Annotated in this window: 43 protein-coding genes, 6 tRNA genes, 1 other RNA gene and 1 pseudogene (1 of these 51 running past the window's edge); 30 read left to right on the forward strand and 21 right to left on the reverse strand. The window is 44.9% G+C overall.

The window, feature by feature from the left end; genetic code table 11:
* Positions 1 to 467: 467 nt before the first annotated feature.
* Positions 468 to 1,766, forward strand: coding sequence for a protein rep (locus ACPEPR_RS11990; protein ID WP_423562482.1), 1,299 nt, complete (start codon positions 468 to 470; stop codon positions 1,764 to 1,766).
* A 68-nt stretch (positions 1,767 to 1,834) separates the two neighbouring features.
* Here the strand turns inward: ACPEPR_RS11990 and ACPEPR_RS11995 are convergent, their stop codons facing one another.
* Complete coding sequence (locus tag ACPEPR_RS11995) at positions 1,835 to 2,893, reverse strand: competence protein CoiA (protein WP_423562483.1); 1,059 nt, start codon at positions 2,891 to 2,893, stop codon at positions 1,835 to 1,837.
* Between the two features lie 119 nt (positions 2,894 to 3,012).
* On the opposite strand from ACPEPR_RS11995, the gene ACPEPR_RS12000 reads away from it, so the two are divergent.
* The 6 genes from ACPEPR_RS12000 (at position 3,013) to ACPEPR_RS12025 (ending at position 14,358) form a co-directional block, all read left to right on the forward strand.
* On the forward strand, positions 3,013 to 5,289 hold the full coding sequence (locus ACPEPR_RS12000; protein WP_423562484.1) for a type I restriction-modification system subunit M: 2,277 nt from the start codon (positions 3,013 to 3,015) through the stop codon (positions 5,287 to 5,289).
* Complete coding sequence (locus ACPEPR_RS12005) at positions 5,289 to 6,665, forward strand: restriction endonuclease subunit S (RefSeq protein ID WP_423562485.1); 1,377 nt, start codon at positions 5,289 to 5,291, stop codon at positions 6,663 to 6,665. The genes ACPEPR_RS12000 and ACPEPR_RS12005 overlap by 1 nt, the downstream gene beginning before the upstream one ends.
* Positions 6,666 to 6,960: 295 nt before the next feature.
* The gene (locus tag ACPEPR_RS12010) at positions 6,961 to 7,878 is read left to right on the forward strand and encodes an Abi family protein (protein ID WP_423562486.1); all 918 of its coding nucleotides are present in this window, start codon (positions 6,961 to 6,963) and stop codon (positions 7,876 to 7,878) included.
* A gap of 34 nt (positions 7,879 to 7,912) precedes the next feature.
* Complete coding sequence (locus ACPEPR_RS12015) at positions 7,913 to 11,167, forward strand: type I restriction endonuclease subunit R (RefSeq protein WP_423562487.1); 3,255 nt, start codon at positions 7,913 to 7,915, stop codon at positions 11,165 to 11,167.
* A 52-nt stretch (positions 11,168 to 11,219) separates the two neighbouring features.
* A complete protein-coding gene (locus ACPEPR_RS12020) occupies positions 11,220 to 13,094 on the forward strand; it encodes an AAA family ATPase (RefSeq protein WP_228279168.1) in 1,875 nt (624 codons plus the stop codon).
* Position 13,095: 1 nt separating this feature from the next.
* The gene (locus tag ACPEPR_RS12025) at positions 13,096 to 14,358 is read left to right on the forward strand and encodes an McrC family protein (RefSeq protein ID WP_253097204.1); all 1,263 of its coding nucleotides are present in this window, start codon (positions 13,096 to 13,098) and stop codon (positions 14,356 to 14,358) included.
* 310 nt (positions 14,359 to 14,668) lie between these two features.
* Here ACPEPR_RS12025 and ACPEPR_RS12030 read toward each other — a convergent pair whose 3' ends face one another.
* From ACPEPR_RS12030 to ACPEPR_RS12045, 4 genes are all read right to left on the reverse strand, one after another.
* The gene (locus ACPEPR_RS12030) at positions 14,669 to 16,069 is read right to left on the reverse strand and encodes a tyrosine-type recombinase/integrase (RefSeq protein WP_253097202.1); all 1,401 of its coding nucleotides are present in this window, start codon (positions 16,067 to 16,069) and stop codon (positions 14,669 to 14,671) included.
* A gap of 112 nt (positions 16,070 to 16,181) precedes the next feature.
* A non-coding RNA gene (gene ssrS, locus ACPEPR_RS12035) (6S RNA) lies at positions 16,182 to 16,363 on the reverse strand.
* 97 nt (positions 16,364 to 16,460) lie between these two features.
* Positions 16,461 to 16,748 carry a cell division protein ZapA gene (locus tag ACPEPR_RS12040; protein WP_104487367.1) on the reverse strand — a complete coding sequence of 96 codons (288 nt, stop codon included), beginning with the start codon at positions 16,746 to 16,748 and terminating at the stop codon, positions 16,461 to 16,463.
* Positions 16,749 to 16,750: 2 nt separating this feature from the next.
* Positions 16,751 to 17,302: a hypothetical protein gene (locus tag ACPEPR_RS12045; RefSeq protein ID WP_005179239.1), complete on the reverse strand. Its 552-nt coding sequence runs from the start codon at positions 17,300 to 17,302 to the stop codon at positions 16,751 to 16,753.
* A 64-nt stretch (positions 17,303 to 17,366) separates the two neighbouring features.
* Between ACPEPR_RS12045 and ACPEPR_RS12050 the strand changes: the two genes are divergently transcribed.
* The 5 genes from ACPEPR_RS12050 (at position 17,367) to ACPEPR_RS12070 (ending at position 23,043) form a co-directional block, all read left to right on the forward strand.
* Positions 17,367 to 17,996, forward strand: a complete 630-nt coding sequence (locus tag ACPEPR_RS12050; RefSeq protein WP_160241134.1) for a UPF0149 family protein — start codon at positions 17,367 to 17,369, stop codon at positions 17,994 to 17,996.
* A 47-nt stretch (positions 17,997 to 18,043) separates the two neighbouring features.
* Positions 18,044 to 19,372 carry a Xaa-Pro aminopeptidase gene (gene pepP / locus ACPEPR_RS12055; RefSeq protein WP_168399678.1) on the forward strand — a complete coding sequence of 443 codons (1,329 nt, stop codon included), beginning with the start codon at positions 18,044 to 18,046 and terminating at the stop codon, positions 19,370 to 19,372.
* 799 nt (positions 19,373 to 20,171) lie between these two features.
* A complete protein-coding gene (ubiH, locus tag ACPEPR_RS12060; protein WP_171432156.1) occupies positions 20,172 to 21,380 on the forward strand; it encodes a 2-octaprenyl-6-methoxyphenyl hydroxylase in 1,209 nt (402 codons plus the stop codon).
* A complete protein-coding gene (locus ACPEPR_RS12065; RefSeq protein ID WP_180083529.1) occupies positions 21,377 to 22,618 on the forward strand; it encodes an FAD-dependent monooxygenase in 1,242 nt (413 codons plus the stop codon). The genes ubiH and ACPEPR_RS12065 overlap by 4 nt, the downstream gene beginning before the upstream one ends.
* A 176-nt stretch (positions 22,619 to 22,794) precedes the next feature.
* Positions 22,795 to 23,043 carry a hypothetical protein gene (locus tag ACPEPR_RS12070; protein WP_005179228.1) on the forward strand — a complete coding sequence of 83 codons (249 nt, stop codon included), beginning with the start codon at positions 22,795 to 22,797 and terminating at the stop codon, positions 23,041 to 23,043.
* A gap of 53 nt (positions 23,044 to 23,096) precedes the next feature.
* Here ACPEPR_RS12070 and rsmI read toward each other — a convergent pair whose 3' ends face one another.
* Positions 23,097 to 23,942: a 16S rRNA (cytidine(1402)-2'-O)-methyltransferase gene (gene rsmI, locus ACPEPR_RS12075; protein ID WP_168384607.1), complete on the reverse strand. Its 846-nt coding sequence runs from the start codon at positions 23,940 to 23,942 to the stop codon at positions 23,097 to 23,099.
* Between the two features lie 11 nt (positions 23,943 to 23,953).
* On the opposite strand from rsmI, the gene ACPEPR_RS12080 reads away from it, so the two are divergent.
* The 4 genes from ACPEPR_RS12080 to ACPEPR_RS12095 all read left to right on the forward strand — a co-directional run bounded on the left by ACPEPR_RS12080 (position 23,954) and on the right by ACPEPR_RS12095 (position 26,964).
* On the forward strand, positions 23,954 to 24,922 hold the full coding sequence (locus ACPEPR_RS12080) for a penicillin-binding protein activator (protein WP_160242956.1): 969 nt from the start codon (positions 23,954 to 23,956) through the stop codon (positions 24,920 to 24,922).
* On the forward strand, positions 24,923 to 25,345 hold the full coding sequence (locus ACPEPR_RS12085; RefSeq protein ID WP_075167708.1) for a YraN family protein: 423 nt from the start codon (positions 24,923 to 24,925) through the stop codon (positions 25,343 to 25,345).
* A 61-nt stretch (positions 25,346 to 25,406) separates the two neighbouring features.
* On the forward strand, positions 25,407 to 26,090 hold the full coding sequence (locus tag ACPEPR_RS12090; RefSeq protein ID WP_016659235.1) for a BON domain-containing protein: 684 nt from the start codon (positions 25,407 to 25,409) through the stop codon (positions 26,088 to 26,090).
* Positions 26,080 to 26,964 (forward strand): alpha/beta hydrolase, encoded by an 885-nt coding sequence (locus tag ACPEPR_RS12095; protein ID WP_104470026.1) that lies wholly within the window; start codon positions 26,080 to 26,082, stop codon positions 26,962 to 26,964. Before ACPEPR_RS12090 ends, ACPEPR_RS12095 begins: the two co-directional genes overlap by 11 nt.
* An 11-nt stretch (positions 26,965 to 26,975) precedes the next feature.
* Here ACPEPR_RS12095 and nudC read toward each other — a convergent pair whose 3' ends face one another.
* The 3 genes from nudC to dnaQ all read right to left on the reverse strand — a co-directional run bounded on the left by nudC (position 26,976) and on the right by dnaQ (position 30,999).
* Positions 26,976 to 27,743: an NAD(+) diphosphatase gene (gene nudC / locus ACPEPR_RS12100; protein WP_075167710.1), complete on the reverse strand. Its 768-nt coding sequence runs from the start codon at positions 27,741 to 27,743 to the stop codon at positions 26,976 to 26,978.
* Positions 27,743 to 29,386 (reverse strand): hypothetical protein, encoded by a 1,644-nt coding sequence (locus ACPEPR_RS12105; RefSeq protein ID WP_005179216.1) that lies wholly within the window; start codon positions 29,384 to 29,386, stop codon positions 27,743 to 27,745. Before ACPEPR_RS12105 ends, nudC begins: the two co-directional genes overlap by 1 nt.
* A 125-nt stretch (positions 29,387 to 29,511) precedes the next feature.
* Positions 29,512 to 30,999 carry a DNA polymerase III subunit epsilon gene (gene dnaQ / locus ACPEPR_RS12110; protein WP_423562488.1) on the reverse strand — a complete coding sequence of 496 codons (1,488 nt, stop codon included), beginning with the start codon at positions 30,997 to 30,999 and terminating at the stop codon, positions 29,512 to 29,514.
* 206 nt (positions 31,000 to 31,205) lie between these two features.
* Here dnaQ and ACPEPR_RS12115 point away from each other — a divergent pair, with 206 nt between their 5' ends.
* From ACPEPR_RS12115 to ACPEPR_RS12140, 6 genes are all read left to right on the forward strand, one after another.
* A complete protein-coding gene (locus ACPEPR_RS12115; RefSeq protein ID WP_160241142.1) occupies positions 31,206 to 34,415 on the forward strand; it encodes a lytic transglycosylase in 3,210 nt (1,069 codons plus the stop codon).
* A gap of 27 nt (positions 34,416 to 34,442) precedes the next feature.
* Complete coding sequence (locus tag ACPEPR_RS12120; protein ID WP_423562489.1) at positions 34,443 to 36,281, forward strand: extracellular solute-binding protein; 1,839 nt, start codon at positions 34,443 to 34,445, stop codon at positions 36,279 to 36,281.
* Positions 36,282 to 36,310: 29 nt separating this feature from the next.
* On the forward strand, positions 36,311 to 37,381 hold the full coding sequence (locus ACPEPR_RS12125) for a microcin C ABC transporter permease YejB (RefSeq protein WP_423562490.1): 1,071 nt from the start codon (positions 36,311 to 36,313) through the stop codon (positions 37,379 to 37,381).
* Positions 37,381 to 38,394, forward strand: coding sequence for an ABC transporter permease (locus tag ACPEPR_RS12130; protein ID WP_423562491.1), 1,014 nt, complete (start codon positions 37,381 to 37,383; stop codon positions 38,392 to 38,394). The genes ACPEPR_RS12125 and ACPEPR_RS12130 overlap by 1 nt, the downstream gene beginning before the upstream one ends.
* Complete coding sequence (locus tag ACPEPR_RS12135) at positions 38,369 to 39,955, forward strand: ABC transporter ATP-binding protein (RefSeq protein WP_423562492.1); 1,587 nt, start codon at positions 38,369 to 38,371, stop codon at positions 39,953 to 39,955. The genes ACPEPR_RS12130 and ACPEPR_RS12135 overlap by 26 nt, the downstream gene beginning before the upstream one ends.
* Before the next feature lie 100 nt (positions 39,956 to 40,055).
* On the forward strand, positions 40,056 to 41,300 hold the full coding sequence (locus ACPEPR_RS12140; protein WP_075174999.1) for an NADH:flavin oxidoreductase/NADH oxidase family protein: 1,245 nt from the start codon (positions 40,056 to 40,058) through the stop codon (positions 41,298 to 41,300).
* A gap of 256 nt (positions 41,301 to 41,556) precedes the next feature.
* Here ACPEPR_RS12140 and ACPEPR_RS12145 read toward each other — a convergent pair.
* The 11 genes and pseudogenes from ACPEPR_RS12145 to pyrC all read right to left on the reverse strand — a co-directional run bounded on the left by ACPEPR_RS12145 (position 41,557) and on the right by pyrC (position 49,485).
* Positions 41,557 to 41,632: transfer RNA gene (locus ACPEPR_RS12145), tRNA-Glu, on the reverse strand.
* Positions 41,633 to 41,676: 44 nt separating this feature from the next.
* Positions 41,677 to 41,752 (reverse strand) — tRNA-Glu (locus ACPEPR_RS12150).
* Between the two features lie 24 nt (positions 41,753 to 41,776).
* A tRNA-Glu gene (locus ACPEPR_RS12155) sits at positions 41,777 to 41,852 on the reverse strand.
* 133 nt (positions 41,853 to 41,985) lie between these two features.
* A pseudogene (locus tag ACPEPR_RS12160) lies at positions 41,986 to 42,890 on the reverse strand (alpha/beta hydrolase).
* Positions 42,891 to 42,980: 90 nt separating this feature from the next.
* The gene (locus ACPEPR_RS12165) at positions 42,981 to 44,399 is read right to left on the reverse strand and encodes an amino acid permease (protein ID WP_005179201.1); all 1,419 of its coding nucleotides are present in this window, start codon (positions 44,397 to 44,399) and stop codon (positions 42,981 to 42,983) included.
* 113 nt (positions 44,400 to 44,512) lie between these two features.
* Positions 44,513 to 44,588, reverse strand: a tRNA-Glu gene (locus ACPEPR_RS12170).
* 229 nt (positions 44,589 to 44,817) lie between these two features.
* Positions 44,818 to 44,976 (reverse strand): hypothetical protein, encoded by a 159-nt coding sequence (locus ACPEPR_RS12175; RefSeq protein ID WP_016659224.1) that lies wholly within the window; start codon positions 44,974 to 44,976, stop codon positions 44,818 to 44,820.
* 83 nt (positions 44,977 to 45,059) lie between these two features.
* Entirely contained in the window at positions 45,060 to 47,555 is a 2,496-nt protein-coding gene (locus ACPEPR_RS12180) for a TonB-dependent receptor plug domain-containing protein (RefSeq protein ID WP_423562493.1), read from the reverse strand.
* Positions 47,556 to 47,710: 155 nt separating this feature from the next.
* A tRNA-Glu gene (locus ACPEPR_RS12185) sits at positions 47,711 to 47,786 on the reverse strand.
* A 20-nt stretch (positions 47,787 to 47,806) separates the two neighbouring features.
* Positions 47,807 to 48,466, reverse strand: coding sequence for a ribonuclease T (gene rnt, locus ACPEPR_RS12190; RefSeq protein WP_075167718.1), 660 nt, complete (start codon positions 48,464 to 48,466; stop codon positions 47,807 to 47,809).
* Positions 48,451 to 49,485, reverse strand: a complete 1,035-nt coding sequence (gene pyrC / locus ACPEPR_RS12195) for a dihydroorotase (RefSeq protein WP_034597856.1) — start codon at positions 49,483 to 49,485, stop codon at positions 48,451 to 48,453. Before pyrC ends, rnt begins: the two co-directional genes overlap by 16 nt.
* A gap of 148 nt (positions 49,486 to 49,633) precedes the next feature.
* Between pyrC and ACPEPR_RS12200 the strand changes: the two genes are divergently transcribed.
* Entirely contained in the window at positions 49,634 to 50,905 is a 1,272-nt protein-coding gene (locus ACPEPR_RS12200) for a GGDEF domain-containing protein (RefSeq protein ID WP_005179187.1), read from the forward strand.
* Positions 50,906 to 50,963: 58 nt separating this feature from the next.
* On the opposite strand, the gene argG is transcribed toward ACPEPR_RS12200, so the two are convergent.
* The gene (gene argG, locus ACPEPR_RS12205; RefSeq protein WP_423562494.1) at positions 50,964 to 52,304 is read right to left on the reverse strand and encodes an argininosuccinate synthase; all 1,341 of its coding nucleotides are present in this window, start codon (positions 52,302 to 52,304) and stop codon (positions 50,964 to 50,966) included.
* A 221-nt stretch (positions 52,305 to 52,525) separates the two neighbouring features.
* On the opposite strand from argG, the gene ACPEPR_RS12210 reads away from it, so the two are divergent.
* The 7 genes from ACPEPR_RS12210 to ACPEPR_RS12240 form a co-directional block, all read left to right on the forward strand.
* On the forward strand, positions 52,526 to 52,879 hold the full coding sequence (locus ACPEPR_RS12210; protein ID WP_168405574.1) for a hypothetical protein: 354 nt from the start codon (positions 52,526 to 52,528) through the stop codon (positions 52,877 to 52,879).
* Positions 52,880 to 52,983: 104 nt separating this feature from the next.
* Complete coding sequence (locus ACPEPR_RS12215; RefSeq protein ID WP_423562495.1) at positions 52,984 to 55,020, forward strand: FAD-dependent oxidoreductase; 2,037 nt, start codon at positions 52,984 to 52,986, stop codon at positions 55,018 to 55,020.
* 87 nt (positions 55,021 to 55,107) lie between these two features.
* Positions 55,108 to 55,197: transfer RNA gene (locus tag ACPEPR_RS12220), tRNA-Ser, on the forward strand.
* A gap of 220 nt (positions 55,198 to 55,417) precedes the next feature.
* Positions 55,418 to 55,711 (forward strand): DUF4298 domain-containing protein, encoded by a 294-nt coding sequence (locus tag ACPEPR_RS12225; protein ID WP_228151496.1) that lies wholly within the window; start codon positions 55,418 to 55,420, stop codon positions 55,709 to 55,711.
* A 118-nt stretch (positions 55,712 to 55,829) separates the two neighbouring features.
* Entirely contained in the window at positions 55,830 to 55,982 is a 153-nt protein-coding gene (locus ACPEPR_RS12230) for a transposase (RefSeq protein WP_410110900.1), read from the forward strand.
* Between the two features lie 193 nt (positions 55,983 to 56,175).
* Complete coding sequence (locus ACPEPR_RS12235; RefSeq protein ID WP_158650644.1) at positions 56,176 to 56,412, forward strand: hypothetical protein; 237 nt, start codon at positions 56,176 to 56,178, stop codon at positions 56,410 to 56,412.
* A 99-nt stretch (positions 56,413 to 56,511) separates the two neighbouring features.
* Positions 56,512 to 57,671, forward strand: partial view of a TolC family protein gene (locus tag ACPEPR_RS12240; RefSeq protein ID WP_423562496.1) — the 5' portion only. It continues 58 nt past the right edge of the window; 1,160 of the gene's 1,218 nt are visible here — the first part of the coding sequence; the start codon lies at positions 56,512 to 56,514; the stop codon falls past the right edge of the window.

Consider the following 57,671-nt stretch of genomic DNA (forward strand, 5'->3'; position numbering starts at 1 on the left):
TCCCAGCCATTTTCTTTTAATACCTTGGCGATATTGGTAACTTTTTTAAATTTTTTCATGAGTCTCCGGAGTCATGATATTCGATTTGTAATTTTTAACCCAAGAATTTTAATTTGTATATATATTTATTTAATTCAATATCTTAGGTTATTTTTTCAAAAATCTTTTGATGGGATTATTTTGTGTTATAAAGAATTCAAATAATGACCTATTCTTAAGGATTTTACTATTGATTTATTCATCCTGAATAATAGGAAAATGGATAAAAGAATAGGACATGTTGATCAAATATTAACCATTTATTGGTGATCATTCGTTGTTTTTTTAGTCAGTTTATGTTTTTAGAAAGTTGTTTTTTGGGGTGGTAAATTGATCACCTATAGTCATTTTTTCATTTTTCTGCATCAAATTAATCATCCAAATTTTAAAACATGTAGTTTTCTGGTTTTTAAGCAAGCAGAAAAGACATGGATTCAAATACACCGACATTTGATCAACAGCGTACATATTCATCGCAAACTTTATCTTCATCAGCACAGGAAAGCCGTTATTCTTTAGATATTAATAAGAGAATATTCCCCGACAGTCGTGAAGTAAAAACATCATTAGACTGGCGTACTTCTAACCGCATATTTAAAGCTAAGCTCCAAGAAATCATTCAAAAAACACTTAAAAATAAGCAAGGAAATCAAATTCAGCAGTGTGGTAAAGCAGTAAAGTGGCTTAATTCAAATGTGGATGTTTTTTATCATGTAGATTCTAAGAAAGTCATATTCAGCAATATACTAGACTGTCGTAAGGGTTGGACATGTCCACGTTGTGCAAGTCGATTGGCTGCTCAAAAGAAAGCAGAATTATTACAACTTCAAAAAGTGGTGCGTAATGAGGGCTTACATGTTTATATGATGACATTAACGATTCCACACTCATTGAAAGATAATTTAAGTGATTTACTAGAACGTCTCAGCCGTGTTCAAAGTAAGTTTACAGATGCACTTCGGGGGAAAAAATGGAAACGCATATTTCCTAAAAATGGTCATATCACAGTGCTTGAAATTACCTATTCAGCGAGTTTTGGGTGGCATCCGCATTTGCATGTTCTAGTGATTTCTGAGCAATATTATACAGACAAAGAAATTAAAACGATTGAAAAAGAGTTATATGAAACCTGGTCTGCAAAATGCCAAATTAGTGGTGTTCAAAAACCGCATAAAAAATTTGGGGTTAAATTACAAAATTGTGCATCGGAAGTAGAGCGATTAGACACTAAAGTGATTCATTACTTGGTTAAGCACGGGTTTATAAATGAAATTGATGAGAGGAGAATAGAGGAGAAGATGACCCACGGCGAAAGCCTAACAATTTGGGAAATTGCACTTTTATCTCAACATGTGGATCAACATATTGCTAGAAAATATGGATTGATTCTGCGGGAATATACTCGGTCAATGGTGAATAAACACTTTATAAGATGGTCAAAATTACTCACTGATTATCTCAAAAACAATGGATATGATTTTAAAGATAGGGTAGTTCAAAAAATAAAAAAACATATACAAAAACAAGCATGGCTAGCAAGGAGGAAGTTGGTTGCTCAAATTGATCACCCTTTATGGCTAAGGATTTGTCGAAAGCCTTATGTGCTACAGCATCAACTTCTACAGAGTGTAGAGTTAGACCTCAAATATGGCATTGCTGAATGTCGTATATACCCAAGAACAGATCGATTACTTAAATATATTCGGCAATCAAAGCTCTATGATTGATGTTAATTGATGGCTTAAAAGTAAGATGCAAGGACTTATGTTGATAGCTAAATTAGGCTGTTGAATCGCTATTTCAAATAAAACCAAAGCCCATCAATTTTAGTATCAGGATCAATCTGAACATCGATAAAATGACTATATTTCATGTTCTCTGCATTACGTTCATGATGAGAAAAAAATGCACCTTGTAGCGCATCACAGTGATAACAGCCATTAGATAAATAGGCTTCGCCTCGTGTCTTACTATAACGCTTTTTGATCAGCCCGTACTGGTATGACTGAATAAGGCTAGGTTGATTTAAAATTTCGCTATGTGTATGTGAGAGGTCTTCTACATCTAAGCGGTATATTTTCGTAAATCCCTTGTCATGTGGAATAAAGTAATTAATTTCCATGATGGTATTGGTTGGCTTTTTACATTTCCAACATTGGATTGTATTCATTGCAAATTGCAGTGAGCGGGCTGCATTGGGTTTTAATGAATATTGGACGTCGCCAGACATCAAGGCTTTAAAAAAATCTATAAACTCAACTTCAACTAAATCCGAGTTATCCCAATTGTAAAATGCGCCACTTGTAATGAATTGATGATTTTCTCGATTAAGCCATATAGAAAAAACAGGCAGTTCATAGCTTTGATAATCTAAGACATCCCATTTATTTTTTTGTGTTGTACGAATAAACCAGACGGTACGAATACCTGAAGCAATATACTTTTCTTGACGGCGCTTGGTTTCTTCAATATTTTGCGGTGACCACTGAATCTCAATGGCGATTTTTGCTTTGTTTTTTTCAGCGTAAATGTCTGCAATCCAAATTTCACCTGATGGCGTTTGACCACGAAACTCAGGTGTGACAGTCCATCCATTCTCATATAAGTATTTTAAGATGAGATATTTACAGAACTGATGCTCAATGCTTTCACCAGTAGGGGTGCTACAAGTACTAGAAGGATGATGAGCAAAATATTGTGTACCTAGTTTACTCTTTTTAGGTATGGCACGAGTCTGACAGCAAGGCATATGCATGCTTAGATTTTTATATTTATATTTGAGTCTATCCCACTGCTCATTGTTGAGCATAAAGCTAAAAATTTCTTTATTTTCAATAATACTTAAAAAACCCATAGGCATACTAATTAATATTCTTTTGTACAGTCTATCTCTAGCAAAACATGTTGTAAATCAGGCACAATCATCACTATAAATTTCAAGTTTTATAGCCTTAGGGCAAGCGGTATTTTTTAATGACAAATAATAATTTTTCACAGGTAGCAGCATTCATTTGGTCGGTAGCAGATTTACTGCGTGGTGACTTCAAACAATCGCAATACGGTCGTGTGATTTTACCTTTTACCTTACTGCGCCGTCTTGAGTGTGTATTGGCGCCAACTAAAGCCGAAGTGCTTGCTGCGAATGAAAAAGTCAAACAAATGCCTTTACCAGAAGAAGCCAAAGAAAAAATGCTTCTCAAGGCAACAGGTGGACTGTCATTCTTTAATACCTCTGAATTGGATTTAGGTAGTCTGGGGCAAAAAGACATCCGTGCCAACCTGAACAACTACATTCAGAACTTTTCTAAAGATGCCCGAGAAATCTTTGAACACTTCAAATTTGACGAATTTATTGGTCTACTGGATGATGCCAACTTACTTTATAAAGTGGTGCAAAAGTTTGCTGCAACCGATTTAAGTTATAGCGCCGTATCGAACCATGAAATGGGCTTGGTGTTTGAAGAATTAATTCGCCGTTTTGCTGAAAGCTCCAATGAAACCGCAGGGGAACATTTTACCCCACGTGACATCGTACGTTTAACGACTGGTTTGGTCTTTAGCAAAGATGATGATGCTCTGACTAAAGAAGGCATTATCCGGACTATTTACGACCCGACAGCGGGTACGGGTGGATTTTTATCCTCAGGTTCAGAATATGTGTATGAGCATAATCCTGATGCTGTGATGCGGGTTTTTGGTCAGGAGTTAAACCCAGAGTCTTATGCGATCTGTAAAGCAGACATGCTGATTAAAGGTCAGGACGTGCGTAATATCAAATTGGGTAATACGCTATCCAATGACCAGTTGGCGTATGAGAAGTTTGACTACATGCTATCGAATCCACCATTTGGGGTGGATTGGAAGAAGATCGAATCGGACATCAAAGACGAGCATGAGCAAAAAGGCTTTGAAGGTCGTTTTGGTGCAGGCTTGCCACGTGTATCGGATGGTTCTTTACTGTTCCTGATGCATCTGATCAGCAAGATGCGTAATAAAGACGACAGCACGGCGCAAGGCAGTCGTATTGGTATTATCTTGAATGGTTCGCCTTTGTTTACCGGAAGTGCAGGTAGTGGTGAAAGTGAAATCCGTCGTTATATTCTAGAAGCCGATTTGTTAGAAGCGATTATCGCGCTACCAACCGACATGTTCTATAACACTGGTATTGCGACCTATGTGTGGGTACTGAGCAATAAGAAAGATGCTGAGCGTAAAGGCAAAGTGCATTTGATTAATGCTACTAGCCTCAGTTCAAAAATGCGTAAGTCTTTAGGCTCGAAGCGTAATTATTTAACCGATGAAGAAATCCGTACCATTACCCAAAACTACGGCGCATTTGAAGCGGTAGATACCTTAGCTCATGATGGTGAAAGTGATCAGAAAAAGCCTTTCTCAAGTAAAATCTTTAACAGTTACGAATTTGGCTACCGCCGTGTGACCATCGAGCGTCCTTTGCGTTTATCGGCACAGGTGAGTGATGAGCGTATTGCTACTTTACGTTTCGCACCGAAGCCTTTTAATGCGGTGATGCAAAAGCTGTATGAGCAATACGGCGCAACATGGACAGCAGACAGCTATGGTCAATTGACGGAGTATGAAGCCGAGATTCGTGCGCTGATTAAAGCTGAATTTAGCGAGCTGAAAGAAAAAGATATTAAAACCGTACTTGAACCGAAACTGTGGTTAGAGCAACGTCAGTTATTCAATAAAGCCCAAGCCTTACAAGCGAAGATTGGTACAGCGCAATGTGATGACTTTAATGCCTTTGATGACGTACTGAAACAAGCACTCAAAGATGCCAATGTGAAACTTGAAACTAAAGAAAAGAAGCAATTCATTGATGCGATCACCTGGAAGAATGCTGATGCTGAGCCTGTCATCAATAAAGTGGTGAAAGGCTCAGAAAATCCGCTTTATGGTCAGTTTAGCTATAAAGGCAAAGTGGTTGAGTTTGTGCAGGATGGTGATTTACGTGATGCGGAAAACATTGCGCTTGACCCAAGCCAAAGCACAACGGATTTAATCGAGTCTTACTTTAAGCGTGAAGTTCAACCGCATGTGCCTGATGCGTGGATCAATGCAGATAAGCGTGATGCACAAGATGGTGAAATTGGCATTGTGGGTTATGAAATTCCGTTTAACCGTCATTTTTATGTGTATGAACCACCACGTGACTTAGCGGAAATTGATGCGGATTTGGATGCGGTCAGCCGTGAAATTATGGCACTGCTGCAAGAGGTGCATTCATAATGGCGAAGTATCAGAAATATGCTGAATATAAAGATTCAGGTATTGATTGGTTAGGTGAGATTCCTCGCCATTGGGATTTAAAGCCGATCAAATATTTATTTGAAATTATAAATGGTTCAACTCCAAAATCTGGCGAAGAGGCTTTTTGGGATGGTGAAATTACATGGATAACACCATCTGATCTGAGTAAATTGCGTTCTCATGTTATTGGGGAGTCAATTAGAACTATTACAAAGAAAGGATTAGATTCTTGTGGGACAACTCTTGTTCCAAGTGACACGATTATTTTATCTTGCCGTGCCCCAATTGGTTCATTGGCTGTCACAAGTAAAGAGGCTTGTACGAATCAAGGGTGTAAATCTCTAGTTAAAAAATACGATTTATCTACAAAGTTTTTCTACTACTATTTAAGTATATCTACAAAACAATTGAATAACTTAGGGCGTGGTACGACATTCTTAGAGCTATCTTCAGATGAGCTTGGGAGCTATGCTTTAGGTATCCCAAATGCTGAAGAACAAGTAAAAATCGCCAATTTCCTCGACCATGAAACCGCAAAAATTGATAGCTTAATTGCCAAACAAGAAAAGCTGATTGAACTACTTAAAGAAAAGCGTCAAGCGGTGATTAGCCATGCAGTCACCAAAGGTTTAAATCCTGATGTGGCGATGAAAGATTCAGGTGTGGAATGGTTAGGGCAAGTGCCTGAGCATTGGAGTGTTGCTAAGATTAAGCATCTTTCAAAGATTATTTCAAAAGGTACTACACCCACGACAATGGGTGGTGATTTTGTTTTTGAGGGTATTCGTTTCTTAAAGGCTGAAAATATTGGTAAAAAGCCAATCGTTAATTCTTCACCTGAATTTTTTATTACTGAAAATGTAGACGCACAATTAGCAAGAAGTCGATTACAAGAGCATGATGTTCTAGTCATTATTGCGGGTGCCACAACAGGATTATCATCAGTTTTACAAAAAGAATTATTACCTGCTAATACTAATCAAGCTGTTAGTTTTATTCGACCTAAAGAAACTGAATATGCTAAATGGATATCATATTGGCTAAGTACTCATTTTGCTCAAAGTCTAATTTGGATGGGAGCTGTTCAAGCGGCTCAACCAAATTTATCTATGGAGAATTTGGGGAATATTGATATTACATTGCCATCTGTTGAAGAAATTAAAACAACATTAGATTTTATTGATACAGTTTTATTAAAAATTGATGACTTAATTGAGAAAAATATTAAAGCGATTGATTTTATGCAAGAACGCCGTACTGCCCTTATTTCCTCTGCGGTGACAGGTAAAATAGACGTTCGGCATCATGCCTCACGCCCTTCGGGCAACGACAAAAAACAAACGGAGGGTATCTAAATGACACCATCACGTTTTTGTCGTTGTCCAAATCGGCTATCCCTGCCGATTTGTGACGTTCGTAACTGGCAACATCCCAATGAGGCGAAAACGGGGTCAAGCTCGTGAGTATGCTGAGCTGGCTCAAACCAATGCGGACTGCAGCAGATACAAAAAATCATTGCATAAATAATTGCAATGATTCACTATATGCTCAACAACACCCGACAAGGCTAGGCAAGCAATTGCATCCTCAAACTGTCGGGTTACTTGTTTCTGGAGCCCTAAAAAATATAACAATCAGGGCAAGCCAACTATGAAATCTTTCAATAAGCCTGCCAAAACCTTTGCTGAACAAATTGAGCTATTAAAAGCTCGAGGTATGCAATTTGCCAATGAGCAAGATGCACAATTTTACCTAGAGCAAATCAATTATTATCGCTTAGGTGCCTACTGGCGTCCGTTTGAATACAGCCATTCACCACATTGCTTTAAACCAGAGACCAGTTTTGAACAGGTGTTAGCGCTATATGTATTCGACCGTGAATTAAGGTTACTCATCCTGGATGCCATAGAACGCCTGGAAGTTGCCGTTCGTACCCGTTTTGCCTATGAATTGGCACATCGGCATGGCTGTCATGCCTATCTACAAGGGCAATACTTTAAACCCGCTTTTAGATGGCACAGCTTACTCGAATCACTGAAAACTGAAGTGTCCCGGGCAGATGAAGTCTTTATCGAACACTATAAACGTACCTATGATGATCCTGAATTACCACCAATCTGGGCCACCTGCGAAGTCATGAGTTTTGGGCAACTGTCTAAGTGGTATCAGCTTCTGGCACCGATTCAGACACGTAAAGCCATTTCCAGTCATTTTGATTGCGATGAAAAACAGTTTGAAGGGCTGTTACAGCACTTTGTTTACTTAAGAAATACCTGTGCCCATCATTCAAGACTATGGAACCGCAAATTTACCAAAACCATCGCTAAGCCACGCAGTAAGCCGATGGGGCTTCGGGTGCAATGCAATTTTGAACCTAGTAACTCAGCAGATCGAAAAATTTATAACAGTCTGGTATTTCTACTCTATTTCATGGACAAAATCGCTCCGCAGCATACATGGCGTAAACGTCTGGTTGATCTACTTTTGACACATCACAACATATCAAAAACAGCGATGGGCTTCCCTGAAGATTGGCAAAGCCATCCTATTTGGCACATAGAACAGTAATAAAGAAATTTGGGTATTTAGGGGTAGGGGAAACATGAGATCGGATGCAACTTTAGAAACTATCTTCCAGAAAGATATTATTGCGCAAATGCAAAGCCATGGTTGGCTTGTGGGTTCTGGGCAAGGCTATAACCGTGAAAAAGCATTATATGAACAGGATGTTTTAGACTTTGTGCAAAAGACCCAAGAGGTCGAGTGGCAGAAGTTTAAAAGCATCTTCCCGAATGATACCGAACGTCATTTTTTAGATACCGTGGTGGCTCAGCTTAAAAAAGCCGACATCAATGCCACCGATGTCGAATCTCGCAGCTATGGCACATTGGGCGTATTACGGCATGGTATTCGTACCCGTGGGGTACGTTTCTCATTTTGCCAGTTTAAACCTGAGCATGGCTTAAACCCTGAACTGAATCAACGCTATCAGCAAAACATCTGCCGTGTGGTGCCTGAACTGGTGTATAGCCCATACGCCAGCAAAGCCGAACTAGAGGTAACAGGCAAACAAGCCAAAAAATGGCGCATCGATCTGACCCTGTTTATCAATGGTTTTCCAGTGGCAACCATGGAACTTAAGTCTGAGTTTAAACAGGCTGTGCAAAATGCCATGACACAGTATAGAAAGACTCGCTTACCCAAGGACCCTGAAACCAACAAGCCTGAACCCTTACTGATGTTTAAACGCGGTGCATTGGTGCACTTTGCCGTGAGTCAGTATGAAGTGTATATGGCGACACATTTAAATGGTGACAGTACCTACTTCCTGCCATTTAACAAAGGCACCAAAGAACAGGGTGCAGGCAATGACATTCCTGATGATCCTAATCAGTATGCAACAGGCTATTTATGGAATGAAGTACTCACACCTGATAGCTTGCTGAATATTGTTGGTAACTTTATCCATCTTCAGATTGAAGAAAAGGAAGACTGGGAAGGTCGTATATACAAAAAAGAGAGCCTGATATTCCCACGTTATCATCAGTGGAAAGTCGTCACCAAACTGGTTGAGGACTCATTGGCTGAAGGCACAGGACAGAAATACCTGATTCAGCACAGTGCAGGTTCGGGTAAATCTAACTCGATTGCATGGACGGCGCATCAGTTGTCCAGTCTGTATGATGCTCAGAATAAGAAGATGTTCGATTCTGTCATTGTGGTGACAGACCGAACCATTCTGGATGCACAGCTACAGGATACCATCTATCAGTTTGAACATGCAGATGGCGTCGTGGGGCGGATTAACAATAAAGAAGGTGATGGCTCTAAATCCGAGAAACTGGCAAAAGCCTTGGAAATGGCGCAGCCGATTATCATCGTCACCATTCAGACTTTCCCGTTTGTACTGCGTGCTATTGAAAACAGTACCAGCTTAAAAGAGCGTAAATACGCCGTCATTGCCGATGAGGCACATTCTTCACAAAGCGGTTCTACGGCGCGTCAGCTCAAAGAAACCCTAATGCTTGAAGAGAGTGAAGAAGATGAACAGCTTTCTTCGGAAGATGTACTTGATGCGGTGATGGCATCACGTAAGGGTAGTGCTAACTTGAGCTTCTATGCCTTTACTGCCACACCTAAGGATAAAACCTTACAGCTCTTTGGTCGTTTACCTGACCCAACCATGCCGCCGTCGAAGACCAATTTGCCTGAAGCCTACCATGTCTATTCCATGCGTCAGGCCATAGAAGAAGGCTTTATTTTGGATGTACTGAAGAACTACACCAACTATAAAGTCATCTATAAGCTCAAGCAGAAAATTGAAGAAAAAGATGCAACCGTTGATGCCAAAAAAGCCAAGATCAAGCTGAACCAATGGGTACGCTTGCATGACCATAATATCTCGCAAAAGGTCGGCGTGATCATCGAGCATTTTAAAAAGAACGTGATGGGTTTATTGGGTGGTCAGGCCAAAGCCATGGTGGTGACCAGCTCACGTAAAGAAGCCGTGCGCTATAAACAGGCTTTTGATAAATACATTGCTGAGAACAAATACCAGAATATTCAAGCCATGGTGGCATTCTCTGGTGAGGTAGAATTTAACCAGAATGATTCTGATAGTAGCCATCTACTGGGGCAGAAATTTACTGAAAGTAACATGAACCCGAACCTGAAAGGTCGTGAGATGCGTAAAGCATTCGATAGCGATGATTTTCAGGTGATGATTGTGGCAAACAAGTTCCAGACCGGCTTTGACCAGCCGAAGCTGTGCGCCATGTACGTAGATAAAAAGTTGGGTGGAGTTGAGTGCGTACAGACCTTATCTCGTTTGAATCGTACTTATCCGGGTAAAGCAGAAACAGGTACCTTTGTTCTGGATTTCTTTAATGAACCGCAAGATATTCTGGATGCCTTCCAGCCTTACTACCAAACGGCAGAACTGGCAGATGTGTCCAATCCTGATCAGGTGTACGATCTGGCCAACAAGTTGAAGTCAGCAGGTATTTTCCTTATGACTGAGGTAGAGCAGTTTACAGAAGCTTTCTATAGCAAGAACAAATCCAATGCAGCACTTGCCAATATCTGTAAGCCTGCGATGCAACGCTGGCAACATCGTTACACGGCAGCCGTGAATGATTATGATGTCACCAAGAACCGTTTAGAACGCTGTAAGCAGACAGGTGACGCCGTACTAATTGCCAATGCGGAAAACGAATTTGTTGAAGCGAAGAAAGCCCGTGATGCGCTGGAAATCTTTAAAAAGGATTTAGGTAGTTTTACCCGTTTCTATGAGTTTATGTCGCAGATCATGGAATATGACGACAAGGAGCTAGAGAAGCTCAGTCTTTTTGCCCGTAACTTGCGCCCATTACTGCGTGAACAGGTGGCCGAAGAGGATGAGGTTGATCTAAGTAATGTTGCAATGACGCATTACCGTTTGTCTAAGTTACGCCAACAGGATATTCAGCTGAAAGCCGATAGTACCGAGTATAAACTTGAGCCTGGTAATGAACTGGGTACTGCAAAGCCGAAGGACAAGAAAGAAGACTTTTTGTCGCAGATTTTAAGCCGTATGAATGATCTGTTTGTGACGGACAATCTGACAGAGAAAGACATGATCAACTATGCTTTGACCATTGCTGACAAGATGTCCGAGAACACACGAATGATGAAACAGATTAATAATAACACTCGTGAACAGGCCATGCTGGGTGAGTTTGATACGGCGCTAGATGATGCAGTGCTAGATAGTAATGCTGCTCATATGGAGCAAATGACACAGCTTATGAGTGATCCTGCGAAAATGAAGCAATTTGCACATATTATTTACGATGTGTTGGTTAGTAGAAATCAATAGCAACTAAGTAAATCAAAAATATATTTAGAGTATAGAAATGAATTTTTGGCATATGCAGTTACATCCTAACGATAAATCTGCATTTAATCGTACTGAGATAAAAAACCTTCTCATCTCTAAGAAGGTTATTGGTTTGGGCAAAAAGTGGGATAATGATAGAGGACAACCGCAAAAGTTTTCCACAGTAATGCAGGTAGGGGACATTATCCTTATTAGAAGTGAGGGGCCTCTTGCATTAGTAAAGGTGATAGGTCAATGTTATGAAAATACAGATGATAGTATTTGGTTTGATCTAATTAGAGATGTCGAAATATTATCTTTGGATGGAAACATTTATAAAAATCAGTATAAGGCTGTATTTAGTTCCAGTTGGAACGATTCATTATATTTATCAACAACTATTGAAGTAGCAAATAGCTCAAAATTTATTAAATTTTGGTATCAAGATATATTTGGGAAAATTGAGATGGATAATGCAATTAATTTACTTTCTAGCAAGCATCAGATTGTATTACAAGGTCCTCCCGGTACTGGTAAAACTCGCTTAGCTAAATTGATTGCTGAAAAATTAATTCAACCATCGGTTATTGGTAGCCCAGAAGAAATTGTTGATAAACTACTAAGAGAATTTGATTCATCTAGTAATCAGGTTATAGCAGTTAGAGAGCAACATCGAAATATTCTCTCTGAATTCTTAGAGCAATTTCCTAAAGAACAATTAAATCAATTGTCATTAGATCAATATTGTACTGGGACAGGAGGGCGTAATAACTTTTGTTGGTGGATAGAAAGAGGGCTTCAGCCATTAGGATATTACTTCCCTGGCTCATCTCGTACATACCAAATATATTGGAAAAAAAGTACGCAGGAATATAGTAAACATGGATTTATTAAAAACGTCACTGATGATGACGTTGCTATGAAAGAAGTGGCACAAAAACTTCATAATTTGGTAAATCAGAGAAATCTTGATGAATTAGCAAAATATTTCGGTGATAGTTTCATGTTAAAAATTTTAAATACATACTATCCAACAGAGTATTTTCCTATAAATAGTGAAAAAATGATTAATCATGCTTTAAAAATTTTTAAAGTTGATTACTCAGCTCTAAATGTATTTGATAAAAATAAAAAACTATATGAGATTTATATAAATAAAAAAGAAAAATTTAATTTAGACATGACACCATTTGAATTTTCCAATTTGCTATCTTCTACGTTTAATTTAAAAGAAGGAAAGGATATTACTGAAAAAAATGAAGTGATAAGCCAAGGAGAGTATCAAATTGTACAATTCCATCCGGCGTATTCTTATGAGGATTTTGTCAGAGGGATTGTGGCGAAAACAGATGAAAATGGAAATATTGCTTATAACGTCGAAAACAAAGTTCTAGCGGCTTTTGCAAAGAAAGCTCAAGATAATCCAAATGGAAAATATGTATTAATTATTGATGAAATAAATCGAGCCAATTTGCCATCAGTACTTGGGGAGTTGATTTATGCTTTAGAGTATAGAGGCGAAGCTGTAACAACGATGTATGAGCTTGAGGAAGACAGACAAATAATTTTGCCAAAGAATTTATACATTATTGGTACTATGAATACGGCTGACCGATCGGTAGGTCATATTGATTATGCAATAAGAAGACGATTTGCATTTGTTGATGTACAACCTAATGAGACTATTATTGAAAATCAAAAAGCTAAAAATATTTTCAAATATTTAGATTTATTATTCAAAGAGCATCTATCACCCGACTTTAAAAAAGATGATGTCATGATTGGGCATAGTTATTTCTTAGTACAAGATGATAACCAACTAAGAATGAAATTAGATTATGAAATTAAACCAATTTTAAAAGAATATTTGAAAGATGGAATTTTACTAGATTCTGCTGAAGTGCATATTGACAATTTAAAGGTCTAAAGTGAATTTACATCAAACATTTGAACACTTACCTCTCAATATTACAGTAGATAATTTGGCAGATGCGAAAGAAATACATTTTTGTCATAACAAGGAAAAAAAGTGTATAGAGCTTGAATTTTCTCAAGCTGGGATTATCTTGCACACCAATTATTATATTGGTGTTGATTGGCTCAAAAAAAATGATACGGCAGTTTATGTAGCCCCAAAATTGAATGAGGCGACAAGAGAAACTGACTATTTTAAAATGTTATTCTCATGTTTGAAGCATTCAGAAATAGCAGAGCTTTCTAAGAGCTTGTATGATATTAAATTTGATGAACCATATATCGAGATTAATCAAAAACAGGATTTAATTACTCCACTATTAATGATTAAGTATTTGCAAATTCTCAAATCTATAGTACGTAAAGGGTTGAAAAAATCCTATTATCAAGTAGAGCAAAATTTAAGTTCTAGGATTAAAGGTAAGGTACTTGTTTCAAAGACTTTAAAGCAAAATATCTTAAAGAATAGACCAAATAAGACCATATGTAATTTCGAGGTTTATGGTGTTGATTCTATTGAAAATAAAATTTTAAAGTCTGCTTTGAAATTAACAGATAAATATTTAATGAATTATAGACAATTCTCTGAGTATTTTGTGCCGCTCTTAAATTTTTCTAAGCCAGCTTTTCATGAAGTAGATGATTCAAATTTTGATTTGAATATACTTAAAAAAACTAAACCGAATGCTTTTTATAAGGAATATAAAGATGCTCTTGATTTAGCGAAAATGATTATTAGGAGGTTTGGTTATAATCTTAAAAAGGTCGATGAAAAGGTGGTAAGCGTTCCACCTTTTTGGATTGATATGCCTAAACTTTTTGAATTTTATGTATTAGGGTTATTAAAAGAACGATATGGCAGTCAAATTAAATTCCAAGCCAAGGGTAATTATGGTGAGCCAGATTTTCTTTTGGTATCTCAATCTGAAAAGATGGTGATTGATACAAAATATAAAAAGATTTATCAAAATAATGAACAACAGCAAGATCGTTATAATTCTGATGATATACGACAAATAGCTGGGTACGCACGTGATAAAAAGATATTACAATGCCTTGGCTATAAAAATGAAGAAATACAAAATGTTGTTGTAGATTGTTTAATTATATATCCAGATCAGTACGCTGATGAAAAATTACCTGAGTCTTTAAAAGAACAGCCAATTGAGCAGTTCATAAAATTTTATAAAGTACCTGTAAAACTACCTACTTTATAAATCGGAAGAGATTTTTTGTACAATTAGGTTCAGAAAGGGCTCTTGAGCAATATAATTTACAGATGAAGAAGCCAGCGCCTAAAATGTACTAGCTTACAACCAATTGCTCCACAATTGTCAGTAACAAATACTCGTAAATGATCTGCCACACTTTATTTACACAGTATCATTATTCATCAAAGTAAAACAATAAAAATTTAAGTTAATTCATTGGTTTATGGTTAATGGGTTTTGGTAGGGTTGAACTCTAGCGAGTTCAACTCCCGCCATATTTTAAAGTGTAGAGAACAAAACTTTTTAGTTCGGTTTACTATCTATACATTCTAGTTGACTTGTCTGTTAAATATTCACGATTGAAAATAATATTTTTCACATCGTCAGAAAGAATATGATTTTCAATTTTCTGCATAGCATCCCTTAAGTCTTTCGCATCAATCTGTGTGTAATCAGCTGTAATATCTGAGTCATCTTGATAAGAATGATTGATCAAAGCCTTAACGGTATACATCCCAATACCACAACGGTTTGCAATAGACGTAAATGTGCGTCTTAAATCATGAAAGGTAAATGCTATTCCTGTAGTTTCGGTAATCTTATGACGAACATGCCTGCGATCTTTGATATGGTTTTGATTATTCGTTGCTGGGAAGACATACTTAGAGCCGTTCGAATATTTATTTCGTTGTTTAAAGATATGCAGTAGTGTTTCACCTAAAGGTAAGAGTAGGTCTTCTCCATTTTTGGGATTAATAATTTTTAAGGTCCCGTACTTTAAGTCAATATTAGCCCATGCAAGTTGCTCAACTTCAGTTCGCCTAAGACCAGTGAGTACAAATGTTAGAAGGAAGTCTTGATTCAAATACCCATATTCATTCGCTTTTTCATTTCCTCGCCATTGGGTTTGAACGATCGCTGATACCCAATCTGCTTGTTGTTCACTGTTGATATAATTTTTTCTAGGTTTTAATTTGTTAAAAAGGTCATTCTGATAAAGAATCTGAACTGGACTAAATTCTGTGATAAGTGGTTGGTTATTATTAGTCAGTCTTTTTCGGTGGTAGTTATAAATTGCAGAAAATAGCTTAAGGGTAATATTGGCATGAGACTTATTGGTTTGCGATATTTCAGCATGCTTACCAACCACCATTTGCATAGTTATCTCTGTAATTTTTAAATGGTGCCAATCTTTTAAGTACAGATTCATATCTCGATCATATATAGCAACTGTATTAGGCTTTAACTCTGATTTGGCTTCGATATAGTGCCTATACGCATCTATTACAGTCGGAATTTTTTGATGGTTTATACGTTCCTGAGAAGCTTTTTGACGTAGCTGTTCTTTTTTTTCATTAGGGTTTATGCCTTGGGACATCTCTAGAAGATACTCGGTCGCTTTTTGCCTTGCTGTTTCCGGTGTATAAAGACCATGGTCACCAATAGTCACACGACAGGGGGAACCATTTGGCATCTTCTTTTCCACAGTATAGACAAGAGAATGACGAGTTGCTCTGATGGCAAAGCCAACAAGTTTGTTATCTCGATAAAAGATTTGTTTCCCATTCGTGATATCAAAGCAATATTGTTTTGACTGTTTTAGTGTTTCATCCACATGTGGGTCGTTCAATTCTTTAATCAGATTTTTAACGAACGATAGGGTAATGAGAACTTTTTTGTTTGACACTTTTTCATTTCCTAACAGCACCAGCTGCATAAGTGATTAGATCTTTGGTATACATGGAGTATACAAAGCGCTAGAAAATGAAAATTGATTTGGTGGGGATTTTTGAAATTTTGTTCGTGGTTGTTATAAAACAATCACTTAAAAGCACTCCGAAGATGCCGCTGCATGTCGTTACCCTGAACCCGATGAGTTCAAGGTGGACGCGACGTATACTTGCTGGGCTTCCCACTCAGGGTGGGCATGCACTCTAAATATACAGAACGCAATCCATAAGTTTAAGTATCGGCAGGGGAATAGACCTGCTGGCGAACACCTCAGAGTTAGACTCAGTATAAAGGATTCAGCTTTAGACGCAAACCTATCGGCCTACAGAACTGTAAATTTAAGTGTCATTTGCACAGGCTTTATGCAAGTCAAAGCCTTATTCGGTCAGTGTTTCGACTTCTTCCAGAATTGTGGCCAGCAAGCGTTCACAATGGACATATTCCTGCAGGGACTTGTTCATCGACAGCACTTCCTGCATCAGCTCTAAGGCCACCATAATAATCAGCTTGCTTGGTTCCATGCGTGGTGCTTTACGACGGAATTCATCATATTTTTCATTCAGTAATTCTGCTGCACGTTCCAGATCCGCCCGTTTTTCAAGAGTCGTGGCCAGCTTGAAACTGTGTCCTAAAACACGTAAATCTACAGGAATTTGTTCACTCATGCTTAAGCTTCCTCGCTGACATCAGTTGGATGGGCCAATTGCTGAATTTCCTGGGCATTCTGGTCTTGTGCAGTTCCTAAAATGGCCAGACGCTGAATAATTGCCTCGACTTTGGCTTTGGCATGCTCATTCTTCTGCAATAAACGCTCACGTTCTTGCTGCAAAGATTGCACATTCTGCAAAGTCTGACGCTGTTCATTCTGCAGTTTTTCTTTAATGACGCGTAGCTCGTTACGTTCGGCCAGCAATTCCTGAAAGCGGTTTTTAAGATCGGTGCAGCTTTTTTCCAGACGGCTATAACGGTCCGCCAATGCGGTCGCATCCTGATTTAACTGCTGAAATTGGGCCTGACTGGTGCTGAGCTGTTCACTTAAAGACTCAATTTCTTCTTGTTTTTGGGTAATCACCCCATTTCTTTGCACAATTTGTGCATGATGCTGCTCTTCAGCCTGTTGCTTGGCTTCAGCTAAAGATTGAGTTTCACTCTCATAATGCGCAAGTCGTGTTTTTAAAACACCAATATGCGCCTGTAGACGCTGTAATTCTTCTAACATATCGTGGTCGCACAGTCTTGCAAACAAAGGTAATATATACGAAGTATAGAGATTGGATAAGCGAATGCAAGACGATATTTCAGGTTGGTCCGAATGGTACCGCAATTTTTTCACGATTGAAGAAATTTCAAGTCCAAGTGAGTTACATGGTTTACTGACCGGTATAGTTTGTGTGACAAATGCACCAACTGAAACCGAGTGGCAACAGATTCTGGCGACCCTGAATGTGCCCGAACTTAGCCCGGAAGCGCTGGATATTTTAACCGGTGAAGCGGAAGATGTAGCGCATGCTTTATCTGAAGATGAACTGGATTATCTGCCCCTGTTACCGGATGATGAACACGTATTACAGGAGCGGGTACAGGCGCTGGCCGACTGGTGTGCCGGCGTAGTTCTGGGCTTTGGCCTGGCGTCCGGACATATCCGCAGTGATGAGCTGGAGCTGATTGAACATCTGCAAGATGTGGCAGCAGTCGAGTTTGAAGACTCGGACAATGATGAAGAAGGCGAAGAAAGCTATCAGGAATTATATGAATTTGTCCGCCTGATTCCGGTCAGCCTGTCGGTTGGCCGCAAGAAAATAGCGGTTGATGAAAGTTCTTTGTTACAAAACGTACATGCCAAGTCACGTCAGGTGGCTGCGCCAGAAAGCGGCAGTATTGTTGAAATGTTTACCCCACATCGTCCGAGCTGATTCGGGCGATACCATCCTCCCTTTATTTAGGCTGCGAAGAAAAATTAATGAAGAAACTGACCCAGGTAGAATTTAAAGAACGTCGTGACCGTCTGGCTGAACTGATGGGACCACACAGTATTGCCATTATTGCCACCAGTCCGGTGGCCATGCGTAACCGGGATGCTGACTATAAATATCGAACGGACAGCAGTTTCTTCTACTTGACCGGCTTTGCAGAACCTGAAGCGGTCGCGGTCATTGAAACCTATGAATCTATAGATGAAGGCTATACCTATAGCCTGTTTTGCCGCGAACGTAACCGGGAGATGGAAATCTGGAATGGCTATCGTGCTGGTATTGATGGTGCCATTGAACAGTATGAGGCCGATGAAGCCTATGCCATTGACCTGCTCGATGAAGAAATTCTGGAAAAACTGCTGGATAAAGACCAGCTCTTTTACCGTATTGGACAGAATGCCGAATTTGATGCGCGGGTGGCCAAATGGATTGCAGCTGCCAATGGCGAAAGCCGCCGTGGCACCTCGGCACCAGCGCAGGTGGTGCAGCTCGACCGTCTGGTCGATGAAATGCGTTTGCACAAAGACACCAAAGAGCTGGAACTGATGCAAATTGCGGCAGATATTTCTGCCGAAGCGCATACCCGGGCCATGCAAACGGTACGCCCCGGCATGATGGAATATGCGCTGGAAGCCGAACTGAATTATGTGTTTGGCCGAAATGGCTGTGTTCCATCTTATAACAGTATTGTTGGCGGCGGTGAAAATGCCTGCATTCTGCACTATGTAGAGAACGACAAAGAACTGAAAGATGGCGATTTGGTGCTAATTGATGCCGCCTGTGAATATCAGTTCTATGCTTCGGATATTACCCGAACCTTTCCGGTGAATGGTAAATTCAGCCCAGAGCAAAAAGCGCTATATAACCTTGTACTAGATGCTCAGCTTGCAGCAATTAATGCCGTACAGATTGGCAACTCCTATAAAGAACCACACCATGTGGCGGTACGTATTCTGGTACAGGGCCTGCTTGATTTAGGCATTATGCAGGGTGATCTGGACGAGATTATTGCGTCAGAAAGCTATCGTCAGTTCTATATGCATGGCACAGGCCACTGGCTGGGCATGGATGTGCATGATGTCGGAACTTATAAGGTTGATGGCGAATGGCGTGCTTATGAAGCCGGTATGGTGGTTACGGTTGAGCCGGGTCTATACATTGCCCCGGATGATGAAACGGTAGATCCAAAATGGCGTGGCATTGGCATCCGGATTGAAGATGATATTGTCGCGACCAAAAATGGACCACTGAACTTAACTGCGAAAGTAGTGAAAACTGTAGACGAGATTGAAGCGTTGATGGCTGCGACCAAATAAAAGCCGTACAGCTCAAAAGCCGGTCAGAAGATCGGCTTTTTTGATTTTGAATTAGCGTTAATGGATTAAATAGAGATAGACATTCAGACTAATTAACGAAAATATGCCAAACCCATTTAAAAATATTGCCAACGCTATGAGGAAATACATAGCCTAAAACAAAACAGCAAATGACTGTAAAAATTACAATATGGGCTGAGCTTATTGTAAGGCTGAGATAGAGGGATGAAAAAATTGCTAACCCTAGCCCCAAAAAAAATCCCGGCGACAGCGTAGTAAAATGCTGTAATAAAACGTTCAGTATGATCCATTTATTATCCTAACATTCTAATTATTTTAAGAAATTATAGTATAGCTTTTAGATTGAATAATAGAAGACTTAACTTGCGGCCGGAAAGTCATGAAACATCCATTGTATGCCCCACAACAGAACCAAGATTAAAACGACTAAAAAGATAAGTTCTAATTTCTTCATGTTTTAAATTTTCTACAATGAATAGCATACAGCTGATACGAATTCTTTAATTTATTTTATCTACGTTAGGGCTGTCGCTTGCTCAGCTTAAGTCTAGCGCTCCAGGCTTTGTATAGATGTTATATTGCATACCATTCCAGTGTCATCTTATGGAATAACATCTTTTAAACGGGATTTATGGTCAGAACACGCAAGCGTTGAAGCTCGGAAATTCCAGCCATCCACACGAATCATTATAAAAATCCAATCCCTTGATGTAATATAAAATCAATCATGATTAAGATGTATCTAAACTTTTGAGATACCACAAATAAGGATTCAAGCATGCAACAAGAAGTCATCATCGTGGGCGGCGGTATGGTGGGGCTGAGTTTGGCGCTCATGTTGGCCAAATCCAATATTGCGGTCAAACTGCTCGAAGCAATTCAATACCCGAATTATGATGATGCCAATCTTGCCCCGTATCACTCCAGTTTTGATGCACGAAACAGTGCGCTGTCGCGTCGTAGCGTACAGATTTATCAGGAACTGGGCCTATGGGATGCCTTGCAGGAACATGCTGTCCCGATTCTGGAAGTGCACATTACCGAGCAGGGCAGTTTTGGGAAAGCGCGTCTGCAAGCCGAACAGGAAAAAGTCGAAAGTTTTGGACAGGTGATTGAAAATGCCTGGTTAGGCCGGGTGTTGCTGACTCAGGTGCGCGCAGAGCCTTTAATTGAACTGATTGATGGGGTAAAAGTCACTTCCCTGACCCAAGATACAGATCTGGCTTATCTGGAAGCGCAGCGTGGAAGTGAAGTCTTAAAACTGCAATCCAAACTGGTGATTGCTGCCGATGGTCGCGACTCATTCTGCCGTAAAGCCCTAGGCATTGGGGTCGATGAACATGATTATGATCAGGTCGCCATTGTGACCACCGTACAAACTTCTAAACCACACAATCATGTCGGTTTTGAGCGTTTCAGTCCTTTAGGTCCGCTGGCGTTATTGCCTTTGCCGGGTGAATATCGTCGTTCGGTGGTCTGGCCGGTGAAAAAAGGCACGGAACATGAATGGCTGGGGGAAGACAATGACCAACATTTCCTCGATGCCTTACAGCAGACTTATGGTGATCGGGCTGGAAAATTCCAGAAAACCGGGCGCCGTTTTAGCTTCCCGCTCTCGCAAGTGCTGGCAGAAAAACAGGCTGTGGGCCGAGTAGTACTGATGGGCAATGCGGCACATACTATTCACCCGGTGGCTGGACAGGGCTTTAACCTGTGTATGCGCGATGCTTATGTGTTGGTGCGTTATTTAAAAGAACAGCTGGCTCAGCAGGCCGATTTGGGCGATGCCGCCATGCTGCAAGATTATGAAAAATCCCGTCTGACCGATCAGCAGCGCGTAATCAAATTCTGTGACAGCGTGGTGCGTGGCTTTAGTAACCAGAATCCGGTGCTGAAACTGCTCAGAAATACCGGTCTGATTGCCTTTGATACCATTCCGGGAATTAAACCACTTGTTGCCAACTATGCCATGGGACTAAAAGCATGAACCAGACAGCACACGTATTAGATGCCGTTATTGTGGGTGGTGGTTTGGTCGGTGGCTTAACTGCATTATTACTGGCCCAAGGTGGGGTGCAAGCCACGGTGCTGGATGCCGCCCCAATTCTGGATGCAGAAAAAACCTTAAGTATGGCCAATCCGCGCGTACTGGCTTTAAGTCAGGCCACCATCCATCTGCTAAAAACCGTCGGTGTTTGGGACAAACTGGCGCGTCAGCAGCCTTATACTGGCATGCAGGTCTGGAATAAAAATGGCTATGGCGAAATCAATTTTGGTCAGCCGGCAGAAAAAACACCCGGAGTGGACCAGGCGCTGGGTTCGATGGTGGAGCCGAGTATTTTAAATCTGGCCATTCAGCAAACCATGCTGACGCAGATTCAGGATTATCGCACGCAGGTCAAAGTCACCCGGATTGAGCAGGGGATTGGTGTCTGGCATATTTTCCTGGCCGATGGCACAAAACTGACGACCACACTGTTAATTGGCGCAGATGGGGCCAATTCCTTTGTCCGCGAACAGGCCTTTATTGATCTGGATGTGCTGGATTATCAGCAGGCAGGCATCAGTTGTGCCATCCGAACTGCCCAGCCGCATCAGCATGTGGCGCGCCAGATTTTTCTGGAAACCGGTCCGCTGGCATACCTGCCGATGAGCAGCCTCAAGCCTGAACAGGATGGCCATTGGCAATCTATTGTCTGGACGCTACCAGAGGATTATGCAGAAGAATATGCTGCATTATCCGATCAGGAATTTACCCAGCTGTTGACCCGTGAAAGCCATCATATGTTGGGTGAAGTACTGGAAGCTACACCACGTGCCCGTTTCCCTTTAAAAGCCCGTGCTGCGCAGCACTATGTCGAGCCGGGACTTGCACTCATTGGCGATGCGGCGCATGTGATTCATCCACTGGCCGGGCAGGGCGTCAATATTGGCTGTCTGGATGCCGCAGTCTTGTGTGATGTTCTGCTGCATGACCGGGCACGTGGGGTCTGGGCGCATGAGCAGACCTTGAAGCGTTATGAGCATCGTCGTAAAGGTCAAAATGATGCAATGATGCACAGCATGTCTGCAATAGGCTGGCTGGAAACCACCCAGTTATTCCCGCTGGTCTGGGGACGTAATTTTGGCTTGAAGCAGGTTGAACAGCTGCCGGTGTTAAAGGATGCTTTTATGGCGCAGGCCAATGGTTTGCATCTGCTGAAAGACACGCGGTATGCGGTCTAGCTAGAAATAGTTATTTTTTAAACATTCATTAATACATGATTACGAATTTGGTTAAAAAAGACACGATTTTTTTGTCTTTACCTCTAGGCGAAAGGCGCAGAGATTGATAAATTTCTTCCTAATTGCATGACAACGTTCACCAGGACTCAATTGAGGTCATTTGCGGGGAGATTAAAATGACGGATATGAACGATTATGATGATGTAGAAGATACCACCGTCGATGACGATGAGGCAAAAGCGGCTGAAAAAGGTGCACTGGACAGCGAAGATGCCGTAAACGATGGTGATGTGGCGGAAGCAGAAACCTTAACCGTAACCGCTAAACAGAAGCAACGCCAAGCGTTAGAAGATGAAATTGCGGCCTTCTTGGCACGTGGGGGAAAAATTACTGAAGTCCCACCAGATGAGGCTGCACGCCAATAAGAAAAAAGCATCACTCCGGTGATGCTTTTTTTATTGCGAATCAACAGCCAGAATCAGTCATCGCGGTTTTGGCTCAGTTCCAGCGCACGCTGATAGGCCACTTTTTTCTTGATTCCGGTTAAATCGGCGGCCAGTTGTGACGCTGCTTTCACCGATAAATCCTGCAATAGTCGGGTCAGCAGCTGATCCAGCTTTTCCTGCTCCAGATCTTTTTCCGCGGTTGCACCACCAACCACCAGTACAATTTCACCTTTTTGCTGATGATGATCAGCTTCAATAAAACTGACCAGCTCACCCAGCGTCATCTTCTTGATGGTTTCAAAGGTTTTGGTTATTTCACGGGCAAAACCGACCGGGCGCTCGGCCCCGAAAATATTGGCCATATCTTTAACGCTGTCCAGAATCCGGTGTGGCGCTTCATAAAAAATCAGGGTCGCAGTCTGGTCTTTAAGTTTTTCCAGACTCAAGATACGCTGTGACTGTTTTGACGGTAAAAAGCCTTCAAAGCTAAAGCGGTCACTCGGTAAACCAACCGCACTCAGCGCTGCAATTGCGGCACAGGCTCCCGGAACCGGAATCACCCGGATATTGTGTTCTTGGGCGGCGCGGACCAGTTTAAAACCGGGGTCGCTAATTAGCGGAGTACCGGCATCACTAATCAGGGCCATATTTTCGCCGTTCAGCAGGCGCTGAACCAATATATCAATTTTGTTACTTTCATTATGTTCATGGCACGCCGTTAACGGAGTTGATATATTATAGTGCTTTAATAATTGAGCAGAGGTCCGTGTATCCTCTGCCGCAATAATATTTACAGACTTTAGAACATCAATCGCCCGATAGGTCATGTCGTCTAAGTGCCCAATTGGGGTGGCTACAACAAATAACTGAGCACTCATTAGGTTTCTCCATGTTTAGGCAAATTATTAATAACAATAAAAGACAGCTTCAAAAAGTAATTATCACCACGGCGCTGTTGGGCGCAGGACTTTCAGTTGCCCAGGCCGAGATTCTGGTCATTCTACCTGAATCGGGTCCTATGGCGCGAGCCGGTTTCAGTATTCAGCAGGGTTTTATGCACGCTTATCAGGCATCGGGTGAGAAAATGCCGGTTAAATTGATTAATTCCGAGCAGCGCAAAATTGGTCCCTTGCTGCGTCAGCATGTCAATGCCAAGACCCGGGTGGTGATTGGACCTTTGGCACGTGCCGATGTCGAACAGTTAGTTGCACTGCGGCCCAAAGTGCGTACACTGGCCTTAAACGAGGTGATCCAGCAGCATCCACGGGTGCTACAGTTTAGCCTGTCAAAAAAAGATGATGCACAGACCTTAAAACAGCTGTTCCAGAAAGATCAGATCAATCATTTGTATATTCTGCGTGAACCCGGCACCGAAGCTGAACACGAACTGTTATTAATGTCTCTGGTGTCGCAGCTGGATTATCCGGTGGAGGTGGTAGACAGTCCGCCGAGGTGGCTGAAACGTCAGCAGGGGGTGTTATTGCTGGGTTCGAATGGCTGGATCAATCGCCAGAACAGGTTGCCCAAAAAGCGCTTATACAGTCTGGCCAATGCCGTCGAGTCACAGCAGCAGTTACCGCAAGGCCTGCAGTTTTGTGATGCGCCGGCTTTATATCAGTCCCAATGGGCAGATGTACAGGCCGGGATTCAGGCGGCCAAGGCGGAACACTTTTCTTTTCAGCGGCTGGTGGCCTTTGGTGGAGATGCCTGGCAGATCGCCAATTATTATCTGAAACAGCCACAATTAAACCGCATCGAGTTTGAAGGGCGAACCGGTTTAATCCGGATTCAGGACAACCAGATTCAGCGTATTCCGAAATGTTATGTGCAGCAGAAACAGCTGGTGCAGATCCTGTAAATGGCCAGTCAGCGCGCGCGTCTAGGCCAGTGGGCCGAACAGCAGGCTGCAATGTTATTAGAGCAGCAGGGTTATCAGATTCTGGCGGCCAATTACCATTGCCGTTATGGTGAAATCGACCTGATTGCCCGGCAGGATCAGCAGCTGGTGTTTGTGGAGGTAAAGGCGCGATCTTTTAGCGATTATGGCCGGGCGGTGGAGGTGGTTTCCATCTCCAAGCAGCAAAAGCTGATAAAAACTGCGCTGACCTATTTGAGCAATTCTGCACAATTACAGGATTTTTATTGTCGATTTGATGTGATTTGTTTTGATTTTACTGAACAAATTGCAAAAACAGTACAGCAAGATTTTTCCAATTTCACGTATGATCTGCAATGGATTGAAAATGCTTTTACTTTTGATTCAGAGTTCATTAATCTTTGAAGAGAATTGAAGCAAAGATGCTTGAAAACAGAAATGAATAAGTAATGAGGAGTCTTGCTGAGTGTTAAATCGTATCGCAATCACAGTGCTGTGTGTGGCAAGTTTATCCGGCTGTGCAAGTTTTATTTCCAGTGGTACGGGTTCTGCACCTGTAGGAACGGAAAGTGGCGCACGCTCACTTGGCCAGGTCTTTATTGATAACTCCATTGAACGTACAGCAAAAATTAATTTATATAAGCTGGATGCCCGTTTTAAACAGTCACGCGTTAATATTGAAAGTTTCCACGGCAATGTATTGCTGACCGGTCAGGTGCCAGATGCACATCTGAAGCAGTTGGCGGAAGACAATGTACGCGCCATGAGCGATGTCAAAACCGTACACAACTATATTACCGTGGGCAACCAGATTGGTTATAGCACCATCATGCAGGACACCACCGTGACCGCCAATACCCGTGGCCTGATTATGAAAGCGCCGGTGGTTTCTGACAGTAAAGTGCGAATTCACACCGAAGATGGCGTGCTGTATGTGATGGGCCGTTTGAATAATGCGGAAATCGCCGATTTAAATCAGGTGTTACAGCAGGTTGGTAATGTCACCAAAATTGTGACCTTAATTGACAATATTGAAGCCTCACAGGCCACATCTTCTGGTTTTGCCAGCCCGATGATGAATGTACAGCCGGATGTACAAACCCCGGTCGCCATTGATCCGGACCAGATCGAGCCAACGAATGCGCTCTAAGTTGTTCCAGTTTAAAACGCAGCTGCAATATCGTCTGGTTCAGGCCAAAAGTGTATATCAGGAATTCCGCCTGTATGATTTTGGCAGTTATGCCCTGAACCGTTTGACTCCACGACAGGGCTATACGGTAGAGAACGATCTGGCTTATGGAGCGAATGAACGCCATCAGCTGGATTTGTACCGGACTGCCCAGCCACGTCCCCAGCAGCCGTTAATTGTTTTTGTCCATGGTGGTGCCTGGTCACGGGGTGATAAAAAAGATTATCGCTTTGTTGGCGAAGCTTTTGCCCAACAAGGTTTTGATGTTGCCGTCATTAATTATCAACTGGCGCCGCAGAATATTTTTCCGGTCTATATTGATGACCTGACTTTGGCACTAAACTATCTGCATGATCAGCAGGCAGAGTTAAGGATTAACACTGATCAGATTATCCTAATGGGGCACTCGGCCGGTGCGTTTAATATCATGTCGGTGCTGTATCATCCGCAGCCTTATGCGCTGAACTGCCGAGACAATATTCGGGCTGCGATTGGCTTGGCTGGTCCCTATCATTTTGACTATAAAGATGATCCGCTTTGTGCCGATGCATTTGATCAGACCATTCCTTATCATGATGTGATGCCGTATTACTTTGTGGAAAGTAATCACATTCGTCACTATTTGCTGGTGGCTGAGAATGACCAGATTGTGCATTTGAGTAATGCGGTTGATTTTGATCATGTGCTAAACAAGCATGGCAATCATAGTCAGCTGATCACCATTTCACGCACCGGGCATGTCAGTATTATGGGCTCGGTATCGAGTCTGTTTAGCCGTTATTTCAAGACCAAGCACACGATTATGCAGGCGCTGGAAGAAACGCTAAATTCCTGAGTTGTGTCTCTTTAGAGCCAGGCTTTGCTGTCGTCGGCGACGGCAGAGCCTTCGGTCACGTGTTTGATCATGGCATGGGCGATACTGCCTTTGAATGGAATATTCGGCAGCTGATCAAATTTAAAGAATTGTGCGTCGCTGATTTCTTCTTCCTGTAACTGCAGTTCACCACCGGCATATTCGGCTTTAAAGGCAATCATCAGGTTGCTTGGAAAAGGCCAGGGCTGACTGGCCAGATACTGAATATTCTTTAGCTGGATACCGACTTCTTCCGCAGTTTCACGGCGTACCGCTTCTTCCAAGGTTTCTCCCACCTCAACAAAACCGGCAATCAGGCCATACATATTGGTGGTGTTTCGCGCATTTTTGGCCAGCAGAATTTCATCTTCACCGCGGGTAATGACGGTAATGACACAGGGTTGTACACGTGGATATTGGCGATACTGGCAGACCGGGCAAACCATGGCATATTCGGTGGCATGCGCTTCGGTTGGATGGCCGCAGTGGCTGCAAAAACGGTGATTACGACGCCATTCTAGCAACTGGATTGCACGGCTGGCCTGTTCAAATTCGGCACTGTTCCAGAACTGTAACAGCTGGCGAATTGGCAATAATTGATAGCCTTCAGGAATGGGCTCATCGGGGAGTAAGTCGCGGGCAATCACCTGATTGCCCGTAGACAGGTCACTTGCTAATTTTTCAACTCGGGGCAGTTGAAACTGTTCATCGACCAGCAGTTGCTGTTGGTGAAAAATATAGGCAAGTGAGAGTTCAGACATTAGGCTACAGCTTTCAGTTTTTCGCTACTTGCCAATGCTACATCAAACATCGACTGTAAAACAGGCTGTTTGTTTTTTAAATTGTCAATCAGCATGTCGGCACCGGCCAAGGTGTCTAACACGGCATTCAGCTCGTCACTACTGAGCGTTTCACCGGCTTCGCATTTACGATAGATAAAGTCAGCGGCAGTCAGCAGCGCCTGCTGGCCTTTTTCTTCATTCAGGAACAGCAGGGCACCGGCCACTTCACGCAGCTGGGTACAGGTGTTTTCCAATAAACGCACATCCTGATCCTGAACGTGCTGCACCAGAATCTGCTGAGCCAGATCAATTAAGGTTTTGGTTTCGCTCAGCAATACTTCATGCGCTTCATCTAAACGGTCCAGCGAAATGTGCATGTTGTTAACGCGCAGCTGTAAACGGCTAGAAGTATGATGACGCTCCAGCACCCCAATCGAGTTCATCGCTGATAAAATGGTGTTCATCAGCTGCTGGGCAAAGCTTTCTTCTTTGAGCACTTCGGCCTGACTCAAGGCGTCGGCCTGAACCAGCAGATCACGGTGGGCTTCATTCAGGTTCAGTACTTTAAAGATGTTGGCCAGATCTTTGAGCTTGGCTTGCAACTCCTGGGTTTTTTCAGGGGTCATGTTCTGGTAGTTGTATTCGATGTCATTGCGAATCTGCGCCATTTCGCTGGTCGCCAGAGCACTGATGGTCTGCATGGTTTCAAAATCCGGACCATACAGATGACGGCTGAAGACCTGTAACTGGGTGTCAGTCAGCAGGTCTTCACCAATATTCAGCTGTTCGCGGATGTGCTGGGCCACCTGATCTTCCTGGCTAATGCACAGGCTCAGGATGTTGGCCAGATCACTTAACTGGGCCTGGAAGCTGTCTGGTGCGGCAAAGTATTGACGCATATTCAGTTCAATACTGATTAAGGTGCGTAAACGTGGTTCATTCAGCAGCAGGTTATCAATCTGGTTTAACGCCACATAGACCAGATTCCAGTATTGTTGGCTTGGATGCTGGGCGGATAGACCGGCTAAATAGGTGCCGACCAGTTTCATGGCTTGCAGATCCAGCTCGGATTCTTCCTGCTTCAGCAGTTTGTACAGTGACAGTTTATACAGCTGATGCACATAGCCTGATTTTTCCAGACCGGGTGCTTGTGGCAATTTGAATTCCGGGTGAATACAGTCCAGCAGAGATTCAATATGCTGGCCTTCCTGGGTGAGTGGTTTACCCAAGGCACGTTCCAGACGGTTTAAGGTATCGAGCAGGAACTGTGGAATTTTAACTTCGCGCAGACAAATAAATTCGATGTAGCGCTTGAGCATGGTGGTGCCTTCACTTAAGGCAATCACGTCTTCAGTTTTAATTTGCGCCGGATTCCCCATAATCTTGCGCATTAATTCTGCTGAATATTGGGCAATTTTTGCCAGGCTCGACATATCAATCAGGGCTAGTACCTGGGCACATTGCTCAAACTGGTTAAGGGCATCATCAATCCCGAAAGGTAAAGTCTGATCTTCTGCCAAGGTGCTGACTGCGGATTCCACCAATTTGATTGAATTATCAACCTCATTTTTTATTATCAGTAACGCAGTCGGATCAAAATGAATAGAGGTTTGGTAAGACATGTATCTGCACCTTTCCTAGTGTTTTATCTGTTTATGGGCCTGCTGCAAAAACAGCAGACCTGTTTATCTTAACTATAACTGAACTAGGAACAGATTAAATACAAAAAATTACAATCGTCGGTTTTTTATTTGGCAAAAAAGCAGGGCTGTCCATGCTTTTCTTCAAATTGTTTGACCCAATTCTCATGTGCTTCCAGCTCTGCGGCGGAAGGCAGAATCACCGGCAATTCCACTTCAATGCTGCGACGACCCGATTCACCGCTTTGTTCTTCATGATGAGCTGACAGGGCATCCATATCAAAGGATACCTGGCCACCGGTCATGGCCAGATAGACATCGGCCAAAATTTCAGCATCGAGCAAGGCGCCGTGGAAGGTACGGTCACGCGCCGGAATTTCATAACGCTTCACTAAGGCATCGAGCGAGTTCTTTTGTCCCGGATGCTTGTTTTTGGCCATTACCAGGGTATCGGTGACTTCACACACCGCCGATAAATCGCCTAGACCACAGCGGTTAAACTCCATATCCAGGAAGTTCATATCGAAGGTGGCGTTATGCGCAATAATTTCCGCGCCTTTTAAATAGTCATACAGCACTGCAGCAATTTCGGCATACTTCGGCTTGTCTTTTAAAAACTCATCCGAAATACCGTGCACCACTTCCGATTCACCGACCGGTTTTTCCGGGTTGATATAAATATGAATCGAGCTGCCGGTCAGTTTGCGGTTGACCATTTCAATCGCGCCGACTTCAATAATCCGGTCACCATCCTGATAATAAAAACCGGTGGTTTCCGTATCCAGAATCAGCTGGCGTGGACCATAAGCCTGAACCGTGGCCGGGGTAATCACAATATGGGGATGCGATGACGTGTTTGCTGGCGCTGTTGCACTCTGGTTCTGGGTTTCATCTTGGATCAGGACTTCGTTCTGATTCGGGCTGTCATTTTGACTGAGGGTTTGCGTCACGGTAATGCTGTGCTGGGTCAGACTGAGATGATCCTCCTGCACCATTAGCAGTTCTTCTTCGACTTCAACGTCTAGTTGGCTGTCGTCTAGATCGAAGCCAAAAGGGTCGTCGAGCAACCAGTCAGATTCTGCTTTTTTTTTAGCCGTGCCCGACGGGATGACTTCAGACTCAGCGCTTTTATCTTCAGTAATGATTTGTACCGGCGTCACTTTGACCTGCTGTGCAAATACCAGATCGGCCCCTTTGTTGGCCAGCTGATCGGCCATTTCATTGCCAGCATGGCCAGCGTGACCTTTAATCCAGTGCCATTCAATTTCACGACCCTGACAGATGGCATCCAGTTTTTGCCATAGGTCCGGATTTTTCACATCTTTCCAGTTTTTCTTTTTCCAGCCGGCAATCCATTCGGTCATGCCGCGTTTGACATAGTTGGAATCGGTCCAGAGAATCAGTTTGGCCTCTGCCGGGCAGAACTGAATGCCTTCAATGGCTGCCGTCAGCTCCATACGGTTGTTGGTGGTTTCCAGTTCCCCGCCATAGAGTTTGTGCTGCTGGGTTTCTGTAATGACATATGCACCCCAACCGCCCAAGCCAGGGTTTCCACGACAAGCACCATCCACATATAGTGTGATTGTTTGAGACATAAGCCAGATCCAAAAAGAGCCAAATAAAAACCGAGCCGCTATTGTATAACGCAATTGCAGATCAGAAACGCCGAAGACGTCAATTTTTTAATTTCTTGTAACATTTATATTAGAATCGCGCTAGAGTAAAACCTTGTGTCGTAGTGATGCTTCACTACAATGTCAAATCTAAAAAATAATTTATAGACGAGTTGTTTGGATTTCCTATGTATAAACCAACCACACGCATGTGGCAGCCTATGGTCCCGGCACTATTTAAAATTACAGTTTTGGGTTCAGCGCTGGCCGCGCTCGGCATCAGCACCGGCTGTACCTCTACACAAAGTGCCAGCAAAGCGTCAACGTCGAGTCAGGTTGGTTCAGGTTATCTGGACGCCAGCAGTTTAGATTCACTGGAAGATTTATTGTCGGCCACCGACATGCGCGCGGTAGAAGGCGACCGTTTACTGATTTTAAAACACGGTGATGTCTGGAAGCGTATGACCGTAGGTTTCAAAATGGATCTGGAACACTGGAATCCGCGTATTGAAGCGCAGCGCGGCTGGTTTATTTCACGTCAGCCGTATATTGACCGTTTAAGTGCGCGTGCTTCACGTTATCTGTATCACACAGTTAAAGAAGCCGAGCGCCGTGGCATGCCGACCGAACTGGCATTATTACCAGTCATTGAAAGTTCGTACGACCCGGCAGCAACCAGTAGCGCTGCTGCAGCCGGTTTATGGCAGTTTATTCCAAGTACCGGACGTATTTATGGTCTGAAACAGACCCCGCTGTATGATGGCCGCCGTGATGTGGTCGAATCGACCCGTGCTGCCTATGAATTCCTCGGTAGCCTGTATAACCAGTTTGGTTCCTGGGAGTTGGCTCTGGCCGCTTATAATGCCGGACCGGGCCGTATTCAGCAGGCGATTAACCGTAACAAGGCTGCCGGTTTACCGACCGATTACTGGTCACTGAAATTGCCACAGGAAACCATGAACTATGTGCCGCGTTTCCTGGCAGTGGCGCAAATTATTAAAAATCCAGGTGCCTACGGGGTGCGTTTGCCGCCAATTGCCAACCGTCCCCATTTCCGTGAAGTGACGGTCGGAGCGGTGAATTTAAATGATGTGGCCAATATTACTGGTCTTAGCCGTGCCGAGTTATATGCACTGAACCCGGGCCATCGTACTGACCGAATTGACAGTGCCAGCCCGATGCGGATTCTGATTCCAGCCGATTTAAGCCCAACAGTCGATGAACGTCTGAAAAACCTGCAAGGTGGTGGATTGCTGGCCAGCAACACTCGTCCTAGTGTGACGACGCAGACCACGACCAGTGCCCCAGCTACAAAAACCACCACACCCGCTTTGACGGCCAGTGTGACTCAGCGTACTGCTACGACTACACCAGCGAGCACAGCCAAAACTGCTAGCAGCACGACTACAACCAGCACCAAACGGATCAGTACGCCACGCGGTTCATCGGCTTTGGCCTCTTTTGCGGCCAATTCAGATATTCCAAGTGCTCCACGTATTCCGGTGGCCATTACCCCGGCACAGAATATTCAGCCGGTGAAGGTCGAACCGCCAATTTCAGCAGCAGAACGTGAACAGATTCTGGCGGCAGTGAAAACTGAAGACCAGAACAAAACGGTAGAAGAGGTGTTGCAGCCGGTGGCCTCTCAGGCTGAACAGGCGCAGGTGGTGGCCGAGTTAAAAGAAATTGCACCACAAGGCACTGAAATTGTCGATCCTTATGATGGCAAAATTAAGCTGACCGCGATTCAGACCAGTCTGTCGGTGGCCGAGCAGCAAGGCAAAGAGCTGACCAAAGGTTTTGCTTACCCGAAAAGTGTCGCGGATAGCACCCGTCCAGATTCAGATGAAGCCCAGCGGAACCAGGGCAAGAACGTAATCAAGACCGACACTGAAGTGGTGGTGGTGCCGCCAAAAGGCAAGCGCAGTACCTATACGGTACAGGCCGGCGATACCCTGGTGCTGATTGCCATGAAAAATGGGGTGAACTGGCGTGATGTGGCAAAATGGAACCAGATTGATCCAAACTCGACTTTATATGCCGGTACCACCATCTATTTATATGATGCCAAACCACAAGCTGCCGCGCCAGCCAAAGCCAAAGAGCAGCCGGAATCCTATGTGGTTAAAGCTAACGATACCTTAACCGGCGTGGCCAATCAGTTTGGTTTATCGGTCAAGCAACTGGCGGATTACAATAATCTGAACACAAGCAGTGGCCTGTTTGTCGGCCAGAAGCTGAATCTGCAAGAAACAGCAGAGATGCGTGCCAAGGCAGCTGAGCAGAAAGCGGCTGAAACCAAAGTGGCCACGCAAAGCTATACGGTGAAGCGCGGTGAATATCTGAAACTGATTGCGGACCGTCATGGCTTGTCCAATGCAGAACTGGCAGCCTTAACTCCGGGTCTGACTGCGGGCAGCAGTTTGCTGGTTGGACAGCGGATTAATGTGCCTGTAAGTGACTCGAAAGCCGAAGCAAAAACTGAAACGGCCGCAGAGAGTCGTCGTGCAGTGCCAAGTACATCAACAGCTGAGATTAAAACGGAAAACTATACTGTCCAGCGCGGAGACACCTTATCGAGTGTGGCCGCACAAAGCAAAATGAGTCTGGCTGATCTGGCCGCCTTAAACCAGATTTCGACCAATACCGGCCTGCGAATTGGGCAAACTTTAAAAATTCCCGCCGGTTCGACCATCCCGGATAGTTATACAGTACAGTCGGGAGATACCTTAACTGCCATTGCCAACCGCTATAACCTGAGTCTGGAGCAGATTGCCAGTTTAAATGGCATCAGCCGGACTGCCGGTTTACGTACCGGCCAGCGCCTGAAACTCAGCGGTGAGCCAGCGCTAGTGGAAGAAAGTAAGGTCAGCACAACTGCGGCAAACTCTGATATTCATATTGTAAAATCGGGTGAGACCTTAAATAGTATTGCGCGTAAATATCATTTGCAGCTGAACTATCTGGCCGCACTAAATGATCTGCCACGTACTGCTGCACTGCGGATTGGCCAGCGTTTAAAAATTGAAGGTGATCTGGACAGCAGTAGCAACCGTGCCGCGGAAAGTGCAGCGGTGAGCACCGCCAGCACGGGTAAAGCAACCGAAGCCTATACCGTTAAAGCCGGTGAGTCCTTAAATGCCATTGCCAGCCGTACCGGTATTTCGGTCGCTGAACTGGCAGCCTTGAATGGCCTGAGTCCGCGTGCCGGTTTAAGAGTTGGCCAAACCCTGCAACTGCCGAAAACCATTATGGAATATAAGGTTAAACGTGGTGATACCCTGATTGGGTTGGCCAGCCGTTATGGTCTGGAAACCAGTGAACTGGCTGATATGAACGAGATTAAACCGAATACGCAGCTGCGTATTGGAGAGATCATCAAGGTTCCGAACCTGTAATTGCCGGGCACAAGGAGTCGTGACCGCATGAACAGATCTTTATATCGCTTGAGTGCTGTGGCGACAGCACTGGCTTTGACCTCAAGCTGGAGCTGGGCTGCGCTGCAGACCACGCCGTATATCGCGCTGCACAGCAGCCCGAAATACAGCCAGCTTGCGGCCATGCCCTATGCCAATCCGCAAGCACCGAAAGGTGGCATGCTGAGTCAGTCCAGCAATGGCACTTTTGACAACCTGAACAGCATGAATGGTAAGGGCAGTGCGACCGATGGGGTGAATTATCTGTTTGATTCGCTCATGACCAGCTCGCTAGATGAGCCGGGGGTGATGTACCCACTGCTGGCAGAAAAAGTGACTTATGATCCGAAGCAGACCAAGTTTGTCATTTTTCATCTGAATCCAAAAGCACGTTTTAGTGATGGCACACCGGTCACCGCGGCTGATGTCAAATTCAGTTTTGATACCTTCCAGAGCAAATCTAATCCGGGTTTGCAGATGTATATTGCCGATTTGGATAAAACCGAGGTCTTATCCAGACATCAGGTCAAAATGACCTTTAAATCCGATAACAACAGTGAAATGCCGCTGATTTTATCGGCCTTACCGATTTATTCCCAGAAAGACTGGCAGGGCAAGGACTTTAGCCGGATTACCTTGCAGCCGATGCTGGGGTCAGGCCCGTATCTGATTGAACGGATTGATGCCGGACGCAGTATTACTTATAAGCGCAATCCGAACTATTGGGGCAAAGATCTGCCGGTAAATAAGGGCCGTTATAACTTTGACCGGCTTAAATTTGTCTATTACCGCAATATGGATGTGGCCTTTGAAGGCTTTAAGTCGGGCCAATACACGCTGCATGAAGAATATACCGCGCGCAAATGGGTGACGGAATATCAGTTCCCGGCAGTGAAAGCGGGGATGGTGGTGAAATATAAGTTCCGGCATGAAAACCCGGTGCCAACACAAAGTTTTGTGTTTAATACCCGGCGTGCACCGATGCAGGATATTCATTTCCGTCAGGCGCTCAGCCATGCCTATGATTTTGAATGGCAGAATAAAGCCCTGTTTTACGGACAGTATCAGCGTTTGCAAAGTTATTTTAGCAATAGCGAACTGGAAGCCAAAGGTCGTCCAAGCGCGGCGGAGCTGGCACTGTTAAAGCCGTATTTAAAACAGTTGCATCCGGTGCAGCGTCAGGGGGTGCTGGCCAACTGGAAATTCCCGGTCAGTGATGCCAGCGGTTTTAACCGCAGCGGTCTGCTCAAAGCCCGGCAGATCCTGCTGAATGCCGGCTATCGCTTCAAGGATGGCCGTTTGCTTGATCCGAAAGGCAACACCATCCAGCTGGAATTTTTAATTCATCAGGATGGCTTGCAGCGTACTTTAATGCCTTTTGTGCGCAATTTAAAACGTCTGGGCATTGTGGTGAATATCCGCCAGGTCGATGTGCCGCAATATATTGAACGGATGCGCCGGGCAGAATTTGACTTAAGCACCATGGTCTTGCCACAGTCCTTAAGTCCGGGCAATGAACAGGCGCAATTCTGGAGCAGCACCGCGGCAGATCAGCCGGGTAATTATAATTATGCCGGCATCAAGAATCCGGTCATTGATGACATCATTCAGAAAATTATCTACGCGCCTGACCGCCAGCAGCTGATTGTCCGGACCAAAGTGCTGGACCGTTTATTACGCGCTGGTTATTACCAGATTCCGACCTATGGCAAAGGCGAGCACTGGCTGGCCTACTGGAATATGTACCAACAACCGAAAATAAAACCAAAACTTTCCATTGGACTTGATTACTGGTGGAGTGATGCAGCCGGGGCGCAAAAAGTAGCCCAGTATCTGCGTAAACAATAAGCTGGCTTTGCCACAAGGATGCTGAGCGCATGGGAACCTATATCCTGAAACGTGTGTTGCTGATTATTCCCACACTGTTTCTGATTTTGCTGATTAACTTTATTGTGATCCAGATTGCCCCGGGCGGTCCGGTCGAGCAGGCAATTCAGCAGGCAGAAGCCTTTCAGGGCATGGGCGGGAGTGGCAGTACCGAAACTGCTGCGGCCGGTTCAACGCCCTATCAGGGCGCCAAAGGTCTAAGTGATGAAATGGTGGCTAAAATTGAAGCGCAATATGGGTTTGATAAACCAATTCATGAGCGTTTCTGGCTAATGCTGAGCAGCTATCTGCAATTTGATTTTGGCACCAGCTTTTTTAAAGACAAGCCGGTGACCCAGCTGCTGTGGGAAAAACTGCCGGTATCGCTGTCTTTAGGATTGTGGAGCACCTTGCTGATTTATCTGGTGTCTATTCCACTGGGGATAAAAAAAGCCCGTCAGCATGGTCTGATCTTTGATAAAGCCACGTCTATTTTGCTGGCCATTGGCTATGCCATTCCGGCCTTTGCTTTTGCGATTTTATTGATTGTATTTTTTGCCGGTGGTTCCTATTTTCAGTGGTTCCCGCTACAGGGATTGGTCTCGGAAAACTTCGATCAGCTGAGTCTGCTGGGTAAAATCAAAGACTATTTCTGGCATATGACCTTGCCGCTGCTGGCGATGGTGATTGGTGGATTTGCCGGGTTGACCTACTTAACCAAATACTCGTTTATGGAAGAACTGAATAAACAGTATGTGCTGGCGGCACGCTCCAAAGGCCTGACCGAATCGCGGGTGCTGTATGGCCATGTTTTTCGTAACGCCATGCTAATTGTGATTGCTGGCCTGCCGGAAGCATTAATTGGGATTTTCTTTGTCGGTAACCTGTTTATTGAAATTATTTTTAACCTCGATGGTCTGGGATTGCTGGGCTTTGAAGCGATTGTACAGCGTGATTATCCAGTAATTTTTGGCACCCTGTTTATTTTTACCTTGTTAGGATTAGTCCTCAGACTGATCAGCGATGTGCTGTATCAGGTCATTGATCCACGGATTAATTTTGAATCACGGGGGGCCAAATAATGTCTCCCTTAATGCAGGCGCGGCTCCAGCGTTTTAAACAGAACCGGTTGGGATTTGGCTGTTTTATCGCCTTTGCCCTGATTTTTATCTTGTCCTTAGCAGCCGAGCTGATCGCCAATGACAAGCCGCTGCTGGTCAAATATGAAAACAGCTTATATATGCCGGTGTTCAAGGCTTATCCTGAAACCACTTTTGGCGGGGTCTTTGAAACCGAGGCGGAATATAAGGACCCGGCTGTGCAGCAGCTGATTCAGGACCAGGGCTGGGCCATCTGGCCACTGATTGAATATTCTTATCAGTCACCGAATTTAGAGCTGGCTGTGCCGGTGCCGTCATCACCGACCAGCGATAACTGGCTCGGGACCGATGATCAGGGCCGAGATGTACTGGCGCGGATTCTCTATGGCCTGCGGGTATCACTGCTATTCGGATTTGCCTTAACGCTGGCCTCTGCTGCACTTGGCATTATCGTCGGGGCGATACAGGGCTATTATGGCGGCTGGGTCGATTTGCTGGGACAGCGGATTCTGGAAGTCTGGGGCGGTTTACCAATGCTGTTCATGGTAATGATTCTGGTCAGTATGTTTAGCCCAAGCGTGTACTGGCTGTTTCTGATTATGCTGCTGTTTGGCTGGCCGACCCTGGTTGGACTGGTCCGGGCCGAATTTTTAAGGGCACGTAATTTTGATTATGTCCGTGCTGCCCGCGGTCTGGGTGTGAGTGACCGTACCATCATGTTCCGGCACATCTTGCCCAATGCCATGAGTTCGAGTCTGTCGCAACTACCTTTTATGCTGACCGCGAATATTACCGCGCTGACTGCACTGGATTTCCTCGGCTATGGTTTGCCGCCCGATGCTGCATCTTTAGGCGAACTGCTGTTACAGGGCAAAAATAATTTAAATGCGCCGTGGCTGGCATTGTCGGGCTTTTTTACCCTGGCAATTGTTTTATCTTTACTGATTTATATTGGAGAGGCGACCCGTGATGCATTCGATCCAAGACGCCAGTAAGCGCACGCCGGTGCTGACGGTACAGCAGCTCCAGATTCAGCATCAACAGCAGCTATTGGTGCACAATTTAAGTTTTGAATTGCACGCTGGCGAAACACTGGCGCTGGTCGGTGAAAGTGGTTCGGGTAAATCGGTGAGTAGTCTGGCCTTGCTGGGCTTGTTGCCGAGTCAGCTACAGATTCAGGGGCAGGCACTGTTTCAGGGGCAGAATCTGCTACAGCTGAATCCGGTACAACTACGCCAGATTCGCGGCCAGCGCATTGCCATGATTTTTCAGGAGCCGATGACGGCATTAAATCCGCTGCATCGGGTGGAAAAAATTATTGGCGAAAGCCTGCTGTTACAGGGGCATTCCAAGGCGGAAACCCGGCAACGCGTGCTGCAATTGCTGCAAGATGTTGGCATTCCCCAGCCGGAAGATAAACTGAAGCGTTATCCGCATGAACTGTCTGGCGGGCAGCGCCAGCGGGTGATGATTGCCATGGCCTTGGCGCTTGATCCGGACATCCTGATTGCCGATGAACCGACCACTGCGCTGGATGTAACTTTACAGGCGCAAATTCTGGATCTGCTGCAAAGCTTACAGCGCAGCCGGCAGATGGCCATGATTTTAATCAGCCATGATTTGAATCTGGTGCGGCATTATGCCGATCAGGTCATTGTCATGAACAAAGGCCAGGTCGAGGAGCAGGGGCCGGTTGAACAGGTCTTTCATGCGCCGCAGCAGGCGTATACCCGGGAACTGCTGCATCATGATTTTGGTCAGGCTTTACAGGTAGAGGCGACTCAGCCTTTATTGCAACTGCAACAACTGGGTGTGAAGTTTCCCATCAAGCAGGGTTTACTCAATCGGGTCAAAGATTATTTTGTCGCGGTGGAGCCGCTGGATTTAAATCTGGCCCAAGGCGAATCCATCGGTATTGTCGGGGAAAGTGGTTCCGGTAAAAGCTCGCTGGCGCTGGCGATTTCGCGTTTAACTGCCAGTGAGGGCAAAATTGATTTGCTGGGCCAGGACTTGAACCAGCTTTCGGAAAAGCAGCTGCGGCCATTACGCAGTGAATTTCAGATTGTATTTCAGGACCCGTTTAGCAGCCTGAATCCGCGTTTAAATGTCGAGCAGACCATTGGCGAAGGGTTGGCCTTACAAAAGCTGTCAGCATCCGAAATTCAGCAGCGTATTGATCTGGCACTGGAAAAAGTTGAATTGCCGGTCAGTTTTAAAACCCGTTATCCGCATGAACTATCCGGTGGACAGCGGCAACGGATTGCACTGGCACGTGCGCTGGTGCTGAAACCGAAACTGCTGATTCTGGATGAGCCGACCTCGGCGCTGGACCGCACCACACAACGCGCCATCGTTAAACTGTTGCGGCGTTTGCAGCAGCAGAAGCAGATGAGCTATCTGTTTATCAGCCATGATTTGCAGGTGGTCAAGGCCTTGTGTCAGAAGGTATTGGTGCTGAAACATGCCAAGGTGATGGAATTCCAGCGTACTGAAGATCTGTTTGCACAGCCACAAACTGACTATACCCGGCAGCTGATTCAGGCCAGTCAATATTGATCTGTGACTATTTTTGACAATACGAGTTGTCAAAATTTGCTTGACCATTGGGGTAATTCAATGGAGTATTTGCTCTAGACCACAATGTCAGGATTGACCAATGAGCCAGATTGCAGATCAGCTTCAAATTAGAAAGACCACATTTAAAAACCGCATCATTAAAGGTGCTATGAGTGAGGCGCTGGCCAATACGGCTGGTCAGCCGAACCAGTTACATTTGGGCTTATATGAGGCCTGGGCCAAGGGTGGGCTGGGCTGTGCCATTACCGGCAATGTCATGGTGGATATTCGTGCCAAAAATGAACCGGGCGTGGTGGCCATTGAATCAGAACGTGATCTGGCCAAGTTGCAACAGTGGGCACAGATTGGCAAGCAGTATGGCATGGTGCAACTGGTGCAGCTGTCGCATCCGGGACGGCAATGTCCGAAAGGCCTGAACAAAGAAACCGTCGCGCCTTCCGCCGTACCGTTTAGCCCGGCCTTGGCCACCACCTTTGGCACACCGCGTGAACTGCGTGAAGATGAGATTCTTGATATTATCCAGCGCTTTGCCCGCGCAGCGCAGATCTGTGAGCAGGCCGGTTTTGAAGGGGTGCAGCTGCATGGCGCACATGGCTACTTAATCAGCCAGTTTTTATCACCGCTAACCAATAAACGCCAAGATCGTTGGGGTGGCTCGATTGACAACCGGATGCGCTTTTTGCTGGAAATTTATCAGGCGGTGCGCGCTGCGACCTCTGAAGATTTTATCATCTCAGTCAAGCTGAACTCGGCGGATTTCCAGCGCGGTGGTATTAGTGAGGAAGATGTGATTCAGGTCTTTAAAGCGATTGATGCTGCCGGAATTGACCTGATTGAAGTATCGGGGGGGACTTATGAAGCACCGGCCATGGCCGGAGTAAAAGCGGAAAAACGCAAAGCCTCGACTTTAGCGCGTGAAGCCTACTTCTTGGAGTTTGCGGAGCGGATCCGCCAGGAAGTTCGTTGTCATTTAATGGTGACCGGCGGTTTCCGGACCGTACAAGGCATGAATACGGCACTGGCCAGCGGCGCCTGTGATTTTATCGGGATTGCTCGCCCATTTGCGGTGGAGCCAGATCTGGCGCATCGTTTGCTGGCAGGGCAAGATGTGCGTTATGGTGTCGATAAAATTAAGACCGGCATTCCACTGGTCGATAAAATGGCGATTATGGAAATTATCTGGTATGCCGCGCAGTTTAAGGACATTGCCCAAGGCAAACAGCCGAATCCAAAACTCTCGCCTTTAAAAGTATTTTTTAAATATTTAAAAGGCAATTTGACCGCGGTAATTAAAGGGCAGATTAACTCGCGTAAATCGGCCTAAACAGAAATGGGGAATGAGGGTGATCCATCCCGATTCCCCATCTACGCTTTATTCAGCCTTTTTGAGCATTTCCATCCATATTCACAGGAGATTGTATGAAGTGGATGAGGATCTGGGTGCAGGTGGTATGACTGTTTTAAACGGGTGATAGTATTTTTCCTAGCTCCCGTTCTGTACAAATAAAAAGTTGCAGCAATAAAAAAGCCCAAGTCGCAATGCTTGGGCTTTTTTATGAATCACGTGTGTGACCCGAATATGGCGTCCCTACGGGGATTCGAACCCCGGTTACCGCCGTGAAAGGGCGATGTCCTAGGCCTCTAGACGATAGGGACAGTGCAGAAGAATATTTTAAACCGCTTCTTTTGATTGGAAGGAGTGGCGTCCCTACGGGGATTCGAACCCCGGTTACCGCCGTGAAAGGGCGATGTCCTAGGCCTCTAGACGATAGGGACTTAATAAAATATTACTTCTGAAATTGGCGTCCCTACGGGGATTCGAACCCCGGTTACCGCCGTGAAAGGGCGATGTCCTAGGCCTCTAGACGATAGGGACGTTTCAGAGGTGGGCGTATATTAGGGTGAAAAAAGGAGGGTGTCAAACGCTTTTCTACAATTTTCTGGCTGCAAGGCTTTTAAGCGAATAAATTTAGAACAATTTGCATAAATCAGGTGAAAATTCCCTCAATTTAAGCACTTTCTGGCAGTAACTCGACCAAGGCCTCTAAGACTTGGGGATGCTGCAAATAGCCATAGACTTCATGAGGACGATCTACCGGAGTTTGTACCTGCCGGTTCAGAATGGCCGGTTTAAAATGAAACGGTGGTTCCGACAGTGGAAAGGCGGTCAGAAAATCATCCGGAGAATAAAAATTAATCCAGTCGCCATGCAGGGCAGTGGGGCGCTGAATCGGCTGTTGTAATGCTCCTGAATCACCCGAAAGGCCAGCGGCGAACCGAGGGTAATAAAGCGTGCAATATTCAGTTCCGGATGCTGAATTAACAGATTATAGGCAATTACCGTGCCTAAGGAATGCGCCAGAATAATATGGGTGTCATCCTGACAGAGCTGGGCATAAATCCGGCTGTGTACCTCTTGAATAAAATGCGGATCGGCCAGGTAATAAATAGGCTTCGACCAGAAATTTATGCAACAAGCTGGCATGCAGTTTGGGAAAATAATTGATCAGCCGGGCAAAATCACGCAGTGCAATATCCCGGCTTAAAGCACTAAGCCATTTCAGTTTCTGGTTAAAGTTAAGTGCATCATAGACTTGCAGATGCGGAATATTGCAATCGCCGGGGCGATGTTCTTCCACCACTGTGGTCGGTTTTTGAATTTTGACTGGATGCAGCAGTGGAAAATGCGGCCAGTGCTGCGGCATCAGGGTGCTGGCATTTAAAGTGTTTTGCAGATGATGTTTGGAGAGCAAATCGCCATAAAACGGCATACAGATGGCCTGTTTTAAATCGGCAAAAAATGGGACTGCTGGCTGCGTTTTAAACCCTGCTCCAGTATTGATAACCACAGTCGACGCAGTGAATCGCCAGTCTGGTGTTGCTGATTCATCCCATGAATGCAAATAATATTCATTGTAGGGCCAGCATGTGAATAAGAATGGCTTTATTTAACAGTATAGATAAAAAAAGAGCGGCCGGGGCCGCTCTTTACTGCAAATCCTGATCAGATTTTTTTATGATAAAAACGGTAATAGCTGATATAGCAGGCTGCAATAAAGATTAAACAGCCAAAGAAACTGATGCGCATGGATGGATCAAACACCATACTCAAACAGGTAATCAGACAGAATACAAAGCCCAGAATTGGCACAATCGGGAACAATGGTGCGGCAAAGCCCAGCTCTTTCACGCTACGACCCTGTTTATACCATTCACGGCGGAAGTTGAAATGACTTAAGCAGATACTCATCCAGACCACCACCATGGTAAAGGCCGCAATACCGAGCAGGTTGGTAAAAATCAGCTCAGGTGCAAACTGCTCAGACAGCAAGCCTGGCATTGCGCCCAGCATGGTGACCATCACTGCCACATAAGGAATACCACGCGAGTTGACCTTGGAGAAAACCTGCGGCAACTGCTTCTGATACGACAATGACCACATCATCCGCGATGCTGCAAACAAACCTGAGTTGGCGGCAGACAGTAAGGCGGTAATGATCACGAAGCGGATAATATCTTCTGCGTATGGAATCCCGATGTGCTGGAACACGGTCACAAATGGACTGCTACTCACGCCCTCAGCGGCCAGACCGGCTTCCTGATGCGGCAATAACGCAGTCACCACCAGAATGGTTCCGACAAAGAAAATCAGCAGGCGGAAAATCGCGGTGTTGATGGCTTTTGGAACGTTTTTGGCCGGGTCTTTGGTTTCACCAGCGGCCACACCAATCAGTTCGGTGCCAGAGAAGGCAAAGTTGACAATCAGCATGGTGGTGAAAATCGGGAATAAACCTTCCGGGAACCAGCCCTGTGCGGTTAAATTGCTAAACAGCGGCGCAGATTCATAGCCCTGATAGCCGATCACGCCGAAAATGGCCAGCAGACCGAGCAGAATAAAGGCCACCACGGTCACGACTTTGACCAGTGCCAGCCAGAATTCCGATTCAGCAAACCAGCGGCTAGACACCATATTTAAGGTAAAGACAAATACCCCAAAAATAATGGTCCATAACCACATCGAGATGTGCGGGAACCACTCCTGCATCAGCAGGGCGGCTGCGGTAAATTCAGTCCCCAGGGTGACTGACCAGGTTAGCCAGTACAGCCAGGTGACAGTATAGCCTGTTCCGGGTCCAATATAACGTTTGGCATAAGCACCAAAAGAACCGGATTCAGGCATATGGACAGCCAGTTCGCCCAAACACAGCATAACCATGTAAGCGATCACGCCGCCCAGAAAATAAGCAAGAATGGCACCTACAGGCCCCGTTTGTGCAATGACTTCACCCGAACCTAAAAATAAACCAGTTCCGATTGCACCACCAAGTGAAATCATAACCAGATGTCGAGTACTCATAGCGCGTTTTAAAGGCGCAGAATTGCCCTGATGCGTAGCATCATTCGGAGAATGAGATGTCTGCATAAGAGTAGGAGAATAAAAGAATAGAGAAGCAGGCTATTGTAGAGAAAAACTACAAATCTGCAATCAATAATCAAAACAATTGGGTTAGAAGTAATCGTCTGGCGCGATTTAGATGGCGTCCCTACGGGGATTCGAACCCCGGTTACCGCCGTGAAAGGGCGATGTCCTAGGCCTCTAGACGATAGGGACGTTGCGAGGTGAGAGCTATATTAGGGATTTGCCCCAAAGATGTCAATTTGATGACGGGAATAATTCCATGATTTGGATTTATTTGTCTAAAAAGTATCTGTTTAGGCTGTTGGAAAATTTATCGTTTGATGATGGCCGCCTGGTTTTTAATAAGCACTTCAATCTGCACCGGATTTTAACCCATGAGCATCTGCACGACTCATCGTACTGGAGATAAAAAAGACCACGTTTAGTGGTCTGGGGTTTGGTACTCAGGTGCTTGTGGTTGCGGCGCGGCCTGTTCAGCCGGTGCGGGCGCTTGCGGTGCTTTGCTATCACGCGACACAATGTACAGATAAAGTGCCGAAGGCAGCAAAATAATCAGGACCAGAAAAATCTTTTTTAACATTGTCTTATAAAAACAGCATGGGAAATTACTGCAATTATAGCGGATGCACAGGCCAAAAGCGCAAGCCTGTGCATGTTTCCACGTTAGAACTTAAAGGTCACATCGGCAATAAACTGCCGGCCAATGTCGGGCTGGGCGCTGCCGCTGCTGTCAATAAAGCTGTTGGCACGGTTGGTGACATTGTTAATGGTCAGGCCGAAAATGGTTTGAGTATTTTTAAAAGATGGAATCCGGTAGCTGGCTTTCAAGTCCCAATAAAACTTGTTCTGGGTGGTGTAAGGCGTATAGGCATCATGCTGCACGCCCTGTGCGTCGGTATAGCCTTTGGCCTCACGTTTTAGGGCATCAACTTTACCCTGATAACTCAGGAAATGGCTGAGCGTTAGCGGCAGGCGGTCAAACTGCATCTCCCAGTTCAGACGCACGGTCCACGGCACATGAAACTCATGGGCAGGGCGATCCTCGGCATCAATCAGTTGCCCCTTATAATAGACTTGCGGGGTGGCGGTCAGAATATCGGTACTGTCGTAATGATCAAAATTGCGCGTGGTTTCGGTATAGTCTGCATTCAGGGCCAGACGATGCTGTGCACCTAAAAATGCCAGTGGCGCCAGGTTGCGGATGGAAAGTGAATAAATATCGGATGCAGAGCGACCGCGATTGTCATAGCTATAACTCAGATCTTCCAGATTCATTTTAGTTTTACGTAACTGGTCCTGATTGTCACGGTTGACCCATTTCAGGCTGAGTGCGGTATTGTTCAGTTTGGAACTCAGGCCGAGTACGGTTTCATCGCTATACGGGGTTTGTAGCTTGGAGCGATAGGTGAAACTGGTCTTTCCTGCGGTTTTGGGTGTCCAGCCTTGTTCCAGCTGCGCGCGTGTATATTTTTGCTCAAACTGGTCAATCCGGTCATTCAGTTCATTCACAAACGCATTTAGCCCGTAATAGCGGTTCCAGCCACCCAACAGGGTTAAGCGCTCATTACCAAAAGGACGGATTTCTAGTGCGGTTCTGGGGGCAACATTGTTCTGTTTGTGAATGGAGTCATAGTCATTCCGGAAGCCCAGGGTCGCGGTCAGATAGTGATTCCAGTGAATCTGGTCTTCAATAAAGGCATGCCAGCGATCCTGACGGATATCCAGCTGACCGGCATAATAGCTGGTTTTGCTGCTTAAATACTGGCCTTGATATTTACCATCCAGACTCGGTGCAGTATCACAGGCATCATAACTTGTACCATTATCAGACTGGCAGTCGGCACCGTTTAAATTTAAAGGCGTAGCATATACGTGGGCAGTTTCAGGACGTTGCCAGTAGGCTTTATAATGGCCATAGCCGGCTCCGATTTTAAACTGATGCCGTAAAGATGCGGTTTCAATCGGCTCAAACAGGGCTTTAATGGTGTATTCCAGCCGGCTTTCTTGCTGCTTTAAGCCGCCCATATGACCTTCGAAACTATATTTGTCCTTGCCCCAGTTTTTGCTGCTCGAGTTGAGCCAGCTATAGTGGTTCTGGGCGGCCTGACGTCCTGCTTGCTGGCGTTGATAATTTAGCTGCTGGGTCAGCAAGACACTGTCGAGCTGGTTGTTCAGATTAAAATACAGGTTCTGGCTGTTCGAGTGTTGGGTCGATTCAGAATCACGGATATTGGATTTAAAATACAGTCCATCATTTTCCAAAAAGCTCGCGCCCAGCTTAAACGAGGTACGTTCAGAGGGATCATAAAATAATTCCACACCGGCATTGCGGGCCTGACGTTGCTGTTCAAATTGCCCTGATTCGGCAAAATCTGTTTTTAAGGGAATGGCTGAATGCCGGTATGAAGCAAAGGCATTAAAACCCCATTGTTCACTGAGCCGGCCATAACTGTTCAGGCTGATGCCCTGTTTGGTGAAGTAGGGCTGTGCCGATTCATCGCTCGAATCTTCAAAAGCATCACGGCTATCCTGAGAGGGGAAATTGACTTTTGACCAGGCATCCGAGGTGTAGTCATAACTGAGCGAACCGTGAATTTTACCAATTTCGGTTTGCGGAGCGCAGGTTTCGGCAGAAACCACGCCGCCGGTAAATTCTCCATATTCCGCCCCGACATTACTGTCTAACACGGTCAGTTTGCACAGTAGGTCGGTATTAATGGCAGCGGCCTGTGAATTGCCCATCAGCTGGTTAGGATGATTGGATTGCTGTGCCCCCACCGGATTAATCGTATTGTTGATGGCGAGGCCATTGATCAGAATCTTGTTATCGTAAGCCAATCCGCCATTAATACTGATATCGGCCGCGTTCAGTTCACCTTGCTGCAAGCTGCTGCGAAAGCGGTGACCTAGCTGCACGTTCGGATTCACCTTTAAAAAGTCGGTGATGTTCTTGCTGCTATTCGGGCTTTTCTTTAAATCTTCCTGTTTATAGACTGTTTTTCCCAGCGCATTTTCCTCTTTGGCCTCGACCACAATGGTCGACAGTTTGAGCGAGGGAGAGAGGGTGGTAGGTTCTGATTCTTGAATCTGTTCAGCAAAACTAAGGGAGCTGAAGCTGCTTAAAATGGCCACAGACAAGCTGGAATAGGTAAAACGCATGAGATGTGTTTTTTGTAAAAGATAATGCAAGCGATTATCATTAAATTTATGGGCTTAATCAATAGAAATGAGAATTATTTGCAATAACAGCTTAAATAGACAACAGTGCTGTGCAAAGAAGAATGAATAACAAACAGGAGGGGAGAGAAATGAGATGGCGTCCCTACGGGGATTCGAACCCCGGTTACCGCCGTGAAAGGGCGATGTCCTAGGCCTCTAGACGATAGGGACGTTTAGAAGATGGCGGTATCTTATTGATCCGCCACCAAGGTGTCAAGTAGATGTGGGGTGAGTTTGTTTAAAATATAACAGAACAGTTCCGCGGTCTTTTGTGTGTCGTACAGGGCAGAGTGCGCTTCTTTGCCATCAAATTCAATGCCGGCCTGAATACAGGATTTGGCCAGTACCGTTTGACCGAACATCACTGCGCTTAAGGTTACGGTATCGAGTACGGAAAAGCTATGAAACGGATTCTGGTTTTTGGTACTGGTACGGGCAATGGCCGCCTGTAAAAAGCCCAGATCAAAATGCGCATTGTGGCCGACCAGCACTGCATGAGTACAGTTTTGCTGGCGACGCACTTCATTCACGGATTTAAAAATACGTTTCAGCGCCGTTTTTTCATCTTCAGCCATGGCCATACGCATCGGGTTGAACGGATCAATCCCGATAAAGTCGAGTGAACGACGGTCCAGATTGGCACCTTCAAACGGATTAATATGCGCATGATAGGCCTGACCCGGAACAAAATGGCCTTCCGCATTAAACACAATTGGAATGGCGGCTATTTCAAGTAAGGCATCGGTTTGCGAATTAAAACCTGCTGTTTCGACATCGACCACAACAGGTAAGAATCCACGGAAACGCTGACCAATTAAAGGTAGAGTTTCGTCTGTCACACTTTTCTCCATTGGATGGTTTGACCGGCATATAGCGGAACAATCTGTTCACCATCCAAATAGTCTAAACTTGCAGGAATCACTTGGTCTTCTTTAACCAGGGTAATCGTACCAGTATTACGCGGCAAACCATAGAAGTCTGCGCCAAAGTGGCTGGCAAAACCTTCTAGGCGGTCCAGTTTACCGACCTGGTCAAAGGCTTGCGCATACAGCTCAATGGCGGTTGGTGCGCTATAGCAGCCGGCACAGCCGCAGGCATTTTCTTTGGCATTTTTAGAATGCGGCGCGCTGTCGGTTCCGAGGAAGAATTTCGGATTGCCACTGGTCGCCACTTCCAGCAAAGTCTGCTGATGGGTTTGACGTTTTAAAATAGGCAGGCAGTAGAAGTGTGGTTTAACCCCACCAACCAGCATGTCATTGCGGTTAAACAGCAAATGTTGCGGAGTAATGGTAGCGGCCACGTTGCGGTCCTGCTCCAGAACAAAGTGCGCTGCTTCGCTGGTGGTGATGTGTTCTAGCACCAGTTTCAGTTTCGGGAACTGTTTTAATAAAGGTGCCAACACTTCATCGAGGAAGCGTTTTTCACGGTCAAAAATATCGACATGCTGATGGGTTACTTCGCCGTGTAACAGCAGCGGCACCTGATGTTCTTCTAACTGTTCAATCACCGCATAGACTTTACGGATGTCGCTGACCCCATTGTCCGAGTTGGTGGTTGCACCGGCCGGATACAGCTTGATGGCATTGACATGCTCGGAGTCTTTAATTTTTTTCACTTCGGCTGGCGAAGTCTGATCGGTGAAATACAGTACCATGCGCGGATCAAACGCCACGCCTTCTGGCACATGCGCCATAATGCGTTCACGATAGCTGATCGCTTCTTCCACGGTTTTTACAGGCGGGACAAGATTCGGCATACAGATCGCACGTGCAAACTGTTTGGCAAGATCTGGAACTGTACGTTTTAATGCTAAACCGTCACGTAAGTGAGCATGCCAGTCATCTGGCTGTAAAAGAGTAATCGTATTCAAGGTGATGCCGATCGAAAAATAAATGGAATGATAATCTATAAACCTGACAATGATAACGTCAAATCTAGACAAAAGATGCCTTATATTGAATTAATTTTTATCATTTTGTGTTATTTTTAAGCGACTATAAAAATTATATTTTATGTCAATGGAATACAAATATAAGCTTGTCCAATTGCAATACGACAAGGAAAAAATAGAGGCACTGATTGCCCGGCAACGACGCAGCGCGGGTCAGGTGTTTCCGAAACAGCTGGAACAGGAATTTTGGCAGCAGTATTTGGAGCGTGCCCGGCATAATATTAACCAGTATTTCTGGTCGGGGGTGCTGGTCTATTTTATTCTGACCATGCTGGTCATTCCCGGGGATTACTGGATTATCCAGCCGCAACATTTCTGGCATGATTTTATCCGCTGTCTGCTCGGGCTACTCAATGGTGGTCTGTGTCTGCTGACGCTGTTTTTCTTTGCGCATTATAAAATCCTGCGGCGCTATTTTGCCTATGCCGCCATGGCGCTGGTGTTCTGGGCCATACTGTCGATGACCTGGCTGACCATGACTGTGTATACCGAAGCACTGAAATATCAGGCCATGATGATCATCTGTATCATTTATATCATGGGCTATGTGCTGACCGGAGTAAAACCGTTTCATATGCTGCTGACTGGGTTAATGGCGGCAGTCATGACCATGGTCATGCTGTTTACCTTTTACATTCCAATTGATGTGATGGTGATGGCGCGGGTGCTCATCGGCAGCGTAGTGATGGGTTTTTTAATGAGTAAAATGCTGTGTACCCGAGAGCGGATGATCTTTCTGGTGATGCAGCAGGCGAAACTCGGCGAGAAAATTAACCGGATTAACAGTGAAGAATTGCTGCATTTAAGCCAGCATGATGCACTGACCAAAGTGTCGAACCGGCGTAACTTTGATGAAATGCTGAACAGCTATTATGAGCAGGCGCGGCATGATGAACGGCCCTTGTCCTTGCTATTTATTGATGTCGATTTCTTTAAGCTGTTTAATGATTTTTATGGCCATCAAAAAGGTGATGAAGTCATTTCATCAGTGGCCAAGTCCATTAAAGACGCGATTCGGCATATGGATTTTGTGGCGCGTTATGGCGGCGAAGAATTTGTGGTGTTGCTGCCTGAAACTGATGCGCATGGTGCTTATGCGGTGGCGTCAAATATTTTTAGGGCGATTGAACGGCTGGCCATTCCACATGAAAAATCCAGTGTGTCCGATATCATTACTATCAGCCTGGGTTTTACCGTGTATAAAGGCGAGCTCGAGATTTCCAAGGATGATCTGATTAGCCGTGCCGACCAGGCGCTGTACCGGGCGAAAAAACTCGGCCGGAACCAGATTTATTATCAGACCGCGCAGGTCAGCGATATTCTGCAAGGTTTAGAATAAATCCCAAACAGCAAGTACAAAAAAACCGCCCCGAAGGCGGTTTTTTCATAGAGACAACTTATTTCTTGTCTTTTAATTGTGGAACAGCAGAACCTGTACCCACGGCCAGTAAACCGGCACCGGTATAAATGCCAAGTTTTTGACGGGTATCGGTAATGTCCAGGTTACGCATGGTTAACTGACCAATACGGTCCATTGGCGTGAACATTGAATCACCTTTTTCCATGGTCAAACGCTCAGCTTCATAGGTGAGGTTTTCAGATTCAGTATTCATGATGGTGTAGTCATTACCACGACGCAGTTCTAAAGTCACCGTACCAGTAATGGCTTTCGCAACCCAACGCTGTGCAGTTTCACGCAGCATCAGTGCTTGAGAATCGAACCAGCGGCCTTGATACAGTAAACGGCCTAAACGTAAACCGTTAATACGGTATTGTTCGATGGTGTCTTCGTTATGAATACCTGTCACTAAACGCTCGTAAGCGATGTGCAGCAGCGCCATACCCGGAGCCTCGTAAATACCACGAGATTTCGCTTCAATGATACGGTTTTCGATCTGATCCGACATCCCCAGACCGTGACGGCCACCAATGCGGTTGGCTTCCAGAATGAACTCTACCGGATCTTCGATACGACGGCCATTCAGTGCAACCGGGAAACCTTCTTCAAAGGTAATTGAAACTTCTTCAGGTGCAATTTCAACGTCATCTTTCCAGAACGCAACGCCCATGATTGGCTCAACAATCTTGATACCGGCATTCAGGTATTCCAGATCTTTGGCTTCGTGCGTTGCACCCAGCATGTTCGAGTCAGTCGAGTAGGCTTTTTCTTTTGACATTTTATAGTCGAAGCCGTTGTCGATCAGGAACTGTGACATTTCTGCACGGCCGCCTAGCTCATCAATAAAGGTCTGGTCTAACCACGGCTTGTAAATTTTGAGCGCCGGGTTGGTCAGTAAGCCGTAACGGTAGAAACGCTCGATGTCGTTACCTTTATAGGTTGAACCATCACCCCAGATGTTCACGTCATCTTCTTTCATGGCAGTAACCAGCATGGTCCCGGTAACTGCACGGCCTAGTGGTGTGGTGTTGAAGTAAGGCACACCACCTGTTGAAATGTGGAACGCGCCACACTGAATTGCAGCAATACCTTCAAGTGCAAGCTGTAAACGGCAGTCGATTAAGCGTGCTTTTGCTGCGCCATAGGCTTCCGCTTTCTTCGGAATAGCATCGTAATCATCTTCATCTGGCTGACCCAAGTTTGCTGTGTAGGCATAAGGTTCAGCGCCTTTTTGTTTCATCCACAATAAAGCAGCAGAAGTATCTAGACCACCAGAGAAGGCGATACCCACTTTTTTGCCTACTGGTACGCTTTGCAAGATCGTTGCATTATCAGTCATTGCGAGTCCTAACTTATGAATATAGGCAACCAAAATGGTGGCCAAGGAGAATTCGAAAATGGCGCTATTGTAGCACTTTTCCGAAACGATGTTTTCTGAAAAATTTGCTTTCTGAAAAAAGTTAGACTTTTTTCATCGGTTTCAGTTTATTTTCGGCCACAGCAGCCCATTCCTGGCTTGAGTATGATAGAACAATTCATAACCCTAGAGAGGAAATGCCGATGCAGCCCAATGTCACACCGCCCCCATTGATCCCCAACAATAACCGCAATGAAACCCTGGCGCTGGTTCATGGTATTTATGCCGGTTTACTCAGTTTTAGTGCGGTGGTGTTCCTGTATCTGGAATATCAGCAGCGCAGTATTGCCACAGTCAATTTAGTGATTGTGATGGCCTTGATGCTGCTGTTGATTTATCTGAATATCAGCGCCTGTTTAAAAGTGAAACGGGGCGATGGTGAAGGACGCACACTGTCGCGTATTTTGGCCGTGCTAATGTTATTAAGCTTTCCAATTGGCACGGTGCTCGGTGCAATTGCACTATGGAAAAGCAGCAGCAAGCAGTGGCAGAACTGACATTGGCAGTTTGTCATGATAATTTTTTGAAAATGCCATAAACAAATAATAAAAAATCGCTACAGTATTATGCAACAAGTTGCAAAGCCAGCGTACAGGAATACATGATGACAACAAGCTATGCACATCTGCTCAGTCCATTACATTTAGGTTTTACTACCCTGAAAAACCGGGTGGTGATGGGGTCCATGCATACCGGTCTGGAAGACCGTTTTTATAATTATCCGAAACTGGCGGCCTATTTTGGTGAGCGTGCCAAAGGCGGCGTTGGCCTGATTATTACGGGCGGGATTTCCCCGAACCGTCAGGGCTGGTTATTACCGGCCGGCGGCACCATGAATACCTTGGGGGATATTGCACCGCATCGACTGGTGACACATGCGGTACATAAGCATGGCGCCAAAATCCTGTTGCAGATTCTGCATGCCGGCCGTTATGGCTATCAGCCTTTTGTGGTGTCGGCTAGCCCGATTAAATCGCCAATTTCACCATTTAAACCGCGCCAACTCAGCGATAAACAGATTTTAAACACCATTCAGGACTATGTGAAAACCGCCAGTCTGGCCAAAAAAGCCGGTTATGATGGCGTGGAAATCATGGGTTCTGAAGGCTATTTGCTAAACCAGTTTTTAAGCCGTCATGTCAATCAGCGCAATGACCGTTGGGGTGGCCCGATTGAAAACCGAATGCGCTTTGCTGTGGAAATTGTCAAAGCCATTCGTGCAGAAATTGGCGATAAGTTTATTATCTGTTTCCGTCTGTCGATGCTGGATCTGGTACATGATGGCAACACTATGGATGAAGTCATCACGGTAGCCAAAGCTTTGGAACAGGCCGGTGTGACTTTACTGAATACCGGTATTGGCTGGCATGAAGCGCGTATTCCGACCATTGTGACTTCGGTGCCGCGCGCGGCGTTTGTCGATTACACCGCAGCCGTGAAACAGCAAGTGTCGATTCCGGTGATTGCTTCTAACCGGATTAATATGCCAGATACGGCCGAAGAAATTCTGGCAGCGGGCAAAGCCGACATGATTCAGATGGCGCGTCCTTTACTGGCCGATGCTTTCTGGGTCAATAAAACAGCCACCAACCGGGTCGATGAAATCAATACCTGTATTGCTTGTAATCAGGCCTGTCTGGATCATACCTTTAAAAACCAGCGCGCGACCTGTCTGGTCAATCCGCGTGCAGGTTATGAAACCGAACTGGTCTATGTTAAAACCAAACAGCCAAAACGAATTGCCGTGGTGGGCGGTGGAGTCGCTGGTATGTCTGCTGCAACGGTGGCTGCAGGCCGTGGTCATCAGGTGACATTATTTGAAGCCAATGCCGATGTCGGCGGGCAGTTTAATCTGGCCAAAGTGATTCCGGGCAAAGAAGAATTCCACGAAACCATCCGCTATTTTAAGGTGCAACTGGAAAAAACCGGCGTAGATGTACGCCTGAATACCAAAGTCAACCGCGAGCAGCTGGAACGTGAAGGCTTTGATGAGGTGATTGTTGCCACTGGTGTGGTGCCACGTACACTCAATATTCCGGGCAGCGATTTACCCCAAGTTCTGTCTTATGCCGAAGTGCTGAATGGCGCGCCTGTCGGTAATAAAGTGGCGGTAATTGGCGCTGGCGGCATTGGCTTTGATGTGTCCGAGTTTTTATTAAAACCGGAGCAGCAGCCACAGCCGCAACCTGTGGAGGACTGGAAACGCGAGTGGGGCGTCGATTTAAATCCACACTATGTATCTGAAGGCGGTATGCAGGCACCGGAAATTCATCCCCCTGTGCGTGAAATTTATTTGTTGCAGCGTAAAACCACGCCATTGGGTGCCGGCTTAGGTAAAACCACCGGCTGGGTGCATCGTGCACAACTGAAAAAGCACGGCGTACGCATGTTACGCGGGGTGCAATATAAAGCCATTGGTGATGAAGGCTTATGGGTAGAAATGGATGGCCATGACCAGTTATTGCGAGTCGATACCGTGGTGGTCTGTGCCGGGCAGGAATCTGTTAAAGAGATTATGCCGGAAAATGGCCAGCAGACCTTGGCGCAATATCACATTATTGGCGGGGCAAAACTGGCGGCGGAACTGGATGCCAAGCGCGCCATTCGCGAAGGTGCTGAATTGGCCGCCAAACTTTAAACATTTGATGAAACAATATTCGTTTGAGTCACTTGAATGTAATTTTTACTTGTCAGATGGAAAAAAGCTTCGTATTATGGCGCACATGGAAGCGTGGCAGAGCGGTTTAATGCACCGGTCTTGAAAACCGACGAGGGTGTGAGTCCTCCGTGAGTTCGAATCTCACCGCTTCCGCCAAATTCAAAAAGCCCTGACAGTGTCAGGGCTTTTTTTATGCATATTGATTCTGGTTGGATTAATCAATATCTTCGTTTGCGGTATTTCGGCAGATAAATTTCCAGATGTTGAGCACGTCAAACATTATTAAACTATAGACTGCCCAGTGACATAACCACCATTCATCCCCCGCGTTGCATCCTTTACACTCAAAAGAAGAAAGACAACACAGGGCGGTATGATGAAATTCGATCCTCAATTGCTGCAGCAGAAATATGAACAATGGCGTAACTTGATGGAGCAGCTGGAGCAGACCCAGCAGCAATTACAGCAAGCAGAGCAGCTCTGGTCACAGTTGCAGGAATATTATCAGAGTGAACAGTGGCTGCAGGATGTAGAGCAGGATCTAAAAATTAAGTGTGGCGAAGGGCATTATTCTATTTTGGGTCAAGATACCTTGTGGAACGGCCTGGATGAGCGTAAACAGCTGGCTTTGCAACTGATGCGACTCAGTTTAAAAATACTGGAAAGCTAATTTTATTTTTAAAGCCGCCCTATCAAGGGATTTACGTAGTGTATCCAAATAGTCTATTGCCATTAAAAGCAAAAAACGTTGCAAACTGACTCCTGAGCTAAAGCTTTACAATCAAGAAATTAATAAAAGAAGAATTGGCATTGAGCATGTATTTGGTAGTTTAAAAACCTTCAAAATCCTTGCCGAGCGATATCGCAACCGAGGTAAAAGACTTGGTTTGAGATTCAATTTAATTGCGGGAATCTATAATATGGAACTGAGTAAAAAATGACTTATGAAAGAATTCTAATATATTAGTCATAATTTAGCTGCAATTTGTTTAATGGCAATATATTAATTAAAAAATCTATTTGATAGAGAGTGATTTGAAAGAAAAATAGAATATAGTTGAGTATTTGGATAATTATATACATGATCATTAAATAAATCATGATTTAAATAGAACGTTATATCAATGATAACCAGTGACGCTGATCAATCAATGCCTTGAACAATTCAAACCAAGGGATTATTCCATTTGGCTAGATGTGATGAAATCATTTGAATCTATTGGAAAAGTCTTAGAAGATAAGGTGAAGAAGAGCTTAAAAATGGTTGACACATTTGGGGGAACTGGAAAGAATTATGAAATCCATCAAACTTTTACAGCCGTCGCATACTTTTATGGAATTTACGGCCTTAAATACCGGGGGATGTCTTGAATCATTTATCTACTCATTTTGTCACGTATGAACAAGTGTAAAGTGTTTGCAAAACGGATTGGTGGAGATGCTGCAAAGATTCTTTTCACCGCATTGTGTTTGAGTTCCCTTGCCCAGGCCGCAGAGCTGCAAACGATTTTAAAAATGGCTTTACAGCAAGATCCGCTAATCATTGAGGCACAAGCCAATGAGCAGGCCGCTATCAGTAAAGTCAAAGAATCGCAGGCCTTGCATTATCCTGTTCTGGCTGTCACGGCCAATCAGATCCTTGGTCAATCTCATGAAAACCGTGCTGATTACACCAGTGAAGATTTGACTCCGGGATTGCGAGGAACTTTAAACCTGTACTCGTTTGGCGCAATTCGTGCCCAGATCGAGCGAGATAAAAATAAATCTGTTTACTATCAGCAAAAAACGGGTGAAACAGCAGAAGAACTGGGTTACACCATTGGCAGTGAATATATTAAAGCCTTGCGTGCCCAGGAATCTATAGCGGTACAAAACCGCAGTTTGGAGCGCCATAATAAATTTACCCGCGATATTGGCATTATTGTGCAATATGACCAGGGACGCCGTTCTGAACTTATTCAAGCCAAAGCACGACAAATGCAGGTCGAGCATATGATTAGTGGTTTGCAGCGTGAGCTTGGTTTTGCTTTAAGCAATTTAAAAAAATATACCCCGAATGTTAATCCCGAAGGTTTAAGTGATCCTTTTGCCCATTTTAGTGTGACAGATGTGGTGGAGCGTTATAGCCTGAGCGATAGCAGTCAACATCCTTCATTTCAGGCACAACAAGCGGAATTAGACAGTCTTCGCTCAGAACATAAATATCGTCAAACTAAACGCTACCCAAGTATTAATCTGGAAGGTAATGTCACCACTGAAGACCGAGAGATCTATTTGAGTATGGCTTGGGATGTGTTTAATCAGGGCGCCAAATATTCAGTAGAGCAGGGTGGGCAGTCGATTGTGGCTGCACAGGCACGATTAGGACAAATTCAACGTGATATTGAAGAGCGTGCCCGCACTGCAGAAATTGATATGTTTCAAAGCAAGCAAAAAATGGACATTAGCCGGCAACAAATTGCAGCATCACGTGATGTAGTCGTGGCCAATGAAAAGCAATTTAAGATTGCACGTAAAACCTTGGTTGATGTTTTAAATGCTTATAATGAACTGTCGGCGGTAGAAATGGCCTATGTGACGGCACAAAATGATTTCCGTATGGCTGCTTTGGCGTATTTACGTGCGCAAGG

The organism is Acinetobacter sp. AND/436 (genome assembly GCF_049546925.1).
In the GTDB taxonomy this organism is placed as follows: Bacteria; Pseudomonadota; Gammaproteobacteria; order Pseudomonadales; family Moraxellaceae; genus Acinetobacter; species Acinetobacter indicus.

Excerpts from the sequence above, each read along its gene's own strand:
- ACPEPR_RS11990 (WP_423562482.1), top strand. The coding sequence starts at position 468 with ATGGATTCAAATACACCGACATTTGATCAACAGCGTACATATTCATCG.
- ACPEPR_RS11995 (WP_423562483.1), bottom strand. The coding sequence starts at position 2,893 with ATGGGTTTTTTAAGTATTATTGAAAATAAAGAAATTTTTAGCTTTATG.
- ACPEPR_RS12000 (WP_423562484.1), top strand. The coding sequence starts at position 3,013 with ATGACAAATAATAATTTTTCACAGGTAGCAGCATTCATTTGGTCGGTA.
- ACPEPR_RS12005 (WP_423562485.1), top strand. The coding sequence starts at position 5,289 with ATGGCGAAGTATCAGAAATATGCTGAATATAAAGATTCAGGTATTGAT.
- ACPEPR_RS12010 (WP_423562486.1), top strand. The coding sequence starts at position 6,961 with ATGAAATCTTTCAATAAGCCTGCCAAAACCTTTGCTGAACAAATTGAG.
- ACPEPR_RS12015 (WP_423562487.1), top strand. The coding sequence starts at position 7,913 with ATGAGATCGGATGCAACTTTAGAAACTATCTTCCAGAAAGATATTATT.
- ACPEPR_RS12020 (WP_228279168.1), top strand. The coding sequence starts at position 11,220 with ATGCAGTTACATCCTAACGATAAATCTGCATTTAATCGTACTGAGATA.
- ACPEPR_RS12030 (WP_253097202.1), bottom strand. The coding sequence starts at position 16,069 with ATGCAGCTGGTGCTGTTAGGAAATGAAAAAGTGTCAAACAAAAAAGTT.
- ACPEPR_RS12040 (WP_104487367.1), bottom strand. The coding sequence starts at position 16,748 with ATGAGTGAACAAATTCCTGTAGATTTACGTGTTTTAGGACACAGTTTC.
- ACPEPR_RS12045 (WP_005179239.1), bottom strand. The coding sequence starts at position 17,302 with ATGTTAGAAGAATTACAGCGTCTACAGGCGCATATTGGTGTTTTAAAA.
- ACPEPR_RS12050 (WP_160241134.1), top strand. The coding sequence starts at position 17,367 with ATGCAAGACGATATTTCAGGTTGGTCCGAATGGTACCGCAATTTTTTC.
- pepP (WP_168399678.1), top strand. The coding sequence starts at position 18,044 with ATGAAGAAACTGACCCAGGTAGAATTTAAAGAACGTCGTGACCGTCTG.
- ubiH (WP_171432156.1), top strand. The coding sequence starts at position 20,172 with ATGCAACAAGAAGTCATCATCGTGGGCGGCGGTATGGTGGGGCTGAGT.
- ACPEPR_RS12065 (WP_180083529.1), top strand. The coding sequence starts at position 21,377 with ATGAACCAGACAGCACACGTATTAGATGCCGTTATTGTGGGTGGTGGT.
- ACPEPR_RS12070 (WP_005179228.1), top strand. The coding sequence starts at position 22,795 with ATGACGGATATGAACGATTATGATGATGTAGAAGATACCACCGTCGAT.
- rsmI (WP_168384607.1), bottom strand. The coding sequence starts at position 23,942 with ATGAGTGCTCAGTTATTTGTTGTAGCCACCCCAATTGGGCACTTAGAC.
- ACPEPR_RS12080 (WP_160242956.1), top strand. The coding sequence starts at position 23,954 with ATGTTTAGGCAAATTATTAATAACAATAAAAGACAGCTTCAAAAAGTA.
- ACPEPR_RS12085 (WP_075167708.1), top strand. The coding sequence starts at position 24,923 with ATGGCCAGTCAGCGCGCGCGTCTAGGCCAGTGGGCCGAACAGCAGGCT.
- ACPEPR_RS12095 (WP_104470026.1), top strand. The coding sequence starts at position 26,080 with ATGCGCTCTAAGTTGTTCCAGTTTAAAACGCAGCTGCAATATCGTCTG.
- nudC (WP_075167710.1), bottom strand. The coding sequence starts at position 27,743 with ATGTCTGAACTCTCACTTGCCTATATTTTTCACCAACAGCAACTGCTG.
- ACPEPR_RS12105 (WP_005179216.1), bottom strand. The coding sequence starts at position 29,386 with ATGTCTTACCAAACCTCTATTCATTTTGATCCGACTGCGTTACTGATA.
- dnaQ (WP_423562488.1), bottom strand. The coding sequence starts at position 30,999 with ATGTCTCAAACAATCACACTATATGTGGATGGTGCTTGTCGTGGAAAC.
- ACPEPR_RS12115 (WP_160241142.1), top strand. The coding sequence starts at position 31,206 with ATGTATAAACCAACCACACGCATGTGGCAGCCTATGGTCCCGGCACTA.
- ACPEPR_RS12120 (WP_423562489.1), top strand. The coding sequence starts at position 34,443 with ATGAACAGATCTTTATATCGCTTGAGTGCTGTGGCGACAGCACTGGCT.
- ACPEPR_RS12125 (WP_423562490.1), top strand. The coding sequence starts at position 36,311 with ATGGGAACCTATATCCTGAAACGTGTGTTGCTGATTATTCCCACACTG.
- ACPEPR_RS12130 (WP_423562491.1), top strand. The coding sequence starts at position 37,381 with ATGTCTCCCTTAATGCAGGCGCGGCTCCAGCGTTTTAAACAGAACCGG.
- ACPEPR_RS12135 (WP_423562492.1), top strand. The coding sequence starts at position 38,369 with ATGCATTCGATCCAAGACGCCAGTAAGCGCACGCCGGTGCTGACGGTA.
- ACPEPR_RS12140 (WP_075174999.1), top strand. The coding sequence starts at position 40,056 with ATGAGCCAGATTGCAGATCAGCTTCAAATTAGAAAGACCACATTTAAA.
- ACPEPR_RS12165 (WP_005179201.1), bottom strand. The coding sequence starts at position 44,399 with ATGCAGACATCTCATTCTCCGAATGATGCTACGCATCAGGGCAATTCT.
- ACPEPR_RS12175 (WP_016659224.1), bottom strand. The coding sequence starts at position 44,976 with ATGTTAAAAAAGATTTTTCTGGTCCTGATTATTTTGCTGCCTTCGGCA.
- ACPEPR_RS12180 (WP_423562493.1), bottom strand. The coding sequence starts at position 47,555 with ATGCGTTTTACCTATTCCAGCTTGTCTGTGGCCATTTTAAGCAGCTTC.
- rnt (WP_075167718.1), bottom strand. The coding sequence starts at position 48,466 with ATGGAGAAAAGTGTGACAGACGAAACTCTACCTTTAATTGGTCAGCGT.
- ACPEPR_RS12200 (WP_005179187.1), top strand. The coding sequence starts at position 49,634 with ATGGAATACAAATATAAGCTTGTCCAATTGCAATACGACAAGGAAAAA.
- argG (WP_423562494.1), bottom strand. The coding sequence starts at position 52,304 with ATGACTGATAATGCAACGATCTTGCAAAGCGTACCAGTAGGCAAAAAA.
- ACPEPR_RS12210 (WP_168405574.1), top strand. The coding sequence starts at position 52,526 with ATGCAGCCCAATGTCACACCGCCCCCATTGATCCCCAACAATAACCGC.
- ACPEPR_RS12215 (WP_423562495.1), top strand. The coding sequence starts at position 52,984 with ATGATGACAACAAGCTATGCACATCTGCTCAGTCCATTACATTTAGGT.
- ACPEPR_RS12225 (WP_228151496.1), top strand. The coding sequence starts at position 55,418 with ATGAAATTCGATCCTCAATTGCTGCAGCAGAAATATGAACAATGGCGT.